The sequence below is a fragment of the Collinsella sp. HCP28S3_G2 genome, assembly GCF_052065125.1.
Classification (GTDB): Bacteria; Actinomycetota; Coriobacteriia; order Coriobacteriales; family Coriobacteriaceae; genus Collinsella.
In genome coordinates this window covers 1-57671 of the sequence record NZ_JBQHUO010000005.1, presented here as the reverse complement: position 1 = coordinate 57671, position 57671 = coordinate 1, and the positions used below count along the sequence as shown (strand labels likewise).

At 59.0% G+C, this 57671-nt stretch carries 47 protein-coding genes, 1 tRNA gene, 1 rRNA gene and 1 other RNA gene (1 of these 50 running past the window's edge); 15 read left to right on the top strand and 35 right to left on the bottom strand.

Annotation, left to right across the window (positions count from 1 at the left end; all coding sequences use genetic code 11):
- The 3 genes from ACTNB2_RS04540 to tadA form a co-directional block, all read right to left on the bottom strand.
- Window positions 1–704: the start of an ABC transporter ATP-binding protein gene (locus tag ACTNB2_RS04540; RefSeq protein ID WP_441041407.1), read on the bottom strand. The gene continues 1180 nt to the left of window position 1, outside the view; 704 of the gene's 1884 nt are visible here — the first part of the coding sequence; the start codon lies at window positions 702–704; its stop codon lies beyond the left edge, outside the window.
- Between the two features lie 341 nt (window positions 705–1045).
- Window positions 1046–1141, bottom strand: an RNA gene (gene ffs, locus ACTNB2_RS04535) — signal recognition particle sRNA small type.
- A 176-nt stretch (window positions 1142–1317) separates the two neighbouring features.
- A complete protein-coding gene (gene tadA / locus ACTNB2_RS04530) occupies window positions 1318–3099 on the bottom strand; it encodes a tRNA adenosine(34) deaminase TadA (RefSeq protein WP_441041405.1) in 1782 nt (593 codons plus the stop codon).
- A gap of 51 nt (window positions 3100–3150) precedes the next feature.
- On the opposite strand from tadA, the gene ACTNB2_RS04525 reads away from it, so the two are divergent.
- A tRNA-Ser gene (locus ACTNB2_RS04525) sits at window positions 3151–3240 on the top strand.
- Window positions 3241–3242: 2 nt separating this feature from the next.
- On the opposite strand, the gene ACTNB2_RS04520 is transcribed toward ACTNB2_RS04525, so the two are convergent.
- The gene (locus ACTNB2_RS04520; protein WP_427727644.1) at window positions 3243–3827 is read right to left on the bottom strand and encodes a TetR/AcrR family transcriptional regulator; all 585 of its coding nucleotides are present in this window, start codon (window positions 3825–3827) and stop codon (window positions 3243–3245) included.
- A 211-nt stretch (window positions 3828–4038) separates the two neighbouring features.
- Between ACTNB2_RS04520 and ACTNB2_RS04515 the strand changes: the two genes are divergently transcribed.
- Window positions 4039–4590, top strand: coding sequence for a LemA family protein (locus ACTNB2_RS04515; RefSeq protein ID WP_441041402.1), 552 nt, complete (start codon window positions 4039–4041; stop codon window positions 4588–4590).
- 549 nt (window positions 4591–5139) lie between these two features.
- On the opposite strand, the gene ACTNB2_RS04510 is transcribed toward ACTNB2_RS04515, so the two are convergent.
- Window positions 5140–6192 (bottom strand): branched-chain amino acid aminotransferase, encoded by a 1053-nt coding sequence (locus ACTNB2_RS04510; protein WP_427728837.1) that lies wholly within the window; start codon window positions 6190–6192, stop codon window positions 5140–5142.
- Window positions 6193–6525: 333 nt separating this feature from the next.
- Here ACTNB2_RS04510 and ACTNB2_RS04505 point away from each other — a divergent pair, with 333 nt between their 5' ends.
- Together ACTNB2_RS04505 and ACTNB2_RS04500 are read left to right on the top strand one after the other, a co-directional pair.
- Window positions 6526–6978: a helix-turn-helix domain-containing protein gene (locus tag ACTNB2_RS04505; protein ID WP_138340479.1), complete on the top strand. Its 453-nt coding sequence runs from the start codon at window positions 6526–6528 to the stop codon at window positions 6976–6978.
- A 132-nt stretch (window positions 6979–7110) separates the two neighbouring features.
- On the top strand, window positions 7111–8754 hold the full coding sequence (locus ACTNB2_RS04500; protein ID WP_441041401.1) for a serine/threonine-protein kinase: 1644 nt from the start codon (window positions 7111–7113) through the stop codon (window positions 8752–8754).
- 70 nt (window positions 8755–8824) lie between these two features.
- Here ACTNB2_RS04500 and ACTNB2_RS04495 read toward each other — a convergent pair whose 3' ends face one another.
- Complete coding sequence (locus ACTNB2_RS04495; protein ID WP_441041400.1) at window positions 8825–10021, bottom strand: SPFH domain-containing protein; 1197 nt, start codon at window positions 10019–10021, stop codon at window positions 8825–8827.
- Window positions 10022–10033: 12 nt separating this feature from the next.
- Complete coding sequence (locus ACTNB2_RS04490) at window positions 10034–10657, bottom strand: hypothetical protein (protein WP_441041398.1); 624 nt, start codon at window positions 10655–10657, stop codon at window positions 10034–10036.
- 168 nt (window positions 10658–10825) lie between these two features.
- Between ACTNB2_RS04490 and ACTNB2_RS04485 the strand changes: the two genes are divergently transcribed.
- On the top strand, window positions 10826–11638 hold the full coding sequence (locus ACTNB2_RS04485) for a DUF6591 domain-containing protein (protein ID WP_441041397.1): 813 nt from the start codon (window positions 10826–10828) through the stop codon (window positions 11636–11638).
- 90 nt (window positions 11639–11728) lie between these two features.
- Here the strand turns inward: ACTNB2_RS04485 and ACTNB2_RS04480 are convergent, their stop codons facing one another.
- A complete protein-coding gene (locus ACTNB2_RS04480; RefSeq protein ID WP_154517831.1) occupies window positions 11729–12376 on the bottom strand; it encodes a VTT domain-containing protein in 648 nt (215 codons plus the stop codon).
- A 223-nt stretch (window positions 12377–12599) separates the two neighbouring features.
- Between ACTNB2_RS04480 and cysE the strand changes: the two genes are divergently transcribed.
- Window positions 12600–13304 (top strand): serine O-acetyltransferase, encoded by a 705-nt coding sequence (gene cysE / locus ACTNB2_RS04475; RefSeq protein ID WP_370450655.1) that lies wholly within the window; start codon window positions 12600–12602, stop codon window positions 13302–13304.
- A gap of 108 nt (window positions 13305–13412) precedes the next feature.
- Here the strand turns inward: cysE and ACTNB2_RS04470 are convergent, their stop codons facing one another.
- From ACTNB2_RS04470 to ACTNB2_RS04455, 4 genes are all read right to left on the bottom strand, one after another.
- Window positions 13413–15428: an ABC transporter ATP-binding protein gene (locus ACTNB2_RS04470; RefSeq protein ID WP_441041394.1), complete on the bottom strand. Its 2016-nt coding sequence runs from the start codon at window positions 15426–15428 to the stop codon at window positions 13413–13415.
- A 1-nt stretch (window position 15429) separates the two neighbouring features.
- Window positions 15430–17154, bottom strand: coding sequence for an ABC transporter ATP-binding protein (locus ACTNB2_RS04465; protein WP_441041466.1), 1725 nt, complete (start codon window positions 17152–17154; stop codon window positions 15430–15432).
- Window positions 17154–17642, bottom strand: a complete 489-nt coding sequence (locus tag ACTNB2_RS04460; protein WP_441041392.1) for a MarR family winged helix-turn-helix transcriptional regulator — start codon at window positions 17640–17642, stop codon at window positions 17154–17156. Before ACTNB2_RS04460 ends, ACTNB2_RS04465 begins: the two co-directional genes overlap by 1 nt.
- 181 nt (window positions 17643–17823) lie before the next feature.
- Window positions 17824–18114 carry a CDP-alcohol phosphatidyltransferase gene (locus ACTNB2_RS04455; protein ID WP_154517819.1) on the bottom strand — a complete coding sequence of 97 codons (291 nt, stop codon included), beginning with the start codon at window positions 18112–18114 and terminating at the stop codon, window positions 17824–17826.
- A 293-nt stretch (window positions 18115–18407) separates the two neighbouring features.
- Here ACTNB2_RS04455 and ACTNB2_RS04450 point away from each other — a divergent pair, with 293 nt between their 5' ends.
- Window positions 18408–18929 (top strand): nitroreductase family protein, encoded by a 522-nt coding sequence (locus ACTNB2_RS04450; protein WP_427794362.1) that lies wholly within the window; start codon window positions 18408–18410, stop codon window positions 18927–18929.
- 239 nt (window positions 18930–19168) lie between these two features.
- Here the strand turns inward: ACTNB2_RS04450 and ACTNB2_RS04445 are convergent, their stop codons facing one another.
- The 3 genes from ACTNB2_RS04445 to ACTNB2_RS04435 all read right to left on the bottom strand — a co-directional run bounded on the left by ACTNB2_RS04445 (window position 19169) and on the right by ACTNB2_RS04435 (window position 22346).
- Window positions 19169–19588: a hypothetical protein gene (locus ACTNB2_RS04445; RefSeq protein ID WP_427794361.1), complete on the bottom strand. Its 420-nt coding sequence runs from the start codon at window positions 19586–19588 to the stop codon at window positions 19169–19171.
- A gap of 239 nt (window positions 19589–19827) precedes the next feature.
- A complete protein-coding gene (locus ACTNB2_RS04440; protein ID WP_441041388.1) occupies window positions 19828–21045 on the bottom strand; it encodes a helix-turn-helix domain-containing protein in 1218 nt (405 codons plus the stop codon).
- Between the two features lie 266 nt (window positions 21046–21311).
- Window positions 21312–22346: a YeiH family protein gene (locus tag ACTNB2_RS04435; RefSeq protein ID WP_441041387.1), complete on the bottom strand. Its 1035-nt coding sequence runs from the start codon at window positions 22344–22346 to the stop codon at window positions 21312–21314.
- Between the two features lie 193 nt (window positions 22347–22539).
- Here ACTNB2_RS04435 and ACTNB2_RS04430 point away from each other — a divergent pair, with 193 nt between their 5' ends.
- Window positions 22540–23241 carry a GntR family transcriptional regulator gene (locus tag ACTNB2_RS04430; protein WP_441041386.1) on the top strand — a complete coding sequence of 234 codons (702 nt, stop codon included), beginning with the start codon at window positions 22540–22542 and terminating at the stop codon, window positions 23239–23241.
- 112 nt (window positions 23242–23353) lie between these two features.
- On the opposite strand, the gene glmS is transcribed toward ACTNB2_RS04430, so the two are convergent.
- The 4 genes from glmS to ACTNB2_RS04410 form a co-directional block, all read right to left on the bottom strand.
- Window positions 23354–25201, bottom strand: a complete 1848-nt coding sequence (gene glmS, locus ACTNB2_RS04425; RefSeq protein ID WP_441016615.1) for a glutamine--fructose-6-phosphate transaminase (isomerizing) — start codon at window positions 25199–25201, stop codon at window positions 23354–23356.
- A gap of 195 nt (window positions 25202–25396) precedes the next feature.
- Window positions 25397–26017 carry an amino acid ABC transporter permease gene (locus ACTNB2_RS04420; RefSeq protein WP_441041384.1) on the bottom strand — a complete coding sequence of 207 codons (621 nt, stop codon included), beginning with the start codon at window positions 26015–26017 and terminating at the stop codon, window positions 25397–25399.
- A gap of 60 nt (window positions 26018–26077) precedes the next feature.
- Window positions 26078–26905, bottom strand: coding sequence for a substrate-binding periplasmic protein (locus tag ACTNB2_RS04415; RefSeq protein WP_441041383.1), 828 nt, complete (start codon window positions 26903–26905; stop codon window positions 26078–26080).
- 183 nt (window positions 26906–27088) lie between these two features.
- Entirely contained in the window at window positions 27089–28693 is a 1605-nt protein-coding gene (locus tag ACTNB2_RS04410; RefSeq protein ID WP_441041382.1) for an MFS transporter, read from the bottom strand.
- Window positions 28694–28848: 155 nt separating this feature from the next.
- On the opposite strand from ACTNB2_RS04410, the gene ACTNB2_RS04405 reads away from it, so the two are divergent.
- Window positions 28849–30681: a BglG family transcription antiterminator gene (locus tag ACTNB2_RS04405; protein WP_441041381.1), complete on the top strand. Its 1833-nt coding sequence runs from the start codon at window positions 28849–28851 to the stop codon at window positions 30679–30681.
- A 125-nt stretch (window positions 30682–30806) separates the two neighbouring features.
- Here the strand turns inward: ACTNB2_RS04405 and ACTNB2_RS04400 are convergent, their stop codons facing one another.
- From ACTNB2_RS04400 to ACTNB2_RS04390, 3 genes are all read right to left on the bottom strand, one after another.
- Window positions 30807–32423, bottom strand: a complete 1617-nt coding sequence (locus ACTNB2_RS04400; RefSeq protein ID WP_441041380.1) for an amidohydrolase — start codon at window positions 32421–32423, stop codon at window positions 30807–30809.
- Between the two features lie 3 nt (window positions 32424–32426).
- A complete protein-coding gene (locus ACTNB2_RS04395) occupies window positions 32427–34043 on the bottom strand; it encodes an MFS transporter (protein ID WP_441041378.1) in 1617 nt (538 codons plus the stop codon).
- Window positions 34044–34293: 250 nt separating this feature from the next.
- On the bottom strand, window positions 34294–34800 hold the full coding sequence (locus ACTNB2_RS04390; protein WP_441041377.1) for a hypothetical protein: 507 nt from the start codon (window positions 34798–34800) through the stop codon (window positions 34294–34296).
- Window positions 34801–35312: 512 nt separating this feature from the next.
- Between ACTNB2_RS04390 and ACTNB2_RS04385 the strand changes: the two genes are divergently transcribed.
- Window positions 35313–36425, top strand: coding sequence for a LacI family DNA-binding transcriptional regulator (locus tag ACTNB2_RS04385; protein WP_441041376.1), 1113 nt, complete (start codon window positions 35313–35315; stop codon window positions 36423–36425).
- Window positions 36426–36538: 113 nt separating this feature from the next.
- Here ACTNB2_RS04385 and ACTNB2_RS04380 read toward each other — a convergent pair whose 3' ends face one another.
- Window positions 36539–37189: an HAD family hydrolase gene (locus tag ACTNB2_RS04380; protein WP_195838603.1), complete on the bottom strand. Its 651-nt coding sequence runs from the start codon at window positions 37187–37189 to the stop codon at window positions 36539–36541.
- A gap of 167 nt (window positions 37190–37356) precedes the next feature.
- Here ACTNB2_RS04380 and ACTNB2_RS04375 point away from each other — a divergent pair, with 167 nt between their 5' ends.
- Window positions 37357–38235 carry a hypothetical protein gene (locus ACTNB2_RS04375; RefSeq protein ID WP_441041375.1) on the top strand — a complete coding sequence of 293 codons (879 nt, stop codon included), beginning with the start codon at window positions 37357–37359 and terminating at the stop codon, window positions 38233–38235.
- 224 nt (window positions 38236–38459) lie between these two features.
- Here the strand turns inward: ACTNB2_RS04375 and ACTNB2_RS04370 are convergent, their stop codons facing one another.
- Entirely contained in the window at window positions 38460–40154 is a 1695-nt protein-coding gene (locus tag ACTNB2_RS04370; RefSeq protein ID WP_441041374.1) for an ATP-binding protein, read from the bottom strand.
- 476 nt (window positions 40155–40630) lie between these two features.
- On the opposite strand from ACTNB2_RS04370, the gene ACTNB2_RS04365 reads away from it, so the two are divergent.
- On the top strand, window positions 40631–41614 hold the full coding sequence (locus ACTNB2_RS04365; RefSeq protein WP_441041372.1) for a DNA/RNA non-specific endonuclease: 984 nt from the start codon (window positions 40631–40633) through the stop codon (window positions 41612–41614).
- 128 nt (window positions 41615–41742) lie between these two features.
- On the opposite strand, the gene ACTNB2_RS04360 is transcribed toward ACTNB2_RS04365, so the two are convergent.
- The 4 genes from ACTNB2_RS04360 to ACTNB2_RS04345 all read right to left on the bottom strand — a co-directional run bounded on the left by ACTNB2_RS04360 (window position 41743) and on the right by ACTNB2_RS04345 (window position 46571).
- Window positions 41743–43818, bottom strand: a complete 2076-nt coding sequence (locus tag ACTNB2_RS04360; RefSeq protein WP_441041371.1) for an elongation factor G — start codon at window positions 43816–43818, stop codon at window positions 41743–41745.
- A 297-nt stretch (window positions 43819–44115) separates the two neighbouring features.
- A complete protein-coding gene (locus ACTNB2_RS04355) occupies window positions 44116–44865 on the bottom strand; it encodes an amino acid ABC transporter ATP-binding protein (protein ID WP_195838601.1) in 750 nt (249 codons plus the stop codon).
- Between the two features lie 53 nt (window positions 44866–44918).
- A complete protein-coding gene (locus tag ACTNB2_RS04350; protein ID WP_427796146.1) occupies window positions 44919–45557 on the bottom strand; it encodes an amino acid ABC transporter permease in 639 nt (212 codons plus the stop codon).
- A 153-nt stretch (window positions 45558–45710) separates the two neighbouring features.
- A complete protein-coding gene (locus tag ACTNB2_RS04345; protein ID WP_441041369.1) occupies window positions 45711–46571 on the bottom strand; it encodes a transporter substrate-binding domain-containing protein in 861 nt (286 codons plus the stop codon).
- 337 nt (window positions 46572–46908) lie between these two features.
- Here ACTNB2_RS04345 and rlmD point away from each other — a divergent pair, with 337 nt between their 5' ends.
- Window positions 46909–48357 carry a 23S rRNA (uracil(1939)-C(5))-methyltransferase RlmD gene (rlmD, locus tag ACTNB2_RS04340; RefSeq protein ID WP_441041367.1) on the top strand — a complete coding sequence of 483 codons (1449 nt, stop codon included), beginning with the start codon at window positions 46909–46911 and terminating at the stop codon, window positions 48355–48357.
- A 63-nt stretch (window positions 48358–48420) separates the two neighbouring features.
- Here the strand turns inward: rlmD and ACTNB2_RS04335 are convergent, their stop codons facing one another.
- The 5 genes from ACTNB2_RS04335 to tilS all read right to left on the bottom strand — a co-directional run bounded on the left by ACTNB2_RS04335 (window position 48421) and on the right by tilS (window position 55162).
- Window positions 48421–49242 (bottom strand): phosphatase, encoded by an 822-nt coding sequence (locus ACTNB2_RS04335; protein WP_154517764.1) that lies wholly within the window; start codon window positions 49240–49242, stop codon window positions 48421–48423.
- 165 nt (window positions 49243–49407) lie between these two features.
- Window positions 49408–50592 carry a pyridoxal phosphate-dependent aminotransferase gene (locus ACTNB2_RS04330; RefSeq protein ID WP_441041365.1) on the bottom strand — a complete coding sequence of 395 codons (1185 nt, stop codon included), beginning with the start codon at window positions 50590–50592 and terminating at the stop codon, window positions 49408–49410.
- Between the two features lie 185 nt (window positions 50593–50777).
- Complete coding sequence (gene ftsH, locus ACTNB2_RS04325; RefSeq protein ID WP_427719758.1) at window positions 50778–52925, bottom strand: ATP-dependent zinc metalloprotease FtsH; 2148 nt, start codon at window positions 52923–52925, stop codon at window positions 50778–50780.
- Window position 52926: 1 nt separating this feature from the next.
- Window positions 52927–53475, bottom strand: coding sequence for a hypoxanthine phosphoribosyltransferase (gene hpt / locus ACTNB2_RS04320; protein ID WP_154517754.1), 549 nt, complete (start codon window positions 53473–53475; stop codon window positions 52927–52929).
- 148 nt (window positions 53476–53623) lie between these two features.
- Window positions 53624–55162 carry a tRNA lysidine(34) synthetase TilS gene (tilS, locus tag ACTNB2_RS04315; protein ID WP_441041363.1) on the bottom strand — a complete coding sequence of 513 codons (1539 nt, stop codon included), beginning with the start codon at window positions 55160–55162 and terminating at the stop codon, window positions 53624–53626.
- A 48-nt stretch (window positions 55163–55210) separates the two neighbouring features.
- Between tilS and ACTNB2_RS04310 the strand changes: the two genes are divergently transcribed.
- Window positions 55211–56020: an MBL fold metallo-hydrolase gene (locus ACTNB2_RS04310; RefSeq protein ID WP_441041361.1), complete on the top strand. Its 810-nt coding sequence runs from the start codon at window positions 55211–55213 to the stop codon at window positions 56018–56020.
- Window positions 56021–56121: 101 nt separating this feature from the next.
- On the opposite strand, the gene ACTNB2_RS04305 is transcribed toward ACTNB2_RS04310, so the two are convergent.
- Window positions 56122–56553, bottom strand: coding sequence for an Hsp20 family protein (locus tag ACTNB2_RS04305; RefSeq protein ID WP_427728790.1), 432 nt, complete (start codon window positions 56551–56553; stop codon window positions 56122–56124).
- A gap of 274 nt (window positions 56554–56827) precedes the next feature.
- Between ACTNB2_RS04305 and ACTNB2_RS04300 the strand changes: the two genes are divergently transcribed.
- Window positions 56828–57298: a hypothetical protein gene (locus ACTNB2_RS04300; RefSeq protein ID WP_441041359.1), complete on the top strand. Its 471-nt coding sequence runs from the start codon at window positions 56828–56830 to the stop codon at window positions 57296–57298.
- Window positions 57299–57411: 113 nt separating this feature from the next.
- On the opposite strand, the gene rrf is transcribed toward ACTNB2_RS04300, so the two are convergent.
- A 5S ribosomal RNA gene (gene rrf, locus ACTNB2_RS04295) occupies window positions 57412–57527 on the bottom strand.
- Window positions 57528–57671: the final 144 nt, after the last annotated feature.

Here is a 57671-nt window from a genome sequence, read left to right as displayed (position 1 = left end):
TTGCCCACCGCGATGGCAACATGCGCCTGCTCATCGGCGGCTAGGGCAAAGCGCTCGCGCTCGTGATCCTCGCGTACAAAGGCGCGGACCACGCGGGCGCCCGAAAGCCCCTCGCGGCAAATGAGTGCGATGCGGTCGAGCTTTGCCTGCAGCTGCTTGTAGTACGGAATGCAGCGCGCCATGACAAACCAAAACACCAAGCCGATGGCGGGCGTGCAAATCAAAAAGATCACGCCGAGCTTAAGGTCGATGGCAAGGGCCGCGCACATAGAGCCCACCGCCAAGAAGGGCCAGCGAATGAGCATGCGCACGCCCAGCGCCACGGCAAGCTGCACCTGGTTGACATCGTTGGTGATGCGCGTGATGAGCGACGGCGTGCCAAAGCGATCGAGTTCGGCATAGCTCAGCTTATTGATGTGCTGGTAGAGTGCGCCGCGGATGTCGGTGCCCATGCCCTGCGAGGTGAGCGCCGCCATCTTTTGGCAGACGAGCGTAAACGAGATGCCGATCACAGCCATGGCGGCGAGCACCATACCGTAGTGGACGACGGCGTTGACATCGCGTGCGCCAATACCCTTATCGATCATCTGGGCAATCACGAGCGGCGTAAGCAGGTCAAAAATCACTTCGATCAACTTACACGCAGGGCCAATCACCATATACCGGAGAAACTTACCACCAAAACGCCTGAGCAGCTCAATCATAGAAGGCGCTCCCTATCATCATCTCTCTTCAATCTGATTCATGATAGTACGGCGAGCCCTGGAGATGCGTAAGCAACTCGTTACAGATGTAAGGGCGACGGTCACTAGCGCCCAAGGCATGTAGCAGCCGATGTTTTGGCAACGCCAGCGAGCGGCACTAAGCACGGGATTCAATTCTTCAGATAAATGCGCCCTCTACGGGTGATTTTTGGACGAAGCGGTCCCGGTGCCGGCGGGCTGTTTGGTAGTCGAGCGATCCCGCAGGCAAAGCCGAGGACCAGCGAGACACCAAACAGCCCGCCGGCACCGGGACCGCTTCGCGGCACCAAAAAGCGCCCGTGCGCTCGATGGATTCGGATGCCCGACAGAGGCTCCTTATGGCTGCTTCCTTCCGGACCTGACCAGATTCGGAACATGTCGTCATCCGAACCCATCGAGCGCGCTTGGCGCTCGGTATATCTTACCCGCTCCTGCCCGATGGGGCAAGGTAGCTAATTTGGAACGGGGCCAAAAAGACTACTTTTGAGTTGCGGTGGAATAGTTCCTGTTTTACGGCCAAAGCCAAAAACAGGAACTATTCCACCGCAACTTATTGAGACTTGCCTGGATAAACTTAAATACGGCCGAGGTCGTAGGCTCGAGCGGCTGCCTCGCCGGCACAGATGAGGTTGGTTGTGGCTTCCTGGGGGTCGAGCGCTTGGTCAAGGGGCATGGGTCTGCGGCAGACCGGCAGAACCAAGTCGATACCCTGTCCATACACCGCATCCAGGTTGTCGGCACGACCGCCCACGACGGCGACCACCGGCTTGCTATATCGCTTCGCACGACGGGCCACGCCCACCGGCGCCTTACCGGCGGCGGATTGCTCGTCCATATTGCCCTCGCCCGTTATGACCAGGTCGGCATCGCGCACGCACTCGTCAAACCCAATCAAATCGAGCACCGTCTCCACGCCCGAGCGCAGCTCCGCACCGAGCGCCAGCAGCGCGGCACCCAAGCCACCCGCCGCGCCCGCGCCGGGCACGCCGAGCACCGAGCCAAATGCCCGTGCGCCCTCGGGTGTGCGCAACAACCCCTGAGCCCGCGCCCTAGCAATCGCCGCATCGAGCAGGCGGCCATAGCCGACCATCCAGCCGTCGTACCCGCGCAGCGCCTCGACGTCACCCGTCGGCAGGCCTTTCTGCCCGCCAAACACCGTCAGGGCGCCTCGGCGCCCCACGAGCGGATTCTCAACATCGGAAAGCACCACGATACGCACGCCATTCAGCGCCCGAAGCGCTGGCGCCAAATCGATACTCACCACGTGCTCGAGACCCGCAAGACCGGGGGCGATATTGCAGCCACACTCATCGACAAGATGCGCGCCCAGCGCCTGCAGCATACCGGCGCCGCCATCGTTGGTAGCGCTGCCGCCCAAGCCAATATAGATAGTCTTTGCCCCAGCACGGACCGCGCGAAGCATGAGCTCGCCCACGCCATAGGTCGAAGCCGCAAGCGCCGCCGATTCCGTGCAGGGCGAATACCCAATACCCGCCGCCTCGGCCATCTCAACTACAGCCGACTCGTGCTCGCCGTCCACCAGCATCCGTGCAGACACGCGGTCGCCCAAGGGGGCTGCAACCTCGCAGGTCACAAGCTCGCCACCGCAGGCGGCAACGGCGTCGAGCGTTCCCTCGCCACCATCTGCCAGCGGCAAAGCGCTCAGCTCGGCATCGGGCCACACCTGGCACACGCCTTCGGCAACGGCCGCCTCCGCCTGCGCGCTCGAAACGCTGCCCTTAAAGGAATCGATCGCCAACAGCACACGGCGGGGCCGGCGCTGCACAGGACCAAAGTTGAGCGTCACGTCGGCGAGATCCCCAACACCCGCAAGTGCCTCGGCATGGACGGCATGCGCCTCAAGGCTTAGACCGCAGCCGCACGCGGCGCCATCCACACCGCGCAAACCGGCAAAATAGCTGCTCAGTACCCTGCGACACTCGTCTGCCAGCACGCCGGCGGTCACATTAAACCGATGGTTCAGGCGCGAATCGGCATTGAGGTCATACAGCGAGCCCACCGCTCCCGCCTTGGCATCGGCCGCACCATACACGCAACGCCCCACGCGCGCGTTAACCATAAGCCCCGCACACATGCAGCAGGGTTCGAGCGTCACGTAGACCGTACAATCGGAAAGGCGCCAACGCCCAAGCGTCTGAGCGGCGGCGCACAGGGCCAAAAACTCGGCATGTGCCGAAGGGTCCTGGTCGAGCTCACGGCGATTATGCGCCCTCGCGACAATCTCACCCGCACGCACCACCACAGCACCAATCGGCACCTCGCCCACTGTCGCAGCGGCGCGCGCCTCCGCCAGCGCCTCGCGCATGAACTTCTCGTCGATTTCGGTGATCGTCATCGTTCGCCTTCCCTGTTGCAAATTCAAAACGATGCTATCATTACGACTCACGGAGAGATGGCAGAGCGGTTGAATGCGGCGGTCTTGAAAACCGTTGAGCGCGAGAGCGTTCCGGGGGTTCGAATCCCCCTCTCTCCGCCACCTTAGTGATTCACCGGCGTCATGGTGCGCTCAAACAGCGCATCGACCACGTCGGCCATCTCAGGTCGACGCTCAAGATCGTGGCCCGATTCCCACCAATTTGTGAACACTCGAATAATGCCACCGGCGATAAATTCCGATGTCGTCTCGAGCGAAACGGGCGCCAGGGCGTCTTCGGCAAGCGAGCTCATCACGCGCTCACGGATGGAATGCGCGATGCGGTCGCAAATCATGCCGGTCAGCATGCCCGACATGCTGCTCGCCAAAAGGTTATCCATGAGCTGCTCATGCGCCAGTACCATATTCATGGCATCGTCAAAGACCTCATGGCGAAGCGCCCGTACATCCACAAGCGGCTCCGCGTCCGCTGCGTCGGTCTGGTTTTGGGGCAAGCCCGTCATAAGCTCATCGATATAGAAGGCAAAATAATCGTTTTTATCGCGAAAATGCTTATAGAACGTCGTGCGGCGAATCAGGGCCCGGTCGCAAAGCATGGCAACCGTCAAATCCTCAAACCGATGCTCTTCCAAAAGCTCGGTAAAGGCGTCGAACAGGGCACGATAGGTTTTCTTGATGCGAAGGTCCATCCGTATCGCCATCCTCAAGGCGTAGACAGCATTCCGTAATTTGTCGCATATCTTACACCTGTACCAACCGTTCGATATTGGCGCCCCCTCCCTGGTTGAAACAAAACGCTTACCGGAAAGTTCGGCACCGCCAAAGGTTGCGGGTATACTAGATACGTTATACCAACAACGGCCGGCGCAAAACGCCGCTGCCATTCGAAACGGAGACATCATGCTTCCCGTCATCATCGGTATCGTTGTTGTCGTTGTGATCGTCTGCGCCATCGCTGGCATCTACAACAACATGGTTACCAAGCGCAATCGTATCGATAACGCCTGGCAGAACATCGACACGCAGCTGCAGCGCCGCAACGACCTGATCCCCAACCTGGTCGAGACCGTCAAGGGCTACGCCAAGCACGAGCAGGACACGCTCGCCGCCGTGATCAACGCGCGCAACACCGCCGTAAGCGCCACCACCCCCGAGGCCAAAATGGAAGCCGACAACGTGCTGACCGGTGCACTGCGCCAGCTCTTTGCCGTGGCCGAGGCCTACCCCGACCTTAAGGCGAACACCAACTTTATGCAGCTCCAGGCTACGCTCGAGGACACCGAGAACAAGGTGAGCTACGCGCGCCAGAGCTACAACGACTGCGTACTCAGCTACAACAACGCCATCCAGACGTTCCCGGCCGTTATCTTTGCCGGCATCTTCCAGTTTAAGGAGCGCCAGGGCTTCGAGGCAGTTGAAGCTGCCCGCCAGGCACCGACCGTCAAGTTCTAACAGATCCGCAGCGTATCCTTAATCGGGTATATGCATAAACCGTCCCGTCGAATGCATACTTCGGCGGGACGGTTGCTTTTTGCCCACAGGTACCCCAGAGGGCGGCGTGCAAATTTTGGAGTTTTCAGCATCCTGGAGCCCAAAGGAACAGGAACGGGCCCACAAAACCGCGTTGAAAACCCTGATTCTGAGCCCTCAGCACCTCAGGGATCACTCATTTTCTACAGGATGCGGCTCACGGCGCCTGACTTTCGCCCAAAATCCCGTATGCATGCGCACCCGGCTGCTGAAAACTCCCAAAAATGTACGCCCCGTCCCACCCCAGGCGAGCGGCAACCGGAAAACCGCGCACGCACCTCTTCCTGGTGCGCGGTTTTCCTACAGAACTGCGCGGGGTCACTAGGGCCAAGCTCCTTATGGAGCCCACACCCAGGCGCACTCCGCAGGATGAAAGAACCCCCGCCGCACGTAGTGCGCAGCGGGGGTTCTTTCATGTCCGAGGACGCGCCGGAAAGGAAGGTCGCCCTCGGGCCGAACATACAAGACAGCTTACGCGACGGTGTAAACCCAGTTGTGCTTATCCTCGACAGCACCAGACTGAATACCAGTCAGGGTCTCGCGAAGTTTCTTCATAACAGGGCCGATCTCGGTGCAGCCAGCCGGGAAGGTCACGGTCTCGTCGGCACCATAAACCTTGTTGTCAATCTCGCCGACCGGGGAGATAACAGCAGCGGTGCCGCACAGACCGCACTCGACAAAGGTGCCGGCCTTGACCTCGGCCCACTCGACGGGACGCTGATCAACGGTCATGCCCAGGTCCTGAGCGACCTGAACGAGCGAGCGACGGGTGATGGAGGGCAGGATCGAGTCGGTGTGCGACTGAGGAACAACGAGGGTGCCGTCCTCTTTCACGAACAGGACGTTGGCGCCACCGGTCTCCTCGACATAGGTGCGAGACTCGGAGTCAAGATACAGGTTCTCGGCATAGCCCTCGCGATGGGCCTCCATCGTGGGCTTAAGGGACATGGCGTAGTTCAGGCCGGCCTTGATGTTGCCGGTGCCATGCGGGGCTGCACGGTCATACTCGGAAACGCGCAGCTTAACGGGCTTAAGGCCGCCCTTAAAGTACGGACCGACCGGAGTCACGAGAATGCGGAACGTGTACTCAGGAGCAGGAGCCACGCCAATCACGTCACCAGAGCCAATCATAAACGGACGCACGTACAGGGTCGCACCGGAGCCGAAAGGCGGAACCCAGGCGGCGTTGGCAGAAACGACCTGCTTGACGGCCTCAACGAACTTGTCCTTGGGGAACGGGGGCATCTCGAGGCGCTGGGCAGAGTTATACATGCGCTCAGCGTTCATGTCGGGACGGAAGCAGACGATGCTGCCATCCTCGGCGGTGTAGGCCTTCAGGCCCTCAAAGACCTCCTGGCAGTAATGGAAGATGCCGCCGCACTCGGAGACATGCATGGTGTGGTCGGTGGTCAGGCCGCCCTCGTCCCACTCGCCATCCTTCCAATGAGCCTCGTAGCTGTAATCGGTCTTCATGTAGCCAAAGCCGAGGCTACCCCAATCGATATCCTTCTTCTCGACAGTCATATGTCGCTCCTTACATACACAGTTGCATACTCGCGAACCCGCACGCAAGGACCGAGGCCGACCGTGTCGCAACGTCGCACGCCCGGAGCGTAGAGCCGGACGGGACACGCGGGCAACATCGAAGCCGATGGCACGTCGATTCGCATGGACGAGATTGTACTCCCCGCGCGCGTCGGATAAAACGTTTTTCTTTAACTAAGTAAAGTATTTTCATTTGCTTCGGAATTCACCAGGGTAAATAGGCGTCCTCCAAGCCGCGGCGTCCGCTCGCCCCATGCGCCCCGCGACCGCCCTATCGATATACTCTAAGTCGAGACGATGATTGGAGCCCCCTTGGCTACTCAGAACAAACGCGAACACTTGACGGAAGACCTGCTCAAGCGGCTGTTGGCCAGTTCGAGCATCGACGCCTATCTGGACGAAGGCGAAACCGTCGACCAAACGCTTCCCTCGTACTTGCGCTGCCTCATCGACGAGCGCCGCATCAAGCGCTCGGACGTCGCACGCAACTCGGGCCTTAACCCGACCGTTGTGTACGACATCTTTGCCGGCAAAAGCCGCCCCGGCCGCGACCACGCCATCATGTTGGCACTCGGTATCGGCTGCACGCTTCGAGAGACGCAGCGCCTTCTGAGACTCGACAGCGTCGCCGAGCTTTGGTGCAAGGATCGCCGCGACGCCATCGTCATCTGGTGCATCGAACGCGGCATGAGCCGAGCGTGCACCGACGACGAGCTCTACCGCCTGGGTGAAAAAACGCTTCTGGGAACCAACCCGCTCAAATAGACGCCCACGTCCGCGCGAGCCCCGCAGCTCTATCGGCTCCATACGCGATTCAGTTGCCAACTGAACAAACAGAACAATCGTTGGCATATTATTTTTGGGGCATTTGCCCAGCTACCATGAAGGGAGGACGGCTTGAACGACAACCAGCTCATGCATGCCATGAGCCTTGACGACACCTATCGCGTCGAGCAGGTGCTCGCACGCGGCGAAGACGGCATTACCGAACTCGTCACGATTGACGGAGCCGGTCCCTTCGTGCGAAAGAAGATTCGACAGGAGCTTGCCCGCCGCAATGTATGGTCGGCACTCACAGAATGCAGCTCGCCCCGCCTTCCCCGCGTCGAGGCGACCTACGAACTACCCGAGCACTTTGTTGTCGTCTACGACTTTGTGCCGGGTCGGTCGCTTTCCAAAGTTATCGAAACCGATGGGCCGTTGACGCCGGAAGAGACGACATCGCTTGGCATCGAGCTTTGCGAGGCGGCCGAGGAGCTCCACAGACACGGTATCGTCCACCGTGACATTTCCCCCAACAATATCGTGGTTGCCGCAAACGGCGCACACCTCATCGACCTTGGTATTGCCCGCATGCGCGTCGAAGGGGCAAGCAAGGACACGACCTCCCTCGGAACTTGGGGGTTCGCCTCGCCCGAACAATACGGCTTTGCCCAGACCGATGCGCGAAGTGATGTCTACTCCATCGGACGCGTTCTTGGCTTTGCGCTTACGGGTGTCCGGCCCGATGACGAGGCTTACGAGCAGATTCTTAAGAAGAATCTTGATAATGCACCCGCGACGCTCGTCCATGCCATCACGCGCGCCTGCTCATTTGAGCCAAGCGCGCGATTTCAGTCTGCAGCAGAGATGGCAGGGGCGCTCGCCGGCTCGTCTCGAACGGGAAACGACAGGGCATCTTCTGGCACAGATGGGCAGGTCGACCATGCCCAAATGGCGGCGGGTACGCATGCGCCTAAGCGCAATCCAGGCAAAAGCAGGACGCGGACCTTTGGCGGCCTGTTGCTAAAACTGACACTCGTCACCGCAATGCTTGCCGGGCTGATGGCAGTCGGCGCGATTGCCATCTCGACGTTCCACGCCGGCCGAGAAAGCAGCAACGGGCCCACGTCCTCATCGCAAGCCGGCCAGTCTGGCGGCGTTTCGACATCCAAAAAAGCAAATACGGCAAGCAATGCCAACCGTTTATCCGCCGAGCTCTCGATCGCGGAATCAGGCTGGTCGGTTGATGGGCACGGGTACGTCCACTTTGGCGTCGGCCTTAAAAACTCCGACGGCCCTGCCGCTATCGCATTTCCCACCATTAAGATCTACGGATACGATGCGGACGACAACCTGATCTTTACGGATGAGAAAATCTACAGCGCCATCGAGCCCGGCCAAACCGTCTACTTTGGCGATCAGACGGGAAACGGCACCGCTCCCGCGCGCGTTGAGTTCGAGGCAGTCACACCCAGCGGCGTTACACTTGCCACCGCCACCGAAGCACCGGTGTACGAAATTTTCGATAGCACCGAATCCGCTGGGGCAGACGGCATGCAGTCATTCTTGGCAAAGCTCAAACTCCAAAGCGCTCCGAGCGGCTTTGATAAGACCCAAGTGTTCCTATCGGCTATCCTGCGCGATAAGCAGGGCAACATCGTTGCCGGCTATAACAACTTTGCCGACTGCCCCGCCGTCGGTTCCACGACCCCCGTTTCGGTCGACGTCCACAATCCGCCCACGCACGCAAGCTGCGATATTTACGCAGCCCAGTGGTAGAACCGGAGGGCACCGCGAATAATTCCGCAGCACAAAGAAGGACCGGCATCGCGCCGGCCCTTCCATACTTCTACAGCCCTAGAATCTCACGCTTCTTGGCATCAAACTCCTCTTGCGTCAAAATCCCGGCATCGAGAAGCTCTTTGAATTTCTTAACGGCCTCTATTTGATCCTCAAGCGTCCGCGCGGACTCGGCACCACCCCCTGGCACCCCCTTGGGCTCCGTCGTATCCGGCGTACAGACCGCGCCCGCGCCGCCTTCTACAGAAGCGTTACGGGGGTTGAGCATTCCCGCCAGCCCCATGCCGAGCACCATGCCGCCCGCGGCGCCAAACCCGTTCTCGCGTACGCCCTCGGCAATCATCTGCTGAGCCGCCACATCGGCTGCCTGCTTAGAAACCCCCTCGTAAGCGCTAACATCCAGCTTCTTTTTCGCATAGCTCTTGATAAGCTCGCGCGACTCATCGGAGAATTCAATGTTTTCGATGGCGACTTGCACAAGCTTGATGCCAAAGCGATCTTGCCACGACCCCGCGTTATCGCCCTCGTCCAGGATCATATGGCGAATTTCGTTGACGTGTGACGGCAGCTGCGAAATTCGGACCTCGGACGACAAGGCATTCGTGGCCACGATGAGCGAAGCCAGAAACTCTGCAATCAGCATGCTCCGTGCGCGCGGGTCGTCAAACGAATAGCTATAGACGTTCGCAGGAAGAAAATTCCTGATAAAACGCTCGGCATCCACTACCTGCAGCGACAGCTGACCATACGCGAAGACCTCAAGATCCGCGCCGTAAAACAAGTCGTTATACGCAAGCGGTCCACGCGTGCCAAACCTGATGCCGCGGATTTCGCGCAGATTGACAAACGCCACACGCTTCTGCGACGGTGACATACCCGCATAGCCGACACGACGCGCCGCCTGTCCGAGGACCATTTTGAGGACGCCCTGCTCCTCACGGTCGTGGTCATCAAAAAGCGACGCTTCGCCGTCGCGATACTCAAAACCGCCCGGTTCCGTTATAACTTGCTCGATGCCCGCCTGACTAAAAATAAACGCCGCGGTGTTCTCGGGAACAAAAATGAGCGAGCCGTTGGACAGAACGTCACTCGATCCGTAGTTTCCGCCACGCCCGTTTTGCCCAACCTTACGCACCCCCGGAGCGACAACAACGTGCTCGTCAAAATGACTGGCAGTGACAATATCTTTCCATTGATCGGTAAGGACGCCGCCAAGCGAGTCAATCGCAACATTTACAATACCCACGATTACCTCACCCTACAGCACAAACTTGGTATCGCAGTACGAACAAACAACGCCTTGGCCTTTGCGTCCCGCGACGGGCGCATGGCATCCGGGACACTTTGCTGTCACCTTTGCGGCCATGTTCTCGGCATGAGGCTTTTGCACCTTCAGAGAAGCACCCAAGGCACTGCCAATGGAGTCGCCAACTGCCCCGACAACGCCCACGGCACCGTCTACAAAATCTGCAATCTCTGCCGCAGTGCCCGAGGGAAGCTCCGAGGTATCAATAGCATCGATGTTGCCCGCCGCCGCGCGGCGCACGCTTTCGGCCCAACGGTCGGCCAGGCGCTTGCTGCCTTCGGTAAAGCTCACCGTAACGGTCTCCTCCGAAAATGCGACTCGCAGCACCGGCGTACTATTCACACGCGCTGCGATAGCCTGGGGAACATCTGCCGAACACAGAATCGAATCGAGCGGGCAGCGCTTGAGATAGCGTCGAGTTTTAAACAGCCCCTCGCAGACCGTTGCGACCAAGATTAGATTCATATTTGTAAGAACGATCTCATCGAGAGCCTCGCTACCAGAGCCAACGCCCAAGCGCACATTCGAGGTCTGCATGATGATGAGTTCGCCGGGTGCCAGATTGTACTCGTCCACGCCGCCATCCCCCGTCCAACGTTTTCCTCCCATCCTAAACACCGGGCAAATAATTTCATCAGCTGCCAACTGAATTTCTCACCAGATTCAGTTGGCAGCTGATGAAATCCCCGCAGCCCACAGCCACAATTCGAAGCAGTGTCATCCATATCGAGGGAAGGAACAACTATGGATTGGGAAGCTTCGGGCAGCAGGGATAATGGCGTCCCCCAAACGGTGTCGACGCCTGACGGCAAGCCGCCCAAAGGTAAGAAAAAATGGCCGATCGTTCTGGCAGTGCTCGTTATCCTGATTATCGCGGCACGCATCAGCTCCTGTGTGGGCGGCTGCAGTTCTTCGGGCCCCTCAAAAACCGTCGAAACATTCACCTGGCCCAGCAGCGGTCTCGCGACCGAATTGCCCAAGCCCAAGACAAACAAGGGTGAGATATACGAGAACAGCTCCGAATCTTTCTCGGCAACGCTGAAAGAGGTCTCACAAGCAGACTACGATAGCTACGTCGAAGCTTGCAAAGAAGCTGGCTATACCGATTTCTCGGGCGAAGGCACCGATGATTTTGAGGCAACGGCACCCAGCGGAGCAAAACTGACCTTGTCCTACTACAGTAGCCAAAAGTCCCTCGACATCGAACTCGAGAAGCCGCAGGACAACAGCGAACAGGCAGACGCGGCCGACGACACCGATGCGGTAGCCACTGAGTCACAGGCCGAATCCGCCCCAGCCACATCCTCGTCCGATTTCCGTGCCATGATGGACGGCTACGAGCAGTTTATGAACAGCTACGTCGAGTTCATGAAAAAGTACGAGAATTCAGACGACACCGCATCGATGCTTGCCGACTACGGATCGATGATGCAGCAGTACAGCGAGTGGTCACAGAAATTTGACAGCGTCGACGAGAGCTCGCTTTCCGCCGAGGACCAGGCCTATTACCTTGAGGTCCAAGGGCGTGTGCTGCAGAAGTTGAGCGAGGTCCAATAGCCTCGCACTCAACGCCACATATCGTTCCCACAACAAAAAAGACCCGTCATCCAAGTGGCGGGTCTTTTTGCACCAATCGGTTTTAGACGCCTACGCGTTCTGTTTGCCCAGCTTGGCCTTAACCAGGCCGACTACAGTCGGGATGATCGACACGGCTACGATGCCAATGATCAGCAACTCAAAGTGCTCCTGCACAAAGGGGATGCCACCAAAGAAGTAGCCCAGCAGTGTAAAGACCGTCGACCAGGTAATGCCGCCCAGCACGTTGTAGATGACAAAGTTGCGCCAGTGCATGCCGCCCATGCCGGCAATGAAGGGCACAAAGGTGCGGATAAACGGGAAGAAGCGGCCGAGGAAGATGGCCAGGTGACCCCACTTGTCCAAGAAGTCCTCGGACTTTTTGATACGCTCGGGCGTCATGGCCTTGACCTTGCCCGAAGCGATGATCTTTTTGCCAAAGAAGTGACCGATCATAAAGTTGCACTGGTCTCCCAGGATGGCAGCGGCCCATGCTACGGCCAGCAGGGCCACGATGTTAAAGCCACCGTTATGGGCAAAGAAGCCCGAAGCAAACAGCAGTGAATCGCCGGGAAGGAACGGGAAGAACACCACGCCTGTCTCAACGAAGATAATGAGGAACACGCAGCCGTAGGCCATAAGCGGGCCGGCGGCGATCCAGCTGGCAATCGCGGTGCGCGGGTCTTTGAGTAGCTCGGCGATAAAATTGATGAAACCCATGAAGTAAAACCTCTCAGTTGTGGGCGCGGATACGTCCAAGTTGACCAGTATACGGTTGCGGTGCCCCCTCGTGCGCAACCCCACAAAAGCATGACTCCATTACCAGCAAGTTTGCATAACTGACACCTGTCATGCAAAGCCGCCAAGATTATTCTTCCTAATCCCTAGCGAATCGCTATACTTTATTGAATCGCATTGCCATGGCGCTAAGGGAGGGCGGCCGGTGAGCTTTATCAATACCATTCGCGAGGACATCAAGACCGTCCAGACGCAGGACCCCGCCGCGCAAAACGGTCTGGTCATCTTCCTTTCCTATCCTGGCCTGCACGCCAAGTGGAACCACGTGCCCGAGCACTGGCTGTGGGAGCACGGTCATCGCTCGCTCGCCCGTGTGCTCTCGCAAATCACCCGCCACATCACCGGGGTCGAGATTCATCCCGCTGCACAGATCGGCAAGCATTTCTTTATCGACCACGCCATGGGCGTCGTCATCGGCGAAACCACCATCGTGGGCGACAACTGCGTGCTCTACCAGGGCGTCACGCTTGGCGGCACCGGCAACGAAACCGGCAAGCGCCACCCCACCCTGGGCAACAACGTCACCGTGGGCACGGGCGCCAAGGTGCTCGGCAACATTCGCATCGGCAACAACGTCAAAATCGGCGGCAACTCGGTTGTCGTCAAGGACGTGCCCGACAACTGCACCGTCGTGGGCGTACCGGGACGCATCATCAAGCGCAACGGCTGCCGCGTGTTCGAGGAGAGCTTCGACGCCAAGCAGCACCGCGAGTACATGCCTGACGATGCCGCCGAGCAGTCCGCCCTCAACCGTCAGGGCATCACCGAGAACGCCCGCCGCGTCAAAGAACTCGAGCAAGAGGTAGCCGAGCTCAAAGCCCTCGTTGCCAAACTTGTGGACGAACGCTAGACGCGGACGGCCAATGACAACATTCATGCCAGCGCAAAGGCGCGCCAGGGAATCTATCCCCGGCGCGCCTTATTTCCGATGCGACAAGGGGGCCGTCCCCATGTCACATTATGCGAACTGGCTCAGATAGAGGTCGGCGTAGGCGCCCTCGGCAGCCAGCAACTCCTTATGCGTGCCCTGCTCGATAATGTTGCCGTGATCCATGACCAAGATCAGGTCGGCGTCCACGATCGTCGACAGGCGATGCGCGATCACAAAACTCGTGCGCCCGCGCATAAGCGCATCCATAGCACGGCCGATGGCGAGCTCGGTGCGCGTGTCCACGCTCGACGTCGCCTCGTCCAGGATGAGAATCGCCGGGTTGTTGAGCAGCACGCGTGCGATGGTCAGCAGTTGACGCTGCCCTTGGCTAATGCTCTCGGCATCGTTGGCCACCCGCGTGTCATAACCCTGCGGCATGGTGCGCACAAAGAAGTCGACCTGCGCGGCGCGCGCAGCCGCCACGATCTCGTCGCGCGTCGCCTCGGGACAGCCGTAGGCGATGTTTTCGGCAATCGTGCCGTCAAACAGCCAGGCGTCCTGCAGCACCATGCCAAACTGCTGTCGCAGCTCACCGCGGTCCATACAGCTCGTGTCCACGCCGTCGAGCGTAATGCGGCCGCCATCGATCTCGTAAAAACGCATGAGCAGGTTGATGAGCGTGGTCTTGCCTGCGCCCGTGGTTCCCACCACCGCAATCTTCTGGCCCGGCTCGGCGATAAACGACACGTCGCGCATAAGCGGCTTGTCGGGCGAATAACCAAAACGCACGTGCTCAAAGGAGACGCGGCCCTCAATGCGACCCGGCAGCCTGGCGGCCTCCCCCGGCAGCGGATCGGCTTCCATCTCGGGCTCATCGAGCAGGTCGAACACGCGCTCCGCACTCGCCAGCGCGCTCTGCAGCGAGTTGAAAGTGAACGACAGCTGCGTCATGGGTTCGGACGCCCCGTAGATAAACTGGAAGAACGCCTGGAACACGCCGACGGTCATGTGGCCGGCGACCAGCATGCTGCAGCCCACCAGCGCGATCACGATCTGCGCCAAACGGCCGATAAAGCGAACCGCAGGGCCTACGGCATTGATCATAAAGTCGGCCTTGGTACTCACGCGCGCTAGCTCCCTCGAGGCCTCGTGCACCTCGGCAGAGCTCTGATGCTCGCGGTTGAATGCGCGAATCACCAAACGGCCTGAATAGCCTTCCTCGACCGCGCTCGTGATTTTGGACACCCACTCCTGACGCTCGCCCGTCACATCATGCGTTCGGCGCGAAACCACCTTGGTCACCAGCAAGGATACCGCCGTAAAGCCCAAAAAGACCAACGTGAGCTTGACGCTATAGACAAACATCATGATGATGGCACCCGTCACGGTACCGATCGATACCAGCAGCTGCAGCAATCCGCGCTGCATACTCTCGGACATCTTGTCCAAGTCGTTGGTCGCACGGCTGACCACTTCACCGGGGCGATGCGCGTCAAAGTAGGCGAGCGGCAGGCGGCTGAGCTTCTGCGCGATGCGGTTGCGCAGACGCAAGTTGAGTCGCTCGGCGACGCTCGACATCAAAAAACTCTGCAGCGCATAGAACGATCCGGCGGCCGTCCAGATCAAAAAGTAGACAAAGATGGTCTTACCGCACTGGTCCCAGGTGATGCTGAAGGTCGTTCCGCTGGCAAACGCCACCTGTATATGGCCCCACAGCTCGTCGATAACATGGGCGCTATATGCCGGCGCGGCGGTGTTAAAGATGACGTAGAACACAATGCTCGCGAATACAATATAGAAGCGCCAATGGTCGCCGGCGGCCTCGCTCCACAAGCGGCGCACCGTCGCCCAGGTATCCCGGGGCGTCTCGTCCTCTTCTTCGTCGTCCACGTCGCGCATACGCTCTGCCTCGGCACGGGCGCGCTCGTCCTCGGCGCGCTCGTTTTCCTCGTACAGCGCCTGGCGACGAGCCTCGCGCTCGGCCGCGGCCCTGGCGGCGGCATCCAGCTCGGTCGACGCGGCAGACTGCTCGACCGCTTCCTCGGCCGCGTCCACAACGACGGCATCGATAGCGTCGCTGCGCTTCTTGAGCTCCTCGGTCATGCTACTCACCTCCCTTCATCTGCGATTCCGCGATGGCGCGGTACACCTCGCAGGTTTCCATAAGTTCCTCGTGCGCGCCCAGGCCCACGACCTCGCCATCCTTGAGCACGACAATCTGGTCGGCATGCAAAATCGTCGAGATGCGCTGCGCGATGATGAGCACCGCGGCGTTGCGCGTCTCGTCCTGCAGCGCATGGCGCAAGGCCGCATCGGTCTTAAAGTCCAGGGCCGAAAAGCTGTCATCGAAGATATACAGATCGGCATGCTTCATGAGCGCACGGGCGATTGCCAGACGCTGGCGCTGGCCGCCCGAAAAGTTCGTACCGCCCTGGGCAACCGGAGTATCGAGCCCCTGCGGCTGATCGAGCACAAAGGTGCTCTGGGCAACCTGCAGCGCATGAAGCATGTCCGCCTCGGTCGCGTCCTCGTTGCCAAAGCGCAGATTGCTTGCCACGGTGCCCGAGAACAGCCACGCCTTCTGCGGCACATAGGCGATGCGCCCGCGAATCTCATCTTGCGAAAGCTCGCGCAGATCGATGCCGTCCAGGCGAATGGCGCCCTTGGTGGCATCGTGGAAGCGCAGCAGAAGCTTTGCCACCGTCGACTTGCCCGAGCCCGTCGAGCCCACAATCGCGGTCGTCTGACCGCGACGACAGGCAAAGCTCAGGTCGCACAGGGTATCCTCGTCGGCGTCGTCAAAGCGAAACGACATGTGGTCGAACACGGCAACAGCATCCGCATCGTCCTCGGAGGCAGGCGTCCCGTCACCCAGCGTACGCTCGCCGTCCACGATGCTCGGCTCAATCTCCAACACCTGCTGCGCACGGTTCAGGCACGCGGCAGCACGCGGAAGCGTCAGCACCACCATCTGGGCCATCATCACAAAGAACAGGATCAGAATTGCATACTCCAGCACCGCCGAGATACTCGCAATCTGCATGGCGTGGGCGCCCACCCGGTTACCGCCCACCCACAGCACCGCCACCTCGGCGATGTTCATCAAAAAGAAGCTGGAGCTGTCAAGGCCCACAAACAGGTGGTTGACCTTTATGGCGTTGGCGGCGTAGTCGCTAAACACCTCGTCCAGGCGCTGTTCCTCACGACGCTCCTTGTTAAACGCACGGATGACGCGCACGCCCACGATGTTCTCGCGCAGCACCACGTTCATGCGGTCGATAAAACCCTGCAATCGCATAAAAATCGGTGCCGCATTGGCAACCGTAAAGACCGCCGCAACCAGCACGATCGCAACCACGACGCCCAGAAGCACGCCCATAGCCGGATCGATAAACCAGGCGAAGATGATGCCCGCCACAGCCAAGAACGGCACGGGCAGCACCAGCTGAATCGTCTGAAGGACAGCCTGTTGAATCACGTTGATGTCGTTGAGTGAGCGCGTGATCATCGATCCGGTGCCAAAGCGCTCAAAATCGCTGGCAGACAGCTCGAGTGATTTGTCGTAGACGGCATTGCGGATGTCGCAGGCCACGTTAGCCGCCAGACGCGCCGAAAGATAGCAGCCCAGCACCGTGCCGCCGCTAGCCATGCTCGTCGCGATAAACATGTATAGGCCGTTGCATAAGATGTAGTCGACATCGCCCGTGGTAATGCCGGTGTTGACCATGTTCGCCAGCATCGTGGGAACCAACAGCGTACCGACGTTATCCACCAGCAGCGCCAGCAGCGTCACTGCGACAAGCCCTCGATAGGGCTTCAAAAACCTCATTAACAGTCGCACGACTCACCCTCACCTTGATTCTCGGCAGCGATATGCTGCTTAAAGACATCGCACTCATCGCCGAGCGCATGGGAAAATTTTTCGATTAGGCGCATGATTTCGCGCTGTTCCCAGGGCTCGAGCACTTCGAAAGCCTGTTGCTCGGCTTCTTGCGCCGGCAGCGCATATTGCTCGGCAAACCGCATGCCCGCTTCGGTCAAACGCACAACCTTGTTCTTACGGCTGCCTTCGGCAAACTCCAACGTTGCGAAGCCCCGCGCCGTCAAGGTTTTAATTGCCGAGTTGATGGTCTGCTTGCTGTAGAACCATTCGCTTGTCAGACGGCTTACGGCAATACTGCCGCCTGCCGTGCTGGTATCGACGAGCATCCAGTAAGCGCAGTCCGAAAGGCCGCAGGCGCGCGAGAACTCCGAATAGATATGGTCGAGTCTATTGAGCAACCGGTCGAAGTCGACCGGCGTAACCGCACTATTCATCTATCCCACCATTCGATTGTCCGATTTTTGACCAATTTCGTGTCTCTAGATTAGTCCGAGCTTTGACTATCGTCAACAGGTTCTCCGCAAATGCCTGCACTTTTATGACCTATCGGCAGAAAAAGACCGCCGGCGCGGGGGCGGCGCCAGCGGTCACGTGAAATTCGGGTTTCATTGCCTGTTAAGCGGCGACAGCCTCGTAGACCGTAGCGCCCGAGAAGCTATCGTGCAGGCTTTTGCCGCAAATCCAAGGCAGCTCGACGACCTCGCAGAGCGTGTTGACCAGCTCGGAGCAGTCAGTAAAGTGGCCCTTATCGTTGAGGGCCTCGCAATCCTGAACACGCCAATAGCCATCGGTGTGCGTGATGTAGTACTCGTGATCGTCAATCGTCACAAAAGCGCGTGTCTTGGAACGCAGCAGCTTCAGAAATCCTTCGAAATCGGTCTCGACGACATCTCCAGCCTGGAACATGATAGTTACCTCCTGGCCCGGCGCCACCACGGCGCGTTGATAAACGTTGGTACTCCTTTAGTAAAACCTTTATCAGAGGTTATGCGTTCGTCATTTAGGCAAGTGGTAAAAACCGCAGGGCAGACGGGATAAAACGTTTAACCATCCCATTGGCTTGTCACATTTTGAAGGTACTTTTATGCAAACCTACTTACCCAATTGGAATCTCTCCTGTTGCCGGGCACTTGACCGTCTATCGTTTGAGCCCGACGGGTATGAACGGGGCATCTGCAACTCCACCGCAAGGAGACACCATGGAGACTATCGAAGCGCTCATTCACCGCCGCAGCTGCCGCAAATACAGCGATCGTCCCGTCGAGGCCAAAAAGCTTGCACGTATTATCGAAGCCGGCCAATATGCACCGAGCGGCATGGGCCGCCAGCCGGTGACGTTTGTCGCCGTCACCGACCCCGCGACCGTCGAGCGTCTCTCACAGCTCAACGCCCAGGTCATGGGCAGTAACAGCGACCCCTTCTATGGCGCCAAGACCGTTGTGGTGGTGCTGGTTGACCGCAGCGTGCCCACACATCTGGAAGACGGCTCGCTCGCCATGGGCAACTTGCTCAACGCCGCCTATGCACTGGGTGTCGATTCGTGCTGGATTCATCGCGCGCATGAGGTCTTTGACTCGCCCGAGGGCCTGGAGCTGCTGGCCAGCTGGGGCCTGCCCGCCGACGGCAGCCTGCGCGGTGTCGGTAACTGCATTCTGGGCTATGCCGAGGACACGCTACCCGAGGCAAAGCCGCGCCGCGACAACGTGGTGTACGTTAGGTAATTTGTTCCGCCGTTCTACCGAACGGCGGACCTGCTGACGCTGCGCGGGCCGCATTCACGCCAATTTGACGTTCATTTTCGAGGGCGCGACCAGAAGGTCAGCGCCATCTCATTTCACGTCACCTTGGCGCAAATGCGGCCCGCTCGCTGTTGGCGACTGACATCGAATGAGCTGCTGCTGGCATTCGACACTCGGGCAGCTAAAAGGCCCCGTCCCAAATTTGCTACCCCACTAGCAACTTATCTTGCCGATGGATTTGTCGTCGTTTCATTCGTTCGAGTCGCTTCGGCGCCATCGCCCTGCTCGCCTTCATCCTTTTGAGCATCGGCAATGGTGGCAGCGGCTGCGACCATGCCGCGCTGGGGCGCGACGCCCGTCTGGGTCTGAACGCCCTCGACAACTTCTGTGCCTGCATGCGCGAGCTCGGGCGACTTAAACATTGCGTCCAGATTGGCCCCGCCGCCGGCGTAACCGAGCGCCGCGAGCGCGATGACAATCACCGCGACAACGACCGCGATCGGAACATAGCGATGCCAGCCTGCGGGATTGAGGCCGCTACGGCGAGCAGCGCCACGGCTAATGTAGCCGAGCGTTCCATCGTGCTTGAGCTTTGACCCCACCACACGCTTACGGCCCCACAGCGATGATTCGGCCTGCATGGCCAAGCGAGCGCTTGCCGAAGGATAACCATATTTAGTGCGTTTGAACGAGCCGTCGAACCCCGAGGCGCTTTTGCCCCACGTCCGTGAAGTCGTGCGACGGTTGACCGGCGCCGCGGGCTTTCGAACCCGATTTGTTTTTGAAGTCTCCGCCATACTCCCCGCACGCCGTAACACAGTCGAAACAATACTGCTTTGGACTGTATCACACGCGCCGCGCGCGGTCACGGGCGCCTCGCTTAACGGTCGTCGTCCTTCAGCAGGCGCCACAGGGTCGTACGGCTTATGCCTAGCACTTCGGCAGCTCGGGTCCTGTTGCCGTGAAGGTGACCTACGACCAGCCGCGCGATATCGCGCTCGGTATCGGCCAGTGGGCGCAAGATATACAGATCGCTATCGAGCGTCGGGGCACCAAAGGTCGCGGTCTTGATAACGTCCTCCTGAGCGAGCACCTCCTCCGCCACCGCCCGCTCGGCTGTACCCGTCCTCACTAATATATAAAGTCGTTCCGAAACCTCACGAAGCTGTAGATAGTTACGGGGCCATCGATAGGCATCGAGTGTCTTTGCCGCCCCGGACGACAAGGCGGGTGTTGCCGTCTCAAACATATCTGCCAGATACTCCAGATAGCGCGCAACCTTTTCCGACGCGCCGCCCTGCTCGGCAATCGCCGGCGCCACACTCACTGCACAGGCCAGACGCTCGGTTACAAAAGCAGCCTGATCGCTTTCGCCGCCGCCTGGCATGTCGTTTGCCGTCAACACCACATGGCAACGAGTTGCGAGCGCCGTGTCGATCATTGCGGACACGAGCTCGCGCAGGCGTTGGGGGCCAACGGCATGCCAGCCGCCCATGCAAAGTGTCAGCCCCGTTTGGAATAGCGGCGATTCGGAACTTTTGAGCAGATGGCGCCAACCGCGATCCGTAAGCTCATCGAGCGCAACGGACACAAAGGGCTGATCGGCATAGGGTCCATCCAGGTACAGGCGTTTTGCAATCTGATCCTGTCCCGCGCCCAGCTCGCCCTCGAGCATAAGGGGCACTCCGCGCGCATAGCTCTCCCGTACGGGGGCAGCGACCGCTGCCGCATCTTCGACGATGCCGTACGCGCTCGATTCGTAGCGGGCCTCAACTTCGTCGGCGTTGAGCCACTCGATGCCCGCATGCGCCGCGGCGGCGCGCACCTCGCGGACCACGATGACCCAAAGGCCCCCGCCCTCTTTGTCGGTGGGGCGAACGGTCAGGCTCAGGCGCGTACCCGCACGCACCATAACCAGACGCGCGCCGTCTCCTATGCGGTCGAGGCGCTCAGCGACAAAAGCCGCCACATCCCGCTCAAGCGCCGCGTCATTCATGGTCGAGATCGCGACGTCCCCACGCGCATCGATTGCCAATGCCGAGGCCCCGGCAGCAGCTAGGGCATCGGTCAAGATGTTCAGCTTGGCATCGCTATCCATGATTTGCCCCTGTCCGCTGCGACGTACAACCGCCGACGGTCGCACGACCGAGTGTTTCAAAATTGAACGATATTGCTCACCAAACACTATAGGGCAGAAAGCGCCATCCTGCGAGTATAGGTGTTGCCCCGCATCGCCATCCTGGCGGGGCGATAAGAGCTCTTCGGGATCTATTAACCTGCGGACAAGCCATACCCGCAAGAGCTCCTATCGCTCCACCGCGAGGATGCGGCCACCGGCAACCAGCACGTAAATGGGCTACTTCTCTACCAGATTCCCAGCACGTGCTGCATTCCCAAACCCATGCACGCAATGCCAATCCAGCAGCAAAAGCCCAATGCGATGGGCTTGCCGCCTTTTTTGACCAGCTCGACGATATCGGTATTAAAGCCAATAGCCGCCATGGCCATCACGATAAAGAACTTCGACAGCTCCTTGATGGGCGCCGTAACGGAAGCGGGAAGCTGAAACACTGTGGTGACCACACTCGCCAGCACAAAGAACAGCACAAACATGGGAAACGCGCGCTTAAGGGAGAACGTGCTTTTGGCGTCGCCGCCGGCCTTGCGCGCCAGATGCATCTGCCAGCATGCGAGGACCAACGTGATGGGAATAATAGCCAGCGTCCTGGTGAGCTTGACTACCGTAGCGCTCTCGAGCACATTGGCGCCAGGATGCATACTGTCCCAGGCGCTCGCCGCAGCCGTTACAGACGAGGTGTCGTTGATAGCGGTACCGGCAAACAGGCCAAAGCCCTCGTTGGTCAGCCCAAGCATGCCTCCAAGCGTTGGAAACACGAGCGCCGCGATAACGTTAAACAGGAAGATGACCGAAATAGCCTGGGCAATCTCGCGATCGTCGGCATCGATGACAGGCGCGGTCGCGGCGATGGCGGAACCGCCGCAAATCGACGAACCCACACCCACAAGCGTCGCGATCTTGCCCGGCACGTTCATAACGCGGCAGAGCACAAAGGCGATGATGAGCGAGGTCAAGATCGTAGCCACGATAATCGGCAACGACTGGGCGCCTTTGGACAGAATCTGCGAGAGGTTCATGCCAAAGCCAAGCAGGATAACCGCGTACTGCAAGACTTTTTTAGACGTAAAGGTGACGCCGGCGGCGAGCTGTTCTCGACGATTCTTGGGAAAGGCGAGCGCCAGAACCATACCAAAGAGGATGGCAAATACCGGCCCACCGACCACCTCAATCTGTTTGCCGAGCAACGACGCAGGGATGGCGATGATCAGGCAGAACAAGACGCCCTTCCAGCGCTCGCGTACGATATTTACCAGTTGCATACGGGATTCCTTCTTTCTATTTCACGTTTGCGACGGCTTATGATACGGCAACATTGAGCACAGCCATACGCAAAAACAGACTAAAATGCCGCAATAGTTCTCGGGCAACAACCGAATTACCCAGCGCGGAGAGCTGATTCGCGGCATAATTAACAACTGACATATGAGTGTGATAGAACAGTTGCGAGGCACTATGGAAGAATCGATGCACGTCGGCGAGCAGGAAACGAGCCTACAGGACCAGTCCTACCACACCATTCGACGCAAAATAGTTTACCTGGACTACAAGCCGGGCGAAAAGTTGGGCGTCAAGCAGCTTTGTGACGACCTAGATATGGGGCGCACCCCTGTGCGCGAGGCACTGGTGCGTCTGGCGCAAGAGGGCCTAGTGCGCACCGTGCCCCAAAGCGGCACCTATGTCTCGCCCATCAACCTCACCCTTGCCGAGAGTGCCTGCTACATTCGCGAACACCTGGAAAAGCAGGTGATTGTGGAGTGCTGCGCCCGTGCCACCTCGGTAGGCGTCGAGCAGCTCGACCGAGCCATCGCGCTGCAGGAAAAAGCCATGGCCGAAGAGGACCGCATCGGCTTCTTTTTAAGCGACAACCTCATGCACCGCATGATCTTTAGCATCGCGTGCCGCAGCACCGTGTGGTCGTGGCTCGAGGCGACCAATGCCGACCTGGAGCGCTTCCGCTGGCTGCGCGCCGCTACGCAGGCGCTCGACAATCAGGAGATTGTTAACGAGCACAAGCAAATCCGCCGCGCCATCGCCGGTCGCGATCCTATCGAGGCAAGCTTTTTGGTCAGCAAGCACCTGCATATGATGTTCCGCAACCAGACCGAGGTCCTGGACCAATATCCCGAGTACTTCGAGACCAGCAAGCTCCGCTAACCTGCCAAAAAGGGACAGGTTTATTTTGGCAGGTTTTATCTGGGCAAATGCAACAAGGCCCGGCTCCGCTGCAACGAAGCCGGGCCTTAGTTGTTAGGACGTAGGAACTCGATTACTCTACTGTGACACTCTTGGCCAGGTTGCGGGGCTGGTCAACGTCGCAACCGCGCAGGATGGCAACCTCGCGGGCGAGCAGCTGCAGCGGAACGCTCGCCGTGATGGGGCTGAATACGTCACGGACGGACGGCACGCGAATGACGCAGTCGGCGATCTTGTTGATTTCCTCGTCGCCCTCGGTAGCAACGACGATGACCTTGGCGCCGCGCGCCTTGCACTCCATGAGGTTCGACACCGTCTTGTCGTATGTTGCGCTCTTGGTTGCAACCGCGATAACGGGGAAACCCGGGTCGATCAGCGCGATAGGGCCGTGCTTCATCTCGCCGGCAGCATATGCCTCGGCATGCAGGTAGCTGACCTCCTTGAGCTTGAGCGCGCCCTCGTAGGAAATGGCGGCGCCCATGCCGCGACCCACGAACAGTGCAGACTGCGCGTCCTTGCAGACAAGCGCGGCCTCGTGCACGGCCTCGGTCTGCGTATCCAGGATCCACTGGATCTGCTCGGCCGTATCGGAAAGCTCGCGGAACAGCATGCGCGCCTGCTTGGTGGTCAGACGGTACTTAACCTGCGCCAGCAGCAGGGCCAAAAGCGTAAGGCTCACGACCTGACCGATGAAGCTCTTGGTCGAGGCAACTGCAATCTCCTTGTTGGCCTTGGTGTAGATAACGCCGTCGCTCTCGCGCGCCACCGGGCTGCCCAGCACGTTGGTGATGCCAAAGACCTTGGCACCCTTGATGCGTGCATCGCGAATGGCGGCAAGGGTGTCGGCCGTCTCGCCCGACTGGGACACGGCCACGACAAGCGTCGTCGGCGTGATGATGGGGTTGCGATAGCGGAACTCGCTTGCCGCCTCGACCTCGGTAGGAATACGAGCCCAACCCTCAATAAGGTTCTTGGCGATAAGTCCGGCATGGTAGCTGGTGCCGCAGGCAATCACATACACGCGGTCGATATCGTTGAGCTCCTCGAGCGAAAGGCCCAGCTCGTCGATATCGAGCTCACCGGCGGGGGTCATGCGGCCCACCAGGGTATCACGCACGACGCGAGGCTGCTCATGGATCTCCTTAAGCATAAAGTCGGGATAACCGCCCTTTTCGGCCATATCCAGGTCCCAGTCGATATGGGTAAGCTTGGGCTCAATCACGTTGCCAGCCTCGTCGGTATACTCGACGCCTGCGGGCGTAAGCTTGGCAAACTGACCGTCTTCGAGCACCACGACATCGCGGGTGGCATCGATAAGCGCGATCACGTCGGAGGCAACGTAGGAGCCGGTTTCGCCGACACCGACCACAATCGGGGAGTCCTTGCGGGCCACGGCGATCACGCCGGGCTCATCGGCAGAAACGGCGGCCAAACCATAGGCGCCCACCACGTGGGTGCAGGCCTCGCGCACAGAAGCCATCAGGTCGTGTGTCTCGGCATAGGCCTCTTCGATCAAGTGCGCAAAGACCTCGGTGTCGGTCTCGCTCTTAAAGTGATGGCCGCGGCCCTCCAGCTCCTCACGCAGCTCGGCGAAGTTCTCGATGATGCCGTTGTGGACGATGGCGATGCGACCGTCGCAGCTGGTGTGGGGATGGGCGTTGACAACGGAGGGCTTGCCGTGGGTAGCCCAGCGGGTGTGGCCGATGCCGCAGGTGGCGTCGCTGTCGACATTGGTAAGTTCGCTCTCCAGGCCCGCGACCTTGCCCACGCGGCGAATGACGTCGAGGTGAGCCGCCGTGCCCTCGCCCACCTCGAGCGCGACGCCCGAGGAGTCATAGCCGCGATATTCCATACGCTTAAGGCCCGTGACAAGGATGTTCTTTGCAATATCAGAGCCGGTGTAGCCGACAATTCCGCACATAGGATAAATCCCTTCGCTCGCGTGACTGCAAAACGTCCACGCACAAGGGGCGCTGAGACGTATAACGTTCGAGTATTGTACTCACGCAAGCGCAAGCTGATATACCAGAAGTGGTATCTCAACTTAGATACCACCCGATGCACACACCCCACCACCGCAAAGGGGACAGGCACCTTTGCGGTGATGGGCACTCCCCTAGGGACGCAGACGGCGTTCGAGCCGATTGCCCAGGGCCGTGAGCGCCATGACAATAACGTAGTAGACCACGGCCACCACTAAAAACGGTTCAAAGGATCGATAGGTGAGCGCCTGCACGCTCTGGGCGGCGCACATCATATCCATCAGGCCGATGGTTGCCACCAGCGAGGAGCTCTTGAGGACCGTGATCACTTCGTTGACCAGGGCGGGGGCAATCGAGCGCATCGCCTGCGGAACAACGATCTTGCGCATCGTGGGGGCATAGCGAAGCCCGATGGCCCGAGCGGCATCGTACCGCCCCCGGTCAACGTCCTCGATACCACCGCGTACCGTCTCGGACACCGTCGCTGAGCCGTTGAGCCCCAGCGTAATGGCACCGGCGGCAAACATCGAAATATTAAAGCCCGTGAGCTGCGGCGTCGCAAAGTACGCCAAAAAGAGCAGCACGATGAGCGGCACGCCGCGAAAGATAGAGGTGTAGAAGTTGAGCACCGCGCGCAACGGGCGACAGGGCAAAACCTTGAGCACGGCAATGAAAAAGCCCAAGGCGAGCGCTATGACCAGCGCGGCGGTCGTCACCTGACAGCTCACGACCAGGCCGCTCGTAAACATTGGCATATATGGTTCTAGCAGTTCAAACTTCATCAGCATGCCCTTGGCGCGCGCCTCACCGGCTCGCTATTTTCCGGCAACCGTCGACGTGCCGGAAGCGGAATAGTCGCCGTTCCACATAAAGTCGGCGCCCACATACTGCTTGATGCAGTCATCGATGGTGCCGTCCTCGAGCATCTCGCCGATGCACTCGTCAAGCGCCGCGACAAATCCGGCACCCTTCTTGGCCATCAGGCGGTACACGCCCACATGATCGCTCGTCTCGGAGCGATCGAGCAGGCCCAGCACCAGTCCCTCGTTCGCATCGCGCATGGACTGGCCCTCGGCGCCGTCGCACAGGTAGGCATCGATGCGCCCGGCGAGCGCCTCTTGCAGGCACTGGTCGCCACCGTCGTACGTGTGAATATCGGCATCGGGCATGACCTTGGCGATGAACTTGTTCTGCACGGTACCGGTGGTGCAGGAGATAGACTTGCCGGCGAGGTCCTCAACGCGCTTGACGGGATCACCGCCGAGTGTGAGAACGCCCACGAGCGGCTGATAGTAACCGCGTGTGAAGTCGTAGGTCTGCTCGCGCTCTTCGTTGGAGCTCATCGCCATGGTAAAGACCTTGTCATCGCCCTGCACCGATGCAAGCGTGGCGGCAAAGTCCTGCGGCTCAAAGTCATAAGAAAAGCCCAAGCGCGAGGCCATCTCGTCGGCAATGGCGATATCCAGGCCGACAACCTTCTGCTTGCCGTCCGACTGCGTCTCCAGATAACGATAGGGTGCAAAGGCGTCGTCGCCCACAAAGGTGAGCTTGGCACCCTTGATATCATCGCCCGCAACCGCGGCAGAACCAGCGGCAGAGCCCTTGTCAGCGCCACTGTCAGCGCAACCGCTCGTCGCAACCATTGCAGCGCCGGCGATCAAGCCCAAGAAATCACGACGAGAAACAGAGCGAGTCTTACCAAGCCTTTCAATCTACGATCAAAACGGCTTCTATTGTAGACACTCCACTGTTTAACGCGCAGCCCAGCCGCGCCAAAACCGCCACAAAAGGGACAGGCACCTTTGTGGTGGTTCGATAGGCAACGGCTATGCGCTTTGCTTTGGAAAGGTCGTTGCAAGCGCCGCCGTGGCAAGCCCCGCCACAACGTAAAAAGCGGTGGCTGCGGAGTTCGCACGGACCTCGTCGTTATCTGCCAAGAGCTCCCCTTGCGCCTCGAGCGCAACGTCCATGGATTCCAAGCGCGCCGTAAATGCCGCGTCGCTTTCAAAGGTGTAGACAACCTCTTCGAGCGCCGCCTTGTCTTGCGTGTCGACCATGCCGCTCGCCTCGATGCGCGCATCGAGGCCGGTGTTGACGGCAATAAGCAAAACCGAACCCATGGCGGCGGAGCCCAGCGCAAGGCCGAGATTTCGCGCGGCGCCCTGAATGCCACCCGACTGCTGGGCATCACTCGGCGGTACAGCAGAAGCAACGATGTTGTTGGCCTGCGAGTTCACCAAGCCAACGCCCACGCCGCCAAAGAGCGTACCGACCACCATAATGGGCGTAAGCTCGGACACGCGCACGCCAAACGCCATACTCACGCAGGCGGCGGCCATAAACACATAGCCCACACGAACCACAGACCAGGGCTTGAGCTGCGGGAACTTGCGCGGCACAAACATCGCGAGCACCAGCATGGGCACGCCCGAGATAATGCCCAGGAGCGCGGTCTGCATACCGCCGAGGCCAACCACAAGCTGATAGTACGAAGTGCCCACCAAGCCCTGAGCGCCCATGTAGAAGAACGGCAGGGCAATGGCCACAACGCCGGCTCGAACGGTGGCGTTGCGCACAAAGCTCGACGGCAAAATTGCTATGCCGTGCGTCCGCTCCATCCAACGCTCGACCGGAATCAAAATCACCAGCAACAGTATGCCGACGCCAACGATAGGAAGCGCAGGAGAGACGCACGCGATTGTAAAGGGCGCCTGCGGCAAGGGAGCAAACACGCCCCAAGTCGAGATGCGCGAGAGGCCGTACATAACGGCGAACAATCCCAGAGAGGCAATAACTGCACCCGGCGCGTCAAACTTGCCCGTATGCAGTCCGCCGCCCGTCGGCAGCTTCGCGCTCGCAACGAGTAGGGCCACAAAATAGGCAGCAAGCACGCCAAAGGTCACGCGAAAGCCCGCAACATCGACCAGAATGCCCAGCGCGATGGGAATAATCGTCGCAAGCGCCGCGGACGCAGCGATCACGCCGTACGCTTGCTTGCGTTCCTCCCCCTCGTACAGCATGGACACCATGCCGAGTACCGAAGGGATAATGAGGCTTGCGCCCAGACCGACCATCAATCGGCCGCCCCAAATAAGCAGCTCAATGCTCGGCGAAAACGCACACAGCAGCTCGCCCACCACGGCAAGCACCAATCCGGCGCGGAAATTGCGGCACCACCCGATGACCATGCCGAGCAAACCGCTCGCAAGCATAAAAGTTCCTGCCATAAGCGAATAAACCGTGCTCGCCATCTGAACGTCGGAGAGAGGGCATCCAAACACGCGCATCATCTCGGCCATGGCAACCGAAAACGCGCCGTTATCTGCCGAGGTGCCCACCTGAGCGCATGCCAGCACGATCAACGGCGCCAGACGTGCCAAACGAGAAGGTGCCGCAGGCTCCATCCCCGAACTCGAAACCGCGCGATCCATGCACATCACCATCCGCTTTTTCATTCCGTATATGCGGCAAGGATTTAAAGCCAATCCTTCCCCTACTCATCATAAAAAATGCGTATCATGACAGGTACCACGCTCTTTTCCAGATATACGGCAAATCGAGCTTTCCCGCGATACCAGGAGCCTTCATGAGCATCAATCAACGCCAAGCCAAGCTGTTAAAGATCCTGCTTGGCCAGGCAGGATATATCCCAACGGTCGACGTTTCCGATGCCCTCGCCTGCTCGGAACGCACCGTTCGCAACGACATGCGCGCCGCCAATGCCTTTCTTACCGAAATGGGCATTCATGCGGCCATCGTCTCCAAGCGCGGCAACGGCATCCGTATCGATGGCGACAGCACGCAGCGCGACCAAATCTCGGACATCATCAAGGAACGCTCGCTCTCCATGGACGCCAGCCTCGACCGCTTCTACCGTGGCATGCTGCTGCTCACCTGCGATCACCAGCATCAGTACACCACCAAATCACTCGCCCGTGCCATTCTCACCAACAAGCAGCAAGCGCAGGACGACTTGCGTACGTGGAACGAACTCATGACGCCATTTGGTGCTCAAATCGTGCGCGGTCGCCGCATCGCCGTCGAAGGACCCGAGGAATATATTCGCTTCTTTGTCGTCTACTATCTGTTTGAGCTTGCGTCGACCGCCATGAAGCGCCGCATCGAGCCGCAACTTTTTCGAGGCAACGAACAGTTTTTCAACGACCTTATCGCATACGTCGAGCGCGAGAACCATACGCTCTACACCGACAATGCCCGCCACCAACTTGCCGTCTACCTGCAGATTATGGCCCTGCGCATTCTTAAGGGCAAAGAGGTCGGCGGTTACACCTCGGCGATTCCCGTTGTGTACGACGACGTCGCCAACCGCATTGAACAGCACTTTGGCATCGAGGTCTCCGACAACGAGCGCGGCGTCATCCGTGACCTCTTTACGGTCTCCACACGTCGCTGGACGCCGGAATTCCAGCGCACCTATCAACCCACGCCCGAGGCGGCACGCCTCACCGAGGAGTTATTCTGCGCCCTCGCCGAACGCTTTGGCGCACGGCCGCCGCTCCATCTGGAGAAGCCATGCGCTGCGCTCATCGAAGCGGGGCAAACCCACATGCGCTACGAGCGCGCCATCTCGCTGCCGCAGGAAAACACCTGGACGGTGCGGCACGACAACATGGCCTCGTTCATGCGCCTGTCCGAGGTGCTGCGCGACGCCCCCGACCTGTCCGGGCTGAATCTATACCAGACCGATGTGACGCGTCTGGCAATGCTTTTGCTCTCGTATATGGACGGCCTGTCCTCGCACGACCAATGGCGTGTCGGACTCGTGGTCAACTGCGGCATTGAGCAGGTCTTCTATGCACGTGATCGACTCGAGCGACTCATTCCCTGCATGCGAGTCGCACGCGTGCTGACCGAAACAGAAGTCGCCGAGATTGAATCAGACCCCAGGCACAGCAGCCTCGACTTCCTGGTCTCATTCGACCCCATCAAAACGACGCTTCCACTCTGCGTGCTGAGCAATGCCATCGATGACGCCGATCGCAGCCGCATCGAGCTGCTGCTCATGAAGCTTGGATGCCCCCACGCACTCGACGACGCCCCGCTTGCCGGCGGCCTTCCCGAGCGCGAGCTCGATATTTCGCACGCGCGCATGCTCACGCGGACCCTTCACGCGGCACTCATCGAAGACGGGCTCTGGCGCGGCACGCTCTCCGACTTCTCAAGCGTCTTCGAGATGTTCTCCTTTACACGAGGACCGTGGCTCTTGCTGACCGTTTGTTCCCAAGACGTCGCCCAAACTGGAGCCGTGCATTACCGCGTGGAAACGCGCGTCGGCTTTACCGGCGACCGACTGCAACATATCCTGGTGCTCTGCGTCGCCCCGGGCGACGAGCGCATCCTTACTCCAGCTACGCAGCGCTTCCGAGAGCTCGCCTCCGATGCCGGCCTTGGGCGGTAAGCCGCCCAAACGCCTGTCGCGCGAACTCAAGCAAACTATCCCAAACCCTTAAACGCAAAGGACCCGTCGCCGCCCCTGCAGCCACGGGCCCTTCTCTATCGTCTTCGGTCTAGGCCACAGCGAAGCTAATTACGAGCCCAGACGGTCTCGCCCTCTTTGACCGTCTCGAGAACGCGAAGGTTGCGCACCTCATCGAGCTCAATCTTGAGCGGGTTCTTCTCGACAACGCAGAAGTCGGCCAACTTACCAGCCTCGAGCGTGCCCTTGCGGTCGAGCTCGCCATACTGGAAAGCGCCGTTGACCGTGATGGCCTTCAGGCCCTCGTACACGCTGATCTTCTGATCCTCGTCCAGCTGAGCGCCGCCCTTGGTGACGCGCTTGGCGGCACACCACACGGCCTCAAAGAAGTTGGGGCGCAGCACCGGCGTGTCGGTGTGGAAGGTAAACGGCAGGCCGCACTCCAGAGCGTCATGGCAGGCGGACACACGTCCACCGCGCACGGGCCCAAAGTTCTTAAGATGCACGTCGGCCCAGTACCAGATATGGCTTGCGAAGATCGACGGGATCATGTTGATCTCTGCCATCTGCTCATACTGGTCACGGCGGGCGGTCTGGCAGTGAATCATGACCGGATGCAGGCTAGCCTTATCCGGGTTGGGCGAATCCTCCAGCGCACGTTTGTACACGCGCAGATACTGGTCGGCAGCAGCATCGCCGTTGGTATGGGCAAGCAGCTGATGGTTGCCGTCAATGGCCTTGCGAATAAAGTCGTACGCTGCTTTGTCGGTCATGGTGCCATAGCCACAATAGCCCTCGCCCTCGTCGCCGGGAGCATAGGGCTCGGTCATCCAAGCCGTGCGACCCTGCGGAGAACCGTCAAAGAACATCTTGAGGCCACCGATGCGGAAATGATTGGTGTAGTCCTGCGAAACGAAAGACTCGTGGTCGGCCAAGATCTTGTCGACATCCTCGCCATACATGGGATAGCTCACGACGTCCATCTTGAGCAGGCCCTTGCTCGCAAGGCCGCAGAACAGCGCCGCAAAGTCGGCAGTGGTAGCGCCCTCCTGGCAGGTGGTAATGCCGTTCTCCAAATAGATGTCCTGCATCTCGCCAATCATGGCATCCATGTCCATCTTCTGGCGCGGCTGAGTCGCGGCGAAGACCGGCCACATTGCGCCTGGCTCCTCGCAGTAGCCGTCCGGAGTGCCATCAGCCTCGCGACCATACCGACCTCCCTCGGGGTCTGGGGTCTCGGCGGTAATGCCGGCAAGCTCCAGCAGCTTGGTGTTGGCAACAACCATGTGGCTCGAGGCGTGCACGGCGATAACCGGGATGCTCTCGCTCACGCGGTCGAGCACGTGACGGTTAGGGTGCTCATGCTCGGCCAGCGAATTCTGGTCGTAGGACACGCCCATGATCACGCCGTCCTCGCCAATGCCGCGCTGCTCCGCAAAAGCGGCAAGGCGCTCGACGATCTCGTCGAAGTCAGTCGCACCATTAAGATCGGTAGCGACCAGATACTGCGTGCAGCCCGAAATGTGGCTATGGGGATCGATCAGGCCAGGCATGAGGCAGGCACCGTCAAGGTCAATTTCCTCGGCGCCATCTGCCTGAGCGCGGGCTTCCTCGAGCGAACCGGTAAATGCGATGGTGCCTTCATCTGCGACCAGCAGGGCCTCAAAGGTATCGCCCTCGCCCGTCATGGGAACAAAGTCGCCGTTAAAGTACAGCTTCTTCATGTCCTACTCCTCTTCTTTGGAGAACTTCTTGATGGCAGGAGTGGTGGCCAGACCAAGCACGATGATGGCGGCACCCACGTAGTATGCGAAACGAGTGGAGTTGAAGCGAGACTGAGCGTTGATCTCGATCAGCGCATCGCGCTCCTCGTCGGTCATCTCAATGTCCTGGATAGAGGCGCTAAAGTTCTCGTCGCTCATAAGGTCGACGGTGCGCTCGGACAGGGCGGAAACGGTAGCCTCGGAAACGCGAGAATCGTTAACGGCTGCATCCTTAACGGAGTTGGTGATACCAAAGAGCAGCACGGCGCCCAGCAGAGCAATGCCGATGGCCTGGCCAACGTTTCGCATGGTGGTCTGGATGCCACCGGACTGGGAGGCGTCGCGCTCGTTGACAGCGAGGGCAACGACGTTGTTGGCCTGAGAGGAAACAATACCCGCGCCAGAACCGGCAACAACGCTGCCGACCATAATGCCCACATAGGAAGCGCCGTCGAGCGTCACGGAGAAAGCCATCACAACAAGAGCTGCAGCCATGACGATATAGCCGATCTGAATGATGTGACGGGGGTTGGCCTTGGGCATGAACTTAGGAATGCCGATGGAGAAGGCAAAGGTAGGGATACCCACGACGATGGAAAGAACACCGACAATGGCGGGAGTCCAACCGGCGACGAGCTGCAGATAGGGAGCCATCAGGATGGACTGGACGCCCATGAAGAAGAAGGTGATGGCAGAGGCAGCAAGGCCGGCGAGCACCTGCGGGGTCTTAAGGAAGGACTGGGGAAGCAGCGCGAAGCCGTTCTTCTCCTCGACCTTCTTCTCGACGTTGATCATAACGATGAGGATGACAACGCCCAGGATAGCCATGGGCAGGCAGGGGGAGATGCCGGCAATGGTGAACGGGCAAGCAGCGAAGGGCTCAATGAGACCCCAGGCCGAAATGCGAGAGACGCCAACCAGGAACAGGAACAAACCGGCTGCAGAAAGGGCGACGCCAATGCCGTCGAACTTGAGCTTCTCATCATTCTGCTCAATCTCGGGTAACTTAAAGGAAAGCAGGAACACGAGCACAAAGTAGGCAGCAAGAACAAAGAACGTCACGCGCATGCCAGCGGCCATAAGCACAATGGACAGTACCAGCGGCAAGAGGGCAGAAAGGCCCGAAGCAGCACCGATGCAACCGAATGCGAGCATGCGGTTCTTGCCGTGATAAATCTTGGGAACGAGGCCCAGGACCGAGGGAATCATGAACGAAGCGCCAAAGCCCACAAGGGTACGGCCGCCCCAAATGAAGATAGCCATGTTGGGAGACATGGCGAGCACGACCTCGCCGGCGGCGCACAGCAGGGCGCCCATGCGGAAGTTCTTCTTCCAGCCGATGATGGTGCCCATCATGCCACCGGCGATCATGAAGGCGCCGGCCATGAGGGAGTAGACCATGTTGGCGAGCTGGATGTCGGCGGTGGTGGCGCCGAGGTCCTGCGTCAGGGCGGTTGCGGCGAGCGAAAGGGCGCCGTTATCGCCCGAAGTGCCCATCTGGGCCAGGATCAGAACGAGAACGGGGAGAAGCATAAACTTCTCGGCACCCTTCTCCTCTGCCACAGCTTTAGCTTTAGCCATGTGTTGGTTCCTTTCTTTTCCGTTTCACGCGGGCACTGAACCCCTTTGGACCCGCGCGTCTTATCGAGGCAAATATAGGGCGGGGTGCAAGAAGGACGGCATCAGAGCCATTGCCGCAGATACGGCAATGGCTCTGATGCCGACAGAGAACGATCTGGTTTTTCGTCATTTCGTCCACAAAAAGCAAAACGGCCGGTCCCCTTTTTGGGGCCGGCCGTTTGAGAGAGCTTGTTTGGGCATCGGGCGGAGCCTAGGCCGCAGCAGCGGGATTTGCAGCTTCGACGCCCGCGGTGGTAGCGCCGATAACAACATAGCCGCTCACACAACCGGCGATGGAGCACATAACGCCCTTAAAGATCATCATGCCCGTGCGCGAAAGCGGCAGCGGGAGCACAAAGCTGCAAAGCCATGCAAGCGGCGTGACGACCGCAAGTGCGATGACGCCGACAATGACCGACAGAGGGATAGCCTTTTCGGGCAGCTTGGCCAGCCAGCCGTAACCTTCAGAATTGCCCAGGTAAACACCCTTGTTGAAATCCATCTTAGTCAGCGGAACCACGCACCAGGTCAGAATGAGACCAAGCAGGGCGCCTGTCAGCGCAATCTCCTCGACAACCTTGCCGGCGGCAAAAGTAATATCGGCGTCTCCTACGTGCGTGCCCATAAAGACGAGCGCGTTGACGATGCCGTTGACGATGCCGTAACCGACGATACATTTGTTCTTAAGATAGCCCTGGTAGTCCTTTGCGACGGCCATGCGCCCTCCTCGATTTCGCGGTGTGATTTGAGTGGGGCACAGTGTATCCTCGCGCATCGCATGCGCTGACCAGAAGGATTGCCGCATCTGCGGAAACAAGTTCATCCAAACCGCCACAAAGGGGACAGACGCCTTCGTGGTGGTTCGGGTGTCTGGCAACAAGCTCCGCCGAAACGTCTCAATCTGTAACATCTGGGGCGCCGAAAGAGGGCCTGCTGTTACAGATCGAGATTTTCCGCCCGGCCCCGGCGATCTGTCTCAATCTGTAACAGGTAGGTCTTGGTTTGTCGTCCAGATGTTACAGATCGAGACAATTGAATGGCCAGGCAACGCGACCACCGCAAAGGAGGCAGCACACTGCGCCACCCTTGCGGTGGTTTGGTCTGGGCTCCGGCGTTTCCCCAGATAAAACCTGCCAAAATAAACCTGTCCCTAATTGGCAGGTTTTGACACCCTAGGGACGGGCGATGCTACAATCTGGCTTGTACTTGAAACGCATCAAAGGGGCCGCTATGGCAAAGGTAAAAATCAGCGACGTCGCGCGCGAGGCAGGGGTCTCGCTGGGCACGGTATCCAACGCGCTCAACCATCCCGAAAAGCTGCGCCCCGAGACCCTCAAACTCATCAACGAGACCATCAATCGCCTTGGCTACCTGCCCAACCAAAGCGCCCGCCAGCTCGCAGGAGGCACCACCAAGTCCTTTGGCCTGGTCCTCCCCCGTCTCGACCACGGCTTCTCGCTCCAAATTGCCAGCGGCGCCCATAACGAGGCTCGCAAGCACGGTTACGACCTGCTCATCGCCAACGCCGATAACGACGATATTCTCGAAGACCATTACCTGCGCTACTTTATGGGCACGCAGATGTCCGGCGTCATGGTTCAGCCCATGGCATCCCCCGACTGGCACCCCGCCATGGCCAAGATGCCCGTGCCGATTGTCCATCTGGACATCCACTGTTCCGAGCCCGGTTACTACGTGGCCGCCGATAACGAGGCACAGGGACGCATTATCGCCGAGCTCGCCATTGCCCGCGGCGCACGCCATATCACCGTTGTGGGCAGAGCGGCATTTATGCAGCTCACCCTGCGCGTGCTTGGCATTCACAAGGCCCTCGCCCTTCATCCCGACATCAAAATTGAGGTCATTGACGCCGGAGAATGGAATACCGCTGCCGACGGTTACGGCATCGGCGCCCAGATTGCCGAGCGCTCTGCTGACGAGCGTCCGGATTTTGTCATCGGCCTAACCGACGTATTAGCCTCGGGTGTTATCTCGGCGTTGATCGACAAAGGCATCTCCGTCCCCAAGCAAGTTCGCGTGGCCGGCTGCGACGGCAACCCGCTTGCATGGAGCGGGTCGGTCCCTCTCACCACAGTGGCACCGCCGGGTTACGAAATTGGCCGCAAGGGCGTGCAGCTGCTCGTGGAGCAAATCGAGAACAAGGCGCCGACAAAAACCAAACGCGTCCGTATCGGCTCCGCCGCACGCACCGTCACCGAGGTCACAGCCGCCGAGGACATCAACCGTCAGGAACTCGTGCGGCCGTTCCTCTTAGAGCGCGCCAGTACCCAGGCGAGCAGCCAAGCCGAAGCCACCGCCATCAACCTGGGCGCGTATCTATAGCACGTCGACCAGTATGCCAAAACGCAGCTTAAGCATAAGAGGCCCGGCCATTGCCGGACCCCTTATGCTTAAGCGTAAATGTGGGCAATTGCCCGTTTCAACGCCGCAGCTGTCTAGCGCACGGCCTTGACCGCCTCCGTAAGGTCGAACAGCGTATCGAGCACGGCCTCGCAGCCATCCACCACATTCTGCGGCAGCGGCACAATGTCGGGGACGGCAAAGACATGGCAGCCGGCCGTAATACCCGAGACGCAGCCGTTGCGCGAATCCTCGACCACAGCGCATTCCTCGGGAGCAAAGCCCGCGCGCTCGCAGGCAAGCAGATACATCTCGGGGTCGGGCTTGCCGTGCACGACGTCCTCGCCGCAGGTCACCGTCTCAAACTTGTCAAAAAGGCCGACCATCTTAAGGTTGCGCTCGGCCGTAGCGAGGCGCGACGACGTCGCTAGACCCACGTGATAGCCCGCAGCCAGCAGCTCGTCGAGGCACTCGGCGGCACCGGCCTTAAGCTCCAAATCGGTCTTGACCATCTCGTCGCGAATCTCCTTGTGGCGAACATAGATCGCCTCGGTGGTTTCATGGCTGCCGTAATGCTTATCAAGGATGTCCATGACATCGGGCAGAGTGCGGCCGATAAACTGATGGATCAGCGCATCATCAATCGCGACCCCCAGCTCGGCAGCGCCCGCCTTCCATGCCTTGATGCCCAAACGCTCGGTATCGACCAGCGTTCCGTCCATGTCAAAAATTACAGTCTTGATCATATCGGTCCCCTCACCGGATTGCATTACGGCCACTCTAGCGCACTTTACAAACTTGTATATAACGTATATAGCATATTGCACTATCGTTACATAGCCAGAAGTCATATGACGAGCAGTCCGATAGGATTATAGTTTTCGACCGAGTACTCAATGGTAAGGATTGTTTTATGCTTTCAGACACTACCGCACCTGCAAAGGAGCTTCAGGACAAACTCGCGGCGCTCGAACAGCTGCTTTTGGCATACGGACGCGTCGCCATCGGCTTTTCCGGTGGCGTCGACAGCAGCTTTTTGGCCGCGGTCTGCGCCCGCATCATGCCTGCCAGCACGCTTCTCGTTCACCTCACCACGCCGCTCATCGGCACGCCCGAACAGACCTCGTTTGAGCGATCCGTTGACAGGCAAACCAATGAGGGACCGCATTTTAAGCTCCCCGTGCTCAATCTTTCGGTCGATCAGCTGCAGCTCCCCCAAGTAGCCTGCAACGACGCCAACCGTTGCTACCACTGCAAGCACGCCGGCTTTACCGCCATCGTCAACCACGCTAAGTCGCTCGGCTTTCCCACCGTCATCGATGGCAGCAATGCAAGCGATCGCGGTGACTACCGTCCCGGCATGCGCGCTGCCAAAGAGCTCGGCGTACGCTCCCCTCTTATGGAGGTCGGCTTTACCAAGGACGAAGAGCGCGAGCTGCTGCGCGCATGGGGCTATCCCGTTTGGAACCTGCCGGCGGGAGCCTGTCTTGCCACGCGCGTCCCCACAGGCGAGGAGCTTACGCATGAGAAGGTCGATTTAATCCGCGCCTGCGAGGACTACCTGCACAATCTTGGTCTGTCGCAGGTTCGCGCGCGCTTGGTCGGCGGCCGCATGCATATCGAAGCCGTTCCCGCAGATGTCGCCAAGATTGCCGCTCTCGGCGGTGCTACCGTCAATGCCGAGGGCAAGACCCCGCTGCCCGCCGTCATCGAGTCCGCGCTGCGCGAGCTGGGCTGCAGCCACATCTCCCCCGAAGTCACCCCCTACATCCACGGCAACATGAATCAGTAGCGCATCCCGAAGAGTTGCGGTGGAATAGTTCCTGTTTTGCGGCCCATCGGGCCCAAACAGGAACTATTCCACCGCAACTTCGTTTGGCGGGCATTAACCCGCAGACCTGCCAATAAGGGACAGGTTTGTTTTGGCAGGTTTTATCTTGGGAAAATATCGCGAGGCAGTCGCCCCTCTAGCACCCATCAAACTTCGAGAGACGATAGAGGGGCATTCGGCTGCATCTACTTCTTCCGATAGCGGCGGTTGCGGCTCGTCGATGAACCCATTACTTCGATGAGCCCTTTATCCGCCATTTTTGGCAGATGGTAGCGGACGGACGAAATTTTGACCCCCGATGCAACCGCTATTTCTCGCGCCGTCATATCCACTTCGGCGCTGAGAGCCTCCAGGATCCTATCCGCCGTCGAAGCTGACGGTTCTCTGCTCATATCGATAATCTCAAACGTGTCTTTGCCACATTTTGACAGGACATGTTTATCGACAAGATCCCCGCAGATCAGGCGAATGTCATCCGAATCCCACTTCAGGGCCTCTCGTATTTTTTGAACATCGCATACGCACCCATGCTCCCGCATAAACATGAGCAATGTTTCCTCGCGATCCGTCAGCTCGGTGCCCACATGGCTCTGAATCCACGTGCGGTTTTCAGCAAGCTCCGCCCCGTGCCGGGAAAGCAGCACCGTAAACGAATCGGCCTTAACGATAAATTTCGGCCTTCCAAGCGAACGAGACTCCATCTCGCGAATCATAGCCGGGATACCAGATCCCTGGCTTTCTGCAACGGCCCCCTCGGCATGCTCTAACGGCGTCGCCCCCATTAGGCTCATGAGCTTTGGGTTTCGGCAGCGCGATTCCCCGTCTGCAAGATTGTCCACCGTCTTTCCGCCCCAAAGCCCACCGGGGTTTTTGATCTCTATTCTGTCTGGATAGATATCGACACTCACTGCCTGCCCCACAAACATGGGCGAATATTCTCGATGGATGCAGGCATTTGCCAAGGCCTCGCGCAAAACCTCCTGGGGAACTTCCCAATCCTCCCTTCTGCCAGCGCCTTGCACTATCGTCGCTTTGCGCAAGTTTCGTCCAATCGCGGCAAGGGCATCTTCGATGCAAGCCGGAATCGGGCCATCGCACAACTGGCGGTCAATAAACCGGGGTTGCCCGGGTGCAGATTTTTCCACATCGGAATGAACGGCGACATCGATCATCAGTTTGGGATAGAACTGCTGGGGGTAAATTCCCGCCGACAGAAGCCCCGCGAGCTTCACGGCGCCATCCTTTGTGGTGATATTGAGTCTGACCAGCTGCTTTTCCAGCGTATCGGCCCCGCGCAAAACGCGCGGGGTCTGCAGCCGGCGATTTGCGATAATAGACCGCACGACATCTGGATCCAAATCCTCGACCGTTGCCTCCGAAACCACCGTACCGTCTGCATCGCTCGGAAGCAACGCGCTCTGCAGCTCATATAGCTCAGCGGGTGACATCTTGATATCTTTATCATCCACGCGCTTGTAGCTACCGTTCTGCACGCCGCGCGCGCCGATATAGCAAGGCTTCGCTTTAAGCTCAAGTTCAAAGATGCGCACCAGAAGCACCTGGAGCCCGTCAACCTCGCCTCGATCAAGCTCGTACCGCGGCGCATGGGTCACCACCGCCGCTGAGCCTCCGTCTCCGATACCCGAAACAAACTGATCGCGCACCCTATCGATAGCAAAGTGAGCCGAAGGAACAAATCCTTCGGCTTCGTTCAGGCCCAAAATAATGAGCCCACCCGCAGTGTTCGCAAAAGCGCTCACTGTCTCCCATACGTCTGCGCTCAATTTATTCGTGCAGGCTTTAACTTCTACCGATGCGTCATCAGTCCCCCGCCTGCGAAGACGCTCAACAATAAGGCCAAGAGGTTCATCCAGCAGCATTGGCATTCCGTCTCTCTAAAACGATAGATTTATCTCTCTAAAGTATAGTATATCTCTCTAACTTTAGAGAGATAGGCATCTTATTTTAGAGAGAAATTTAGAGAGATGCATCAAATTCACTGCTAGATTTCCTAATGTTATCTCTTTAACTGACCTTCTCTTTAAAGAGATATTTAGAGAGACGAGCGCAATCTCTCTAATCAAGGGCTCCACTCTTTAAGGTGCACACTTCCTAACCGTGCCCTAAGTTGCGGTGAAATAACTCACGATTAGCCTGCCAAAAAGGGACAGGTTTATTTTGGTAGGTTTTATCTGGGGAAACTCCGAATAGCCCCACATGCATAACCGCTGCAGCTCCATATGAGGCAAATGAATCCGTAGCGTTTGTCCCAAATCTTAAGTATTTGTTCGACAGAACGGCCCCTGCCGGCTCCTGCTAGACTGGTAGACTCCCAACCGTCCGTCCAGGAGTCACCATGTCGCGCAAGTCCGCCTACAAGCAAGCACTTTCTATCGGCACCGCTGTGGTGCTGGGATTTGCGCTGTTTACGGGATCGCTCGACGGGGCGCCCAGACTGCTCTCGCCGCAAAGCGATGAACAGGCGGCAGCTCTGGCCGAAAAACAAAACGAGAGTCCCAGCCGCACCGACGACGAGGCAGACCTGGTTGCCCGGCTCGAATCGGGAACAGTGAGCTCTTCAGACCCTCAAAACAGCCAGGACTCTGGCGATGGCTCTGAATCCGCCGCAACCGGCACCGGTGACGACACTTCCGCGGACAGCGCCGCCACCCCCATCGACGAGGTCGAAAACCCCAATCTCGACCGCGCCCGCGGCGTATACCTCAGCAGCATTCCTGACTACGCGGGTAACCCCTATGTTGCCCTGCGAGCCGACAGCACGCACCCGTTGGGCACACCATCATTCACGCTCGATGAATACGAGCACGCCGCCGAAGAGGGCTGCTTTAAGAAGTTCTCCAAGCTCGACAGCCTGGGCCGCACCCGCAAAGCGCTCGCTTGCGTGGGCCCCGAATCGCTCGGTCAAGGCGAGCGCGGCGATATCTCGCGTATCCATCCCGCCGGATGGCGCCAGCAGCGCTACGACTTTATTCCGGGCCAGAGCCTCTACAATCGCTGTCACCTCATCGCCTGGTCGCTCTGCGGCGAAAACGCCAACCGCAAGAATCTCCTCACCGGCACGCGTTATCTCAACGAAACGGGCATGCTGCCATTTGAGGAGCAGATTCTCGGCTACATCCGCGAGACGGGCAACCATGTGCTCTACCGTGTCACGCCCATGTACAACGAAGAGGAACTCGTCTGCCGTGGCGTGCGTCTTGAGGCGCAATCGGTCGAGGACCACGGCAAGACCCTGTGCTTCCACGTGTACTGCTACAACCTGCAGCCGCATGTGCAGATCGACTACGCTACCGGCCGCAATCAGGCCTCGGGAGACTAGGGCCGGCCAAGCTGCCCCAAAACTTAAAATGGACCGTTTTCCTCCATCCCCCAGGGATCAAAAAGGGCCGCCTGGATTGCCCAGAGCGGCCCTTGCATCGGCATGTATGTTACAGACAACGCCCAACGCTACTTGGCACGGCCCTCCTCATAGCGCTCGACCAGCTTGGCCTGAACGTCATAAGGCACCTGCTCATAGCCCGCAGGCTTCATGGTAAAGTCGCCCGTGCCGCGCGTGATGGAGCGCAGACGCGTCGAGTAATCCGTCAGCTCGGCGAGAGGCGCCTGAGCGATGACCACGGTGTCTCCGCGCTCATCGGTCTCCATACCCGTCACGCGACCGCGCGAGGCCGAGATGTCGCCCATCACGGCGCCGGCGTAGCTCTCGGGAATAGTCACCGTGATTTCCTCGATGGGCTCCAGCACCACCGGGTCGGCGTCGGCGCATGCCTTGCGCAGGCCGATGCGAGCCGCCGCGCGGAACGCCATCTCGTTGGAGTCGACGCTGTGATACGAGCCGTCGTACACAGCTACGCGAATGCCCGTAAGCGGGTAGCCGGCAATGATGCCGTCCTTCATGGTCTCCTGAACGCCCTTGTCCACGGCAGGGATCAGCGAGCGCGGAATGCGGCCGCCTACGACCTCGTCCACAAACTCATAGCCGTCGCTCGTACCGTCGGGCCCAACGAGCGGCTCTACGCGCAGCCAGCAGTCACCATACTGTCCGGCGCCGCCGGTCTGCTTCTTGTGGCGGCCCTGGGCAGTTGCCGTGCGGCGAATGGTCTCGCGATACGGGATGCGAATCGGCACGCTCTTGGCCGCGACCTTGGTACGGTCCTCAAGACGATTGAGCAGGACCGAAACCTGCGCCTCGCCCACCGCCGAAATGATGGTCTGGCCGGTCTCCTCGTCGCGGTCGATGCTCATGGTCGGATCGGCCTTGCATGCCTTCTCGATAAACGTGTAGAGCTTCTCTTCGTCGCCGCGATTCTCGGCCTCGATGGCGATGCGGTACTGCGAGTTGGGGAACTTAAACGCCGCAGCCTCGACCTTGCCGGTAATCGAGAGCGTATCGCCCGTCTCGGCCGCCAGCTTGGGCGCCACGATGATATCGCCGGCATAGGCGTGACCGACCTCGGTCATGTCGCGGCCGCACATCACATACAGGTGAGCCAGACGATCGCTCTTGCGGGTGCGCGCGTTGATCAGCTCAAGGCCCGGCTCAAGCGTGCCCGTCAGCACCTTGATGAAGCTGATGCGACCCTGCTGAGGATCGGCCAGGGTCTTAAACACAAACGCCACCGGGCGGTCATCGTCGCTCGAGATCTTGAGCGAATCACCGTCGATGAGCGGCATTTCACCATAGTCGGTCGGCGCCGGGAAGTACGTGGCGATGTCGTCCATCAGCGAGTTGACGCCCTGCTCCTTAATGCAATCGCCCGCAAAGACCGGCACAAAGATGCGCTCGGCGATCGCCTTCGACAGCAGGCCTTCAAGCTCCTCCTGCGTCAGCGTCTCCTCGCCTTCCAAGTACTTCATCATCAGTTCGTCGTCAGCCTCGGACACCAGCTCGCACAGATGGTCATGGGCCTCCTCGGCCTGGGCACGATACTCCTCGGGAATCTCCGACTCAACGGCTTCGGCGCCGTTGCAATGGCGCGCCTTCATGCGCACCAGGTCAATGATACCGTCAAAGTCCTCGCCCTCGCCCCAGGGAAGGGTCACGGCGCCCAGGCGCGTGCCAAAGCGCTCCTGCAGCAGGTCCATCGTGGTCGCAAAGCTGGCCTCGGAGCGCGACAGGCGGTTTACGAACACCGCACGCGCCAGACGCAAGTCCTCGGCGGCATACCAGAGCTTAACCGTCGTAGGCTGCGGGCCGGCCTCGGCGTCGACCACAAACAGAGCCGTCTCGCAGACGCTCATCGCGGCAAAGGCGTCGCCGATAAAATCGGGGTAGCACGGGGCATCGAGCACATTGATGCGCGCACCCTTCCAGTCGATCGGCGCAATGGTCGTCGAGATGGAAAACGCACGCTTGACCTCTTCGGGGTCATAGTCGAGCGTGGGCTTGGTGCCGTCGTGGCCGCCCAGGCGGGCGGTCTTGCCGGAAAGGTGGAGCATGGCCTCGGCGAGTGAAGTCTTGCCCACCCCACCTTGGCCTACGAGCACCACGTTCCTTACGTTACCGGTCTTGGGAGCACCCATGATGACCTCCTTGCAGGGCCGCGCGCAATGCGCGACGCCAACGGGGAGAGTTCGCGGTCGATGCCGTCCCGGGAGCAGCATGGTCGGCAGCCGATCCGGCTCACCCTCCAAATGTCCTATGCCACCACCCTACCCTCGCGGGCGACTGTCCATGCACACCTTTCGGCGCACGTATGAATACGGGCGGCGAGAGGAGGGGGCAAACGCCTGAGGCGGTTATTAAGTCCCATCGGCGCAAATAAAAACCGCCGCAGGCCATAAGACCTGCAGCGGTTTCGCCTCAATGTCTACTTGAGCCTAGCCCTCGATACGGCTCAGGAACTCGCGCGTTCGCCGTTCGCGCGGATGGCCGATAACCTGCTCGGCAGGACCCTCCTCGACAATGCGACCGCCGTCCATAAAGACCACGCGATCGGCAACATCGCGCGCAAACTGCATCGCATGGGTCACGATCACCATCGTCATATTCTGCGCGGCAAGGTCTTTAATGACGCGCAGCACCTCGGCCGTTAGCTCGGGATCGAGTGCCGAGGTCGGCTCATCGAAGAACAAGATCTCTGGATCGAGCGCCAAGGCGCGCGCAATACTCACACGTTGCTGCTGACCGCCCGAAAGCTCGCATGGCACCTTGTTCTCGTTGCCCGTAAGCCCCATCTGCGCGATCAACTCACGCGCACGTGCTTCGACCTGCTCGCGCGGGCGCTTGAGCACGCGGATCGGAGCGTCGGTAATGTTTTTCATCACGGTATAGTGCGGGAACAAATTGTAGTTCTGAAACACCAGGCCAAAGCGCGAGCGCGCCTGCTTGGGCACATCGCCTTTCGCATACACCGTGCCCGATCCCGCATCCGTCGCAACGGCTAGATCACCAAACGAAAGCGAGCCGCCGTCAAGCGTCTCGAGCAGCGTGGCGCAGCGCAACAGCGTTGACTTACCGCCGCCCGAAGGTCCGATAATCGCCACGACCTCGCCGCGCTTTACCTCGAGCGAGATATCCTTGAGCACCTCATTGCCACCAAACGCCTTGCGCGCGCTCGTTATATTCATTACCGTTCCGGACACGGGAACCTCCATGTGTTTGAAAAGCACGACGGAACAGGCTAGTCGTGGTAGTAGTCAAGTCGCTTTTCGGCGGCGCCCAGCAGCATCTCGACCACAAAGTTAAAGACCCAGTAGATCAGTGCCGCAATCGCAAACGGCACCATGCTCACTTGAGAGGCAACCAGTGCCTTGGCCGTCGAGAACATCTCCCCCACGCCGATGGCAAACGCCAGCGATGTGTCCTTGACCAGTGTGATGATCTCGTTGCCCATCGCCGGCAAAATGCGCTTGGCGACCTGCGGCATCACAATGTACAAAAACGTCTGCAGGCGTGAGTAACCCAGCACCTCGGCGGCCTCATATTGACCACGCGGGATAGACTGCAAACCCGAGCGATAGATCTCGGCAAAGTAGCCGGCATAGTTGATGATGAATGCCACAACGCACGCTGTCCACTTGGAATCGGGCGTGAGCGAAATACCAAAGACATAATACGGAGCAAAGTAGATGGCAAACATCTGCAGCATGAGCGGCGTACCGCGCATGACCGAAATGTAGATGCGCGCAATCCAGCGCAGCGGCGCGATTCTGCTCATACGCATAAACGCCACGGGAATTCCCAAGGGAATCGAGCCCAACAGCGTGAGCACAAACAACTGCAAACTGACCAAGAAACCCTGGCCAAGCATCTGCATCATGACTTGAATAGACAACCCAAGCTCTCTTTCACAGCAACAGAACAGCAGGTGTTAATTGAAATAGGCACAGTGCCCAAGATTGCGAGCGACAAGCCCGACGAAGCGTACTTTGGTACGCGAGGAGGGTTGGAGCCGCAAGGTTGGGTGCTGTGGCTATTTCAAAACCCAGTTGTCGAAGGATAGACCGTAGCTCGCGTACTTGTCGCACAGGTCCTTGACTGTACCGTCCTCATAGAGCGCCTTGAGCGACTCGGTCACGGCGTCGGCCGACTTGGTATCACCCTTCTTAAAGCCAACGGCGTAGTGCTCGCTGGACAGCGGCTTGTCAAGTTGCGTATAGGCATCGGGCTTGGCGGCAAGCTGATACTGGGCGATCGAAAGGTCGCAGGCCACCGCATCGACCGCGCCGCTCTCGAGCTGCATGAAAGCCGTGTTGTACTCGCCGATGGTATCGAGCGTGGCAAACGTCGCCGCCAGATCCTTCTGGTCACCCTCTAGCACATCCTGGGCAGCAGAATCGATCTGGGTAATCACGGTCTTGCCGGCAAGGTCGTCCCAACTCTTGATGCCCGCATCCTTCTTGACCACCAGCACCTGCTCATTGAGCATGTACGGCTCGGAGAACGTGTAGTCGTCCTCGCGGCCCTCCATGGTAAAGCCGTTCCAGATGCAGTTGATGGCGCCCGAGTTGAGCAGCGTATCCTTGGCGTCCCAGTCGATGGCCTCGTACTTGACCTCCCAGCCCTGCTTATCGGCAACTGCCTTGGCCAAATCGAGATCAAAGCCGGTGTACTCGCCATCGTCTCCCACAAAGCCATACGGAGGATAGGACTTGTCAAAGCCCACCACGAGCTTCTTAGACTCCACAACGCCCTTGGCGTCCTTTGCCGCGGCAGAGCCGGCAGTGGAACCCTTGTCGGCACCACCGCCGCAGCCGACAAGACCAAGGCCAAGCACCGTGGCGAGCGAGCCGGCTAGACCAACAAACTGACGACGAGACATATCGGTATTCATGGTATTCCCCCTTGATGGCACTTTAGCTAAGTAAAGTGAGTCATGTAACGTTCAGAATCATACACTTTAGCGTGATAGAGCACAAGGCGAGTTTGCCCGCCGCGTGAGGGGTGTGGGGTTAAGTTTCCTGCTCTACAGTCCTGCTCACGACGGAGGCCACATTAAGTGGCCTCCTGTTCGTGCGGAACTCGCGATAAACTTAACCCCCACACCCCTCACGCGGCGGGCAACCGTCGTTGGGCTTATCGCTGACACGATTAAACCGCTTGCATATCGTCTGCTGGCTTGGCACGGTACAATACTCGCAGCTTTAATTCATGAATTAGTGGAGTTATTGATGGCAGAATCTCGTGCGGAGCGTAAGGCTCGTCGTGCTTTGATCGAGGCGGCTGAGGGGTCGGAGGAGAAAAAATCTTCCAAGAAATCCAAGTCATCTCAGGATGCGAAGGGCAGGCCAGCCAAAGGCAAGGCTAAGGCCAAGCGCCCCAACTTTCGTCGGGGCGAGGATAAGGCACCTCAAGCTCGTTCCAAGCGCTCGCATAATGAGTCGTCCCGGTCCGCTCATAAGGCCGTTGATCCCAAGTCGCCCTGTTCCATCATGAAAGCTTGCGGTGGATGCACGGCGCTCAACAGGCCTTATAAGAAGCAGCTGGCGACCAAGCAGGCTGCTATGGATGAACTTTTTGCTGCTCTTTGCGAGCGTGAGGGCATAACCGTCGATCCCATTCGCGGTATGGACGTTACTCTGGGCGACCCGGGCAAATATCCTGCGCCGCGTGGTTTTCGCCATAAGGCCGCCACTCCCTTTGCCCCCGGCAAAGGGAGCGCTGTCCGCTGCGGCTTTTTTGAGCGCGGCACGCACAGAATCGTCGCTGTTCCCGAATGCCCCGTCGAGGCACCGGGAGCCCGTCAGATTCTTAACGGCATTGCGCGTGAGGCCGAGCGCCTGCACATTCCCGCCTTTAACGAGGACAAGCATCTGGGCCTGCTTCGCTATGCCGTCGTTCGCTGCGGCTGGCGCACCGACCAGATCATGATCACCCTCGTTACCGCCCAGCGCGACCTGCCGCATGCGCAGGAATTCTTTGAGGCCATCGCCGCACTCGATCCGCGTATCGTCACCGTCGCCCAAAACATCAACGGACGCCCTGGCAACGCCATCCTGGGTGAGGAAACCCACATCGTGTATGGCGCTGAATGCATGCGCGACCAGCTACTCGGCTGCGAGTTTGATATCTCCCCCACCGCGTTCTACCAGACCAACCCGCAGCAGACCGAGCTGCTCTACCAGCTCGCTATCGACGGTATGGATCTGCACCAGGGCGATGTTCTCATGGATGCCTACTGCGGCAGCGGCACCATCGGTCTTTGCGCAGCTAAAGAAGCTCAGAACAAGGGCATCGGCATCATGTTACTTGGCGTAGAGCGCAACCCGGCGGGCATTGCCGACGCACGCCGCAACGCCGAGCTCAACGGTCTTACCCGCAGCGCCTGGTTTATGGCCGACGATGCCACCGACTACATCCTAGATGCCGCCGACAACAACGAGCGCATCGACGTCCTTTCCATCGATCCGCCGCGTGCCGGCTCTACCCCCGAGTTCCTCGAAGCCGCCTGCGCGCTTAGACCTCGCCGCATCACCTATATCAGCTGCAATCCCGTGACCCAAGAGCGTGACCTGCACCAGCTCCTCGACGGTGGCTATCGCCTGCTCAAGATCACGCCCGTCGACATGTTCCCCCATACCGACCACACCGAAACTGTAGCGGTCCTCGAGCGCCGCTAATCCACCGGCACAAGAAGGGGGCGACCCGTCTGGGCCGCCCCCTTACTTGGTTTATGAACTCCGCTACATCCTCTTGCGCAGGTCACACACGCCGGCTGCCGCCATCTCGCGCAGTAGCGTCTCGCGGTCGCGCGTCACGATCAAATCCAGCGGAAAGTGAATCTCGTCGAGCATCTTGCGCGCTTGGTCGAGCTTACCAATTGCCATACCAATGTGCGCATCGGTCGAGACGCCAATTCCCACGCCCAGCTCGGCGCACCGCTCGGCAATCTTGCGGCACACGTCCCAATGCTCGGCATCCGCGCCATGCTCAAGACTGTGATTGTTGATCTCGATGATCTTGTGCTTAGCCTTAGCAGCAAGCAACACCTCGTCGATATCGAACGGCACGCCCGATCGACCCGTATGCCCCAGCATAAACACCTTGGGGTGCTCCAGAGCATTGATATACATCTCGGTCGTCTGGGCCAGCGTCGCGCCTTCAGCGAACTGCGGATTATGCACGCTTGCAACCAAATAATCCAAATTACGCGTAACCCGATCGAACAGCGAATGCTGACGGCTGTACGAATCGCCGGCAATATCGAGCGTGACAGGAGTGTCCTCGCCAAACAGACTTCCGTCCAGCGAAACGATATCGGCCTCGGCGCCACGCAGCACCAACACGCCACTCCAAATGCGCGGCCATATATCCTGGTTGATAAAGAACTGGTAACTGCGCAGGTCATTGGGGCAAGCCGTAACCATAGAGCTCAGATGGTCGGCAGATCCAAGCACCTGCAGGCCACGCTCTGCCGCCCAGTACACATTCTCCTCAATGGTCGAATATGCATGCGCAGAGAACATCGTATGGGTATGAATGTCACAGGAAAGCAGGTAGGGCATCAGGTCTCCTTATCTGGTATGGCCGTCGCGTATATTCATTGTACGCATAGCCTTCGATAGTCGTAAAACCGCTCCATCCCAAAGACACAACGTCCATGACAACGGGGTCCGGTTTAACACCAAACCCCGTTTCACGTAAAACATTGTAGGCAGAGCGCTCTGCTTTTAACGATACTCGTCCGCCAACTGTTTCCAAGCTGGTAGCGAATTGATAATCGTTTCGTAACTCACGCAATAACCCAAGCGGAACCAACCCGGCATGCCAAAGCTATCCGAAGGCACCGCGAGCAACTCGTACTTCTTTGCACGCTCGCAAAAAGCGTTTGCGTCGGGCTCGAGCGCCTTCACCCACAGATAGAAAGCGCCGTCCGGCTCAACGTAGGTGTAGCCGTACTCCGCCAATGCGTCGGTGAGCGCCGTTCGGTTGCGAGCATAGGCTTCGACATCACTCGGCTCATCGATGCAGTCGATAATCACGCGCTGGAAGAGCGCCGGTGCGCACACAAAACCCAGTGTACGGGCGGCACCGGCGACGGCCGGTATAAGGCGAGCAGCCTGCGGATTGGTGTTGGGAACCAAAATCCAACCCACACGCTCACCCGGCAGCGACAGCGACTTGGAATACGAATAGCACACGACGGTGTTCTCGTAGATTGAGGGTACCCAGGGCACCTCGGCACCGTACACGATCTCGCGGTACGGCTCATCCGAGATGAGCATAATCGGATTCTCGGGATCACGCTTGGCATTGACCTCGCGCAGAACATTGGCCAGTCGCGTCAGCGTGTCGCGCGTATATACGGCACCGGTCGGGTTGTTGGGCGAGTCGATAATGACGGCCGCCGTCTTATCAGTAATCGCCTTGAGCACGTTGCCCACGCTCAGCTGGAACGTGTCTTCATCGGCGGGTGCCTCGACACACGTACAGCCGGCCTTCTCAATCCACACGCGATACTCCGGAAAGTACGGGGCGATAACAATGACCTCGTCACCGGGATTGGTAACAGCGTTGAGCGTGCAGGTGAGCGAAGCCGCCGCACCCACGGTCATAAAGACATCTTTACCCTCATAGCTCGTGCCAAAACGACGGTTGAGCGACTCGGCCACAGCGACACGACATTGCGGCAGGCCTGGTGCGGGCGTGTATCCGTGCAGTTGGTCGCTCGGCAGCTCCAAGGCCTTTTTGATGGACTCCGCCACGGCAGCGGGCGCCGGAACACTCGGGTTGCCCAGCGAAAAATCGAATACGTTCTCCGCACCGATCTGTGCCTTGCGTTCAAGTCCATAGCTAAAGATCTCGCGGATGATAGAGCTTTCCGCGCCGCGAGCAAACATGGTTTCGTTGATCATCTGTTCCCCTTTCGCATAGGCGGTATTGTACGCTTTAGTCAAGCAAAGTACCGCAGCAATGTTAATTGGGGACAGACTTAAATGCGTGAAAACGCTCATTTAAGTCTGTCCCCAATCAACAGATGGCCCCATATCGCTCAAAAAAGCCTCCGCAGGTTTCCCCGCGGAGGCTCTCACGACAAAGACTACTCGTCGGCCTCGGTGTCGCCATCGGCCTTTTTTGTGTCAGCAGCCTCGACATCGTCAGCGCTATCGGATGCGACTTCGGCATCCTCCTGCATGGCCGCCTGCGCAAAAGCTGCGGCATCAGCCGCCAGCTCCTCCTCGCTCATACGAGGCGCGCGCTTTTTGGTCGGCACGCCGGCCGCCTTGGCATTGCGCTCCTCCTTGGCTGCCAGAATGTCGCCCTCGCGCTCAAGGTAGGCATCCCAGTCGTTGTCGAGCAGGGCGTTCACGGCGTCGCCTTCGACGGTCTCGCGCTCAAGCAGCACCTTCGCCATCAGATCGAGCTGATCGCGACGGGCATCCAAAATCTCAACAGCACGGCGATGGGCCTCACGCATGATGCGCTGAACCTCGATATCGATGCGGCGCGCCGTCTCCTCGGAGTAATCCTGGTGATCGGCATAATCGCGACCAAGGAACACCTGATGCTGCGCCTCGCCAAACACTTGCGTGCCCAGCTCCTCGCTCATGCCCAAACGCGTAACCATCTCGCGCGCCATCTTGGTCGCGCGCTCCAGATCGTTGCTCGCGCCCGATGTAATGTCATCGCACATGAGCTCCTCGGCAACGCGACCGCCCAAGAACACGGCAAGCTCGTCGAGCATCTCGTTCTTGGTCTTGAGGAAGTGATCCTCCTGCGGAAGCTGCAGCGTATAGCCCAGAGCCTGACCGCGGCTGACAATCGAAATCTTGTGAACCGGATCGGAGTGCTCCAGGATGTGACCCACCAGAGCATGACCGCTCTCGTGGTAGGCAATCGTGGTGCGCTCGGCTTCGGTCATCACGCGCCCCTTGCGCTGCGGTCCTGCAATCACGCGCTCCATCGATTCTTCGACCTCGTCCATCGAGATCACGGAGCGATGACGGCGAGCGGCAAGCAGCGCGGACTCGTTGAGCAGGTTTGCCAGATCGGCACCGGTAAAGCCAACGGTCATCTGAGCGAGTTTCTCAAACTTAACGTCCTCATCCATTGGCTTGTTCTCGGCATGCACGCGCAAGATCTGCTCGCGCCCCTTCACATCCGGGCGGTCGACCGTAACCTGGCGGTCAAAACGACCGGGGCGCAGCAATGCCGGATCCAGAATATCGGGGCGGTTGGTCGCGGCGATCAGGATGACCGATTCGCTTTCCTCAAAACCGTCCATTTCGACCAGCAGCTGGTTGAGCGTCTGCTCGCGCTCGTCGTGACCGCCGCCCAGACCGGCTCCGCGCTGACGTCCCACGGCATCGATCTCGTCAATGAAGATGATCGACGGAGCCTGAGACTTGGCCTCCTTAAAGAGGTCGCGCACGCGGCTGGCGCCGACGCCCACGAACATCTCGACAAAGTCAGAGCCCGAGATGCTAAAGAACGGGACACCGGCCTCTCCGGCAACGGCCTTGGCCAGTAACGTCTTACCGGTACCCGGAGGGCCCACCAGCAAAACGCCGCGCGGGATCTTGGCACCCAGCTTGCGATAACGGTCCGGATCGCTCAAGAAATCGCGAATCTCTTCGAGCTCCTCAACAGCCTCGTCCACGCCGGCAACGTCTTCGAACTTGACCTTGGGACGCGTAGCCTCGTTGGTCTTGGCGTTGGTCTTGCCAAACTGCATGTTCCTATTATTGGCGCCCATCATCTGGCGCATAAAGTAGAACATGATGGCGATCAGGGCAATCGTCGGCAGTACGCTCATCGCCAAGTCGCCCCAAAAATCGGGGTCGTTGGTGTTGACGATGTACTTAGTGTCGGGATGCTCCGCCATGAGCTCGGCAAGCGAATCGGAGCCGACATAGGTCGAGGAAAAGCTCTTGAGCTCACTCGTGTCGCCCTTGTCCTTTTTCGCCTTCCAGTAATGACCCGTCACGCTTCCGTCCTGAACCGTATAGGTCAGATCTTCGACGCGATCCTGCTTGATAGCGCTCACCATCTCGCTCGTCGCGAGCTTAACGGTATTGCTGGAGCTGGCAAAGCCGGAGCCCATATTAAAGAAGGCGTAGCCCAGAAGTGCGCAAGCCAAAAGAAAATACAGCCAGCCCGTACGTGTGGGTTTCTTGCCTCCGGGCATCCCCGGAATCTTAGGGTCCCGGGGTGTCTGGGAATTGTAGTCGTTACGGTCGTCGGGCATCTTACGAATAAACCTCCGGTTTCAAAATGCCCAGATACGGAAGGTTACGATAGCGCTCGGCATAGTCGAGGCCGTAGCCCACCACAAAGGCATCGGGGCAATGGGTTCCAACATACTTGGGCGTAATGGCCGAGATGCGATCCTCAACGTCCTTCCACAGGAAGGCGGCGACCTCCAGAGAAGCGGGCTTGCGGCTCTCAAGGTTCTTCATCAGATACTTGAGCGTCAGGCCCGAGTCCAGAATGTCTTCAACGATCAGCACGTCACGACCGCGGATATCGATATCAAGGTCTTTGATGATACGCACGATGCCCGAGGACTTCACACCGTCGCCATAGCTCGAAACGGCCATGAAATCGATATTGGTCGGCAGCTCGATCTTGCGCATCAGGTCGCCCATAAAGACCACGGCGCCGCGCAAGACCGCAATCAGCACCAAATCCTTACCCGCGTAGTCGCGCGTAATCTCCTCGCCCAGGCGAGAGACGATACCGTCGATATCCTCCTGCGTAAACAGAACCTTCTCGATATCCGGATGTTGAGAAGCCATGACAACCCTTTCTTGTGCTTAATCGCCCACACACCGCCGTATGGACGCGAACTACACATTCTAGCAGCGCACGGGGTATATTTTCCAGCCCGTGCACCATCAGCGCGGGAATACCGTCAACGCCGCACAGAAAAACTGGTGCGAGGGGCTAATCCGCGTCAACCACGCGAAGCAGATAGGCCACACGCGTCGCCGCCGTGCACTTAAAGCGTTCGTCCGCGCGAACTCCGGCGACCCACACCACGACACCCCCCGGTGCCGTCCTTACCATGGGCACGCCGGTGCGCTCGGAAACGGGAATACGAGCCTCGCACAACAAGTCGGATACCTTCTTGCTTCGGCCACTCATGCCTAACGGGCACATCACGTCTCCCGGTGCGGGACCGTCCACCCACAGGCGCGCCAATCGCCCCTCGGCAGGAACCTCGCCGCGCGAGCCCGCCAAGATCCGCTCGCTATCGCTGTTGGCAAAACCCAGGGCAGCCGCGTCCACCAAAGCTGCCACTTCCCCAGCAGCCGCAAACTCACGGGCGCGGCGCACGATATCGCATCCCGGCTCAACGGCTATCGCTTCTGTGACCAGCATACGTCCCCCGCCCAACGACATACGGCCGGGTATGGTAATCCAGTCCGCAACCAAGCCCTCACGAGCCGCCGGCGCCTTAAACGCCAGCATGCCAAACTCAACACGTGCGTCAATCCCCGCCGGAAGCGTAACCGAACCCGCACCCTCGGCAACACAGGAGAGGACTCGCTCCACATGGCGCATCTCTGGGCGAGCGTCCGGATCGATGCGTTTAATCGCCAGTCGCACGATGCGCCGCGCGATTACCACCTCGGCCGCAGCAAGGCGTCTGGCATCAAGCACCAGCGCGCCCGCTGCCTCTTTGCGCAGGCAGCTTCGAAACGCCTGTGCCGACAACTGGGATAGAAACGCATCCTCATCACCCAAGATCTCACAGGCGGCACCAATCGTCTTGCACACGCTCGCATTACGCTGCGCCAGCACTGGCATTACCCGGTGGCGAACGTAGTTTCGCAGATACGAGATATCTTCGTTGGTCTCGTCCTCGCGCCACGGCTGACCATGCACCTGCAGATAGCCCACAAGCTCGCCATGAGTTAGGTCGAGCAAGGGGCGTACCACAATATTCCTTCGGCGGGGAATGCTCGAGAGCCCAGCAGGGCCCGACCCCTTAATGGCGTTCATCAAAAATGTTTCCGCGCGGTCTGAAGAGGTATGGGCAGTGCAGATGCGCGCCGCCGTTCTCGGCGCCCCCATCTTGGCACAAAGCTCGCGAACATACCTTCGCGCCGCGGCATAACGCACCTCGCGCGCAGCCGCCTCGATATTGCCCGACTCCCCATCAAAATAGGCGTGCTCCACGCACAGCGGCAAGCCGTATTGTGCGCAGAGCTCGCGCACAAAGGCCTCGTCGCCGTCGGATGCCTTGCCTCGCAGGTGATGGTTTACATGAAGCACATGTAGGCGCTCGCGAGCAATGGGGGCAACGCCGCGTCCATCTTGGATATCCAGCTTTGATGTGCACGCCATAAGAAGCAGTGCCGTCGAGTCCGCACCGCCTGATACCATGAGCACCACAGGAGCAGCCTGCTGCCTCGTCCGGGTCTCATCGACTGCCCCGGGTACGGCATGGTGTCCGTAATGCTGTGATACCGTTGGCATTCGCTTCCTCCTCTATTCGTCAGCACTCATTGTATCCTTTGGAATCTTATGTCTCGCCTGCACCTTCATATCCTCGGCAGCGGCTCTAAAGGCAACTGCGCACTCATCGAGGGCCCGCAGGGGCTCATTATGGTCGATGACGGACTGTCCCGCCGCGAAACGCTCAAACGCATGGCTGAGCTCGGCCTTTCGGCAGACGACGTGTCCGCCCTTGTTGTCACCCATGAGCACAGCGACCACATTAAGGGGCTTGAGGTGTGGTGTAAACATTGGAACGGACCGGTCTTTTCCAGCAGAGGCACGCTCGCATCAAAGGAAAGCCTCGCACATCTGTCTGTTGAGGAATTCGACCCAGGTGACGCCCTCTCTATTGCCGGGGTCCACATTCAAACGTATTCGACATCGCACGACGTCGTCAATCCTGTCGGCTACCGTTTTGATGCCCAGGGTGATTCGCTTGGCTTTGCCACCGACACCGGCGAGTTGTCGAAGCATGCCATCGATACGCTCAAGGACTGTCGCATTCTCGCGCTTGAAAGCAACCACGATGTAGCCATGCTGCGTCAAGGAGACTATCCTCGCTTTCTTCAGGAGCGCATCCTGTCTGCAAAAGGGCATCTCTCCAACGAACAGGCCGCCGATGCCGCACGCGCGCTGGTAACCGATCGCACCGAGCAGCTTATCGCGATGCACATTAGCCAAGACAACAATCGCCCAAGCCTTACCGTCAAAAGCTACGCAAGCTCACTTGGGGCGACACTCGACAACGAGCTTGGTAGCACCGCCACCCGCATTGAGGGGCCACATAAACTCACGATACGTCCCGCCGGGCAATATCAGCCCATGACCATTCAGTAGGCCGTCTCAAATATTCAGTAGGCTGTCTCAAATAGAAAAGGGGGCCGGGAATCGCTTCCCAGCCCCCTTAGCTCAGGCACCGATGTTAATGGCCGATAACGTTAGTCGATGAAAATCTTCGTAACGTTCTTCTTCTCGACAATCTTAGGAACCGTAACGGTAAGGATGCCGTCAGCATACTTTGCAGAAAGGCCCTCGCTCGAAGCATCCTTCAGGTACACACCGCGCGTCGCGCTGTAAGAGCAAAACTCCTTCTGCAGGTAGTTCTTGTCCTTGTTCTCTTCGCTCTCCTCAACATTCACGCTAATGGAAAGACGACCCTCATTGAGCTCAACGTCGATGTCGTCCTTCGCGACGCCGGTCAAATAGGCCTTGACCTCGTAACCGTCGCCCTTGTCCTCAACATCAACGGGAAACGCCTTGGAGGCGATCGAGTTGTTTGCCAGATCGGTCATATCATCAAACAGATCGAACAACGAGCTAGCAGAGGGACGAACACCAAAAACCGAACGATAAGGAACCATGCTTGCCATGACTACCACTCCTTTAAGGGACTGCCGAGCCATCTTCTAGGTGGCAGGGACTTCTTTTGACGCTTTAATATATGCCCATCCATTTCTTATATATACATTTTGATATAAAGTTTTTTGAGTCTCTATCTATAAGCATATCTAAGTCTGTGTGACTAAGGTTTAATGAGGTCAAGGTTCTTTGAACCGTGCCTTAAATACCAAATGTGCCCTAGCTAAACAAAGCTGGGGCTTACAATGAGCGTATACACAATATTAATGACAACCTAAGGGCATCATGGACGATCAAACCTCCGACAATTCGTATGATCAGATGCAGAACGATAAATCAACCTATCCGCAGACCATACGCTACCATCGTCCCCATATTTCCCAAGAGCCTATTGACGATACAGAGCCTGAATATGTAACTCGCAATCGTTATCAAACCCTTGAAGAATCTCAATCAGGTCGCAAACACATGGGCGTAGCACCGAGCGAATCGGCGTATCTCAAAGATGCCCCCTTATCCAAAAACAGCGCATACAACCAGGAGCAAGCCCGAACACCCGCCAAGCAACAACGAAGAGAGCCTCGCCCTAAGCAGACCCTAACGCATTCTGCCCGCTATTTAGAGACGCCGAAGCAAGGAAAATCGATATTTATATCGTCTAGCAGGCGACGCAAACAGCACCGGCTCCAAATCGCGCTCTTGATCATTGCCATCGCGGCAATCGCGCTGGTCATTCGTTTTATTTTCTTCAAATAGAAAAGACAATTAAGCCGTAGGGGCTGTAAGTTTACAACGCCCAAACGCAAAAAGGGGGAGGCCGCGAGGCCTCCCCCTTCTCGATTCTCGATGACGGCTCGGTGCCGTCCACCGGTCAGCGGCGCCCTGGCCTCCCACGGGCTGGCCCCGCAGTACTCTCGGCGCGATGGGGCTTAGCTTCCGGGTTCGGAACGGGACCGGGCGTGCCCCCCATGCTCTGGCCGCTGACCGGTGGGCGGCGCCCACCGTATCTTCGGTGTCCGGTGTCTCATCCACGTGCCCTGGGGGCCGCATGGCGCATAGGAGAGGTCCGACTCGGGGGCATCCTCGTGCCCGGACCGCGCGTGAGCGCTGGGTCCCGCGGGCCGCGAGG

Coding starts and splice junctions, on each gene's coding strand:
- ACTNB2_RS04510 (WP_427728837.1), bottom strand. CDS start 6,192: ATGACTGTCGAGAAGAAGGATATCGATTGGGGTAGCCTCGGCTTTGGC.
- ACTNB2_RS04410 (WP_441041382.1), bottom strand. CDS start 28,693: ATGGATCGCGCGGTTTCGAGTTCGGGGATGGAGCCTGCGGCACCTTCT.
- ACTNB2_RS04375 (WP_441041375.1), top strand. CDS start 37,357: ATGCTTTCAGACACTACCGCACCTGCAAAGGAGCTTCAGGACAAACTC.
- ACTNB2_RS04355 (WP_195838601.1), bottom strand. CDS start 44,865: ATGAATATAACGAGCGCGCGCAAGGCGTTTGGTGGCAATGAGGTGCTC.
- glmS (WP_441016615.1), bottom strand. CDS start 25,201: ATGTGCGGAATTGTCGGCTACACCGGCTCTGATATTGCAAAGAACATC.
- ACTNB2_RS04360 (WP_441041371.1), bottom strand. CDS start 43,818: ATGGGTGCTCCCAAGACCGGTAACGTAAGGAACGTGGTGCTCGTAGGC.
- ACTNB2_RS04515 (WP_441041402.1), top strand. CDS start 4,039: ATGCTTCCCGTCATCATCGGTATCGTTGTTGTCGTTGTGATCGTCTGC.
- ACTNB2_RS04385 (WP_441041376.1), top strand. CDS start 35,313: ATGGCAAAGGTAAAAATCAGCGACGTCGCGCGCGAGGCAGGGGTCTCG.
- ACTNB2_RS04520 (WP_427727644.1), bottom strand. CDS start 3,827: ATGGACCTTCGCATCAAGAAAACCTATCGTGCCCTGTTCGACGCCTTT.
- ACTNB2_RS04390 (WP_441041377.1), bottom strand. CDS start 34,800: ATGGCCGTCGCAAAGGACTACCAGGGCTATCTTAAGAACAAATGTATC.
- ACTNB2_RS04405 (WP_441041381.1), top strand. CDS start 28,849: ATGAGCATCAATCAACGCCAAGCCAAGCTGTTAAAGATCCTGCTTGGC.
- ACTNB2_RS04480 (WP_154517831.1), bottom strand. CDS start 12,376: ATGGGTTTCATCAATTTTATCGCCGAGCTACTCAAAGACCCGCGCACC.
- ACTNB2_RS04365 (WP_441041372.1), top strand. CDS start 40,631: ATGTCGCGCAAGTCCGCCTACAAGCAAGCACTTTCTATCGGCACCGCT.
- ACTNB2_RS04310 (WP_441041361.1), top strand. CDS start 55,211: ATGTCTCGCCTGCACCTTCATATCCTCGGCAGCGGCTCTAAAGGCAAC.
- ACTNB2_RS04445 (WP_427794361.1), bottom strand. CDS start 19,588: ATGCAGGCCGAATCATCGCTGTGGGGCCGTAAGCGTGTGGTGGGGTCA.
- tilS (WP_441041363.1), bottom strand. CDS start 55,162: ATGCCAACGGTATCACAGCATTACGGACACCATGCCGTACCCGGGGCA.
- ACTNB2_RS04380 (WP_195838603.1), bottom strand. CDS start 37,189: ATGATCAAGACTGTAATTTTTGACATGGACGGAACGCTGGTCGATACC.
- ACTNB2_RS04465 (WP_441041466.1), bottom strand. CDS start 17,154: ATGAGGTTTTTGAAGCCCTATCGAGGGCTTGTCGCAGTGACGCTGCTG.
- ACTNB2_RS04345 (WP_441041369.1), bottom strand. CDS start 46,571: ATGAATACCGATATGTCTCGTCGTCAGTTTGTTGGTCTAGCCGGCTCG.
- ACTNB2_RS04370 (WP_441041374.1), bottom strand. CDS start 40,154: ATGCTGCTGGATGAACCTCTTGGCCTTATTGTTGAGCGTCTTCGCAGG.
- ACTNB2_RS04460 (WP_441041392.1), bottom strand. CDS start 17,642: ATGAATAGTGCGGTTACGCCGGTCGACTTCGACCGGTTGCTCAATAGA.
- ACTNB2_RS04350 (WP_427796146.1), bottom strand. CDS start 45,557: ATGATGCAGATGCTTGGCCAGGGTTTCTTGGTCAGTTTGCAGTTGTTT.
- ACTNB2_RS04455 (WP_154517819.1), bottom strand. CDS start 18,114: ATGTTCCAGGCTGGAGATGTCGTCGAGACCGATTTCGAAGGATTTCTG.
- ACTNB2_RS04440 (WP_441041388.1), bottom strand. CDS start 21,045: ATGGATAGCGATGCCAAGCTGAACATCTTGACCGATGCCCTAGCTGCT.
- ACTNB2_RS04305 (WP_427728790.1), bottom strand. CDS start 56,553: ATGGCAAGCATGGTTCCTTATCGTTCGGTTTTTGGTGTTCGTCCCTCT.
- ACTNB2_RS04415 (WP_441041383.1), bottom strand. CDS start 26,905: ATGGTTGCGACGAGCGGTTGCGCTGACAGTGGCGCTGACAAGGGCTCT.
- ACTNB2_RS04430 (WP_441041386.1), top strand. CDS start 22,540: ATGGAAGAATCGATGCACGTCGGCGAGCAGGAAACGAGCCTACAGGAC.
- tadA (WP_441041405.1), bottom strand. CDS start 3,099: ATGACGATCACCGAAATCGACGAGAAGTTCATGCGCGAGGCGCTGGCG.
- ACTNB2_RS04420 (WP_441041384.1), bottom strand. CDS start 26,017: ATGCCAATGTTTACGAGCGGCCTGGTCGTGAGCTGTCAGGTGACGACC.
- ACTNB2_RS04395 (WP_441041378.1), bottom strand. CDS start 34,043: ATGGCTAAAGCTAAAGCTGTGGCAGAGGAGAAGGGTGCCGAGAAGTTT.
- ACTNB2_RS04485 (WP_441041397.1), top strand. CDS start 10,826: ATGGATTGGGAAGCTTCGGGCAGCAGGGATAATGGCGTCCCCCAAACG.
- ftsH (WP_427719758.1), bottom strand. CDS start 52,925: ATGCCCGACGACCGTAACGACTACAATTCCCAGACACCCCGGGACCCT.
- ACTNB2_RS04470 (WP_441041394.1), bottom strand. CDS start 15,428: ATGACCGAGGAGCTCAAGAAGCGCAGCGACGCTATCGATGCCGTCGTT.
- hpt (WP_154517754.1), bottom strand. CDS start 53,475: ATGGCTTCTCAACATCCGGATATCGAGAAGGTTCTGTTTACGCAGGAG.
- ACTNB2_RS04450 (WP_427794362.1), top strand. CDS start 18,408: ATGGAGACTATCGAAGCGCTCATTCACCGCCGCAGCTGCCGCAAATAC.
- rlmD (WP_441041367.1), top strand. CDS start 46,909: ATGGCAGAATCTCGTGCGGAGCGTAAGGCTCGTCGTGCTTTGATCGAG.
- ACTNB2_RS04300 (WP_441041359.1), top strand. CDS start 56,828: ATGGACGATCAAACCTCCGACAATTCGTATGATCAGATGCAGAACGAT.
- ACTNB2_RS04435 (WP_441041387.1), bottom strand. CDS start 22,346: ATGCAACTGGTAAATATCGTACGCGAGCGCTGGAAGGGCGTCTTGTTC.
- ACTNB2_RS04335 (WP_154517764.1), bottom strand. CDS start 49,242: ATGCCCTACCTGCTTTCCTGTGACATTCATACCCATACGATGTTCTCT.
- ACTNB2_RS04330 (WP_441041365.1), bottom strand. CDS start 50,592: ATGATCAACGAAACCATGTTTGCTCGCGGCGCGGAAAGCTCTATCATC.
- ACTNB2_RS04400 (WP_441041380.1), bottom strand. CDS start 32,423: ATGAAGAAGCTGTACTTTAACGGCGACTTTGTTCCCATGACGGGCGAG.